Raw genomic sequence first — 56,394 nt, forward strand, 5'->3', positions numbered from 1 at the left:
AGCGCTCGGGCAGGTCGGACCAGCGCGCACCAGAACGCAAGACCCACAATACTCCATTGATAAACAAGCGATTATCTTGCGCCGTCCGCCCAGGATCACTGACCTTGCCCGGAAGCATCGGCTCGATCCGACGCCACTGCGCCTCGCTTAACTCGTATCGCTTGATCCCCATGATGCCTCCGCAATCGCGGAAACCCATGAATCAGACATCCCACCACTTGGGAATCCTCTGAATGTCGATACAGCCTAAGGCTCAGGCTGCCAGCCTGGCCCGCGCCGCCAGGGCCCCGCCGAACAGATGCGACAGGACGAGCAGCCGGCGATGGCCCCGGCCGATCGGCAGTTCATCGGTCACACCTATTCCGCCGTGCAGCTGGGTCGCATCCTGCGCCAGCCGCAGCGCCGCGTCGGCGACATACGCTTTGGCGGCGGTGACCGTGCGAGCCCGATCACCGTCCTCGACCAGCGCCGCCTTGAGCATCATCGAGCGCGCCTGCTCAAGGATGACGAACAGGCGCGCAACGCGGTGCTGGACCACCTGGAAGCTGCCGATCGGCGCCCCGAACTGCCGCCGTTGTTGCACATATTCGACGGTTTGCCCGTACAGAGTCGTCATCGTGCCCACCATCTCGGCGATCGTCGCCAGTTCGGCATCCGTAATCGCCGCGTCGAGATCGGCCGCGGTCACATCAAGCGCCTCTACGGCGACGCTGTCGAACCGAAGCTCGGCGGCGATAGTGCCGTCGGCAAGGCGGACGGGCGTGCGGCTGAGCCCGGCTGCCTCAGCGGACATCAGGACCGCCCCTTGCCGCTTCGGCAAGGCGATGACGAAGGCGCTCGCGTCCATGCCATAGCGCACGATATGCGCCTGTCCGTGGAGGCTGGCGCCTTCATGCCGCAAGCCATCGCCCGCGGCATAAGCAAGTATCGCTTCGCCCTGCACCACCGGTTGCACCCATTGCGCGATCTGCTCTGCCGTACCGCAGCGCCCGATCAAAGCAGCGCAAAGCAAGACGCTCTCGGCAAGCGGCGTGATCGCCATGGCGCGACCCAGTTCCTCCGCCACGATGGCCGCATCCTGCGACCGCCCGCCCGTGCCACCCGCTCGTTCGGACAGGAGGAAAGCGAACAGCCCGAGGTCGGCCAATGCCCACCAATCCTCGTTCGATATCGGCCCGCGCCCCATGCTGGCCATGTCCTGACGGCGCTCAAGAAAACGGCGAACCATATCGCGGAGCATCGCCTGCTCCTCGCTCGGCTCCAGATCCATCGTCAGAGCCGCTCGACGATCGTGACGTTGGAAATGCCGCCGCCCTCGCACATCGTCTGCAAACCATAGCGTTTGCCCCGCGCGTGCAGCGCGTGAACCAGAGTCGCCATCAGCTTGGTGCCGGTCGCGCCGAGCGGGTGGCCAAGCGCGATGGCGCCGCCATTGACGTTGAGCCTGGCCGGATCGGCATCCAGCGCCTTGAGCCATGCGAGCGGGATCGATGCGAACGCCTCGTTGACCTCGAACAGGTCGATGTCGTCGAGCGTCATGCCGGCCCGCGCCAGAGCACGGCGGGTCGCAGGGATCGGCTCTTCGAGCATGATGACCGGATCGCCGGCGGTGACGGTAAGGTTCACCACCCGGGCGATCGGGGTGAGCCCATGCGCCTTCACCGCCGCCGCCGACGCGACCAGCACGCCGCTCGCGCCGTCGCAGATCTGACTGGCGGTGGCGGCGCTCAGCGTGCCGCCCTCGCTCAGCAGCTTGACCGAGCCGATCGATTCCATGGTCGATTCAACGCGCACGCCCTCGTCGCGATCATGGACAATCTTCTCGCCGGCAGCGGTGGTGACCGGGATCGGCACGATCTCACTGGCAAAGGCGCCGGCGGCGATCGCCGCGGCGGCCTTCTGGTGGCTGTCGAGCGCGAAGCGGTCCATCGTCTCGCGATCGAAGCCATATTTGTCGGCGATCACCTGGGCACCGTAAAACTGGCTGAATTCCGGGACGCCATAGCGTTGCTGGATGCTCTTGGCGAACGGGCCCTCGCCCATGCCGGCCTGCGCCGCCAGGGTCAGCGGCGATCCCATGAAGACGCGCGACATGCTCTCGACGCCGCCGGCGATGACCAGATCCTGCGTGCCCGACATCACCGCCTGTGCGGCGAAATGCAGCGCCTGTTGCGAAGAACCGCACTGGCGATCGATCGTCACCGCGGGGACGCTGTCGGGCAGGCTCGATGCCAGCACGATGTTGCGGCCGAAGGCGAAACATTGCTCGCCGACCTGGCTGACGCAGCCGATGATGACATCGTCGATCGCCGCCGGATCGACGCCGCTCTCCGCGACCAACGCATCGAGCACGGCCGCGCCGAGATCGGCGGGGTGCCAGCCGGCCAGCCGGCCATTGCGGCGACCGCCGGCGGTGCGGCGGGCGGAGACGATATAGGCTTCGGGCATCGATCAGATCCTCTTGTAGGGCATCACAAGCCAACGGCCTGCTTGGCGATGACGGTGAGCTGTATTTCGCTGGTGCCGCCAAAGATCGACCAGGCGCGGCTGTTGAGGTAGCGCGCCGCGGCGATCCGGGCATCGGGAGAGCCGACCGGCGCCGGCATGTCGGATCGATAAAAGGGCCGCTCGACCGGAAGCTGCAAGGCCGCCAGCCCGAACGCGTCGACCGCGAGTTCGTCGATCCCCTGGCGTATCTCGGATGCGACCAGCTTGGTGATGAGGCTGCGCGGCCCAGGCTGGAGGCCCGCTTCAACTTCGATCAGGGTGCGCAGCTCGGTCATCTCCAGCGCCTCGGCCTCCAGCGCGAGCCGGGTCGCGCGCGGCGCGAGTTCACCCTCGAACGCTCCGGCAGCAGCGCGCAGCCGGGCAAGGTCGGCGACGAGTTGCGGGCCGAAGGCGGAACCGCCGCGTTCATTGTCGAGCAGGAATTTAGCGATCGTCCAGCCCTGCCCTTCATCGCCGACACGATTGGCGACCGGCACGCGGGCATCGTCGAGAAACACCTCGTTGAGTTCATGATCGCCCGAGGCGCTGAGGATTGGTCGCACCGTCACGCCGGGGCTGGCCATGTCAATCAGCAGGAAGGATATGCCGCGCTGCGGCTTGGCTTCGGGATCGGTGCGGACGAGGCAGAACAGCCGATTGGCGAACTGCGCCTGCGTCGTCCAGATCTTCTGCCCGGTGACGACATAAACGTCGCCGTCGCGCACCGCGCGGGTGCGCAGGCTGGCCAGATCCGATCCGGAGCCGGGCTCGGAGAAGCCCTGCGCCCAGAAATGCTCGCCGCTGCGCAATTTGGGCAGATATTCGGCTTTCTGCGCCTCGGTGCCGAAGTGGCAGAGCACCGGCCCGATCAGCTTCAGGCCCATGAACGGGAGAACCGGCGTGCCGGCCTCGGCGCATTCCTTCTCGAAGATCCAGCGCTGGATCGGGGTCCAGCCGGGGCCGCCCGCCGCGCGCGGCCAATGATAGACGAGCCAGCCCTGCGCCTCGAGGATCGCCTGCCATTCGCGCGCGATATCGGGCTCGGCGAACACGCCCGAGGTGAGGCCGGCGCCACGCCGCAGATGATCGGGCAGCGCCTCGCCGAGGAACGCGCGAACCTCATCGCGGAACGCGGCCTGCGCGGGAGTCAACGCAAGATCCATGCTCAGCGCTCGACGATCGCAACGGCCGAAACCCCCGGCGCGCCATAGACATGACTATAGCCGATACGCGGCTCGCCCGGCACCTGGCGCGCGCCGGCGGCACCGCGCAGCTGCATGAAATTCTCATAGACTTGGCGCAGGCCCGATGCCCCGATCGGCTCGCCGCAGGCAAGGCAGCCGCCATCAGTATTGACCGGCAGGCGGCCGCCGATCCGGGTGCGACCTTCGGCGATCCACGCCTCCTGCTCGCCATCGGTGCAAAAGCCGTTTTCGGCGATATGCATGATCTCGGCACCCACTTCGGTATCCTGGAGCTGGGCGACGCCGATCTCATCCGGCCCGACACCCGCCATCTCGAACGCCGCCTGCGACGCCAGGATTGTCGGTGATCGGCCACGCTCGACGTCGAGCGATGGCGAGAACACTTCGAACGAGCCCGCGGGCCGGCTGCGCACCGCGGCCGCGCGCAGCCGCACCCCGGGCAGCCCGAGCGCCCGAGCGCGCTTTTCGCTGGCGAAGATCAACGCCACCGCGCCCTCGGCGGGCGAGCAGAACATGAATTTGGTGAGCGGATCGCTGACCATCTGCGACGCAAGGATCGTCGCGGCATCGACCGGCTCGCGCCGCCAGGCATGATCAGCCAGCGCACCATTGGCGAAGGCTTTCTCGGCGACCGCGGCAAGTGTTTCCCGCGAGATGCCATGGGCCGCCATATAACGCTGGATCTTCATCGCGAAGAATTGCGTCGTCAGCATCAGGCCGGTGTCGCCATACCAGTCGGGCAGTCCCCAATCGGCCGGCTTGGGATCGAAGGCGCCGCGCGGATGCTTGTCGAAGCCGATCGCGATGCCCAGGTCGAACTCGCCCGATTTGATCGTCGAATAGGCGCCGAACATCGCCGAGCCGCCGGTCGCGCAGCCATTGGCGACATTGACGAACTGGAGCCCGGTCAGACCGAGTTCGGCGACCATTGTGTCGGCATTGCCGGCCGAATCCGATCCCCCGAACGCGAACTGGATGTCTCGCCATGCGAGCCCGCTGGCGGCGAGCGCCGCGCGCACGGCATAGACGCCCTGCTGCATGCCGCTGCGACCGGGCGTGCGGCCGAACGGGTGGATGCCGGCGCCGACGATGAAGACGTCGCTCATCGATCGCTCTCGCGGGTGAAGGCATAGGTCGTCCGCTGTTCGCCAGTCGCGAGCGCGAAACTTTCGGTGACGAGTCGCATCGGCAGGTCGATGCGCAGCGCATCGAAGGCGATGCCGGTCAACCGCGCTTCGACGATGATCGTATCGCCGAGCTGGACATAGCCGACGGCATAAGGCTCGAACGCCTCCGGTCCGGCATAAGGTGGCGACTTCGGGCGGAAACGCTGTACGGTCCACGACCATAAGCGGCCGGTGCGCGGCAGCGGCACAATCTCAAACCGCTCTTCGTCGGCCGGCGCCGGAAAGGTGATGCGCCCCGTCTCGCGGTCGCGGCCGCCAAGCAGCAGCGGTTCGCCATCGGCATCAAAGTTGAAAAGGCGTTCCGCGATCGGGGCAACAAGGTCGGGCATGAGCACTCTCTCCTGCCCGTCATCTTAGGTGGGCCGGCCTGCCCCGGCTTCTGACCAAAGCGTCAGCGCATCATGCCCAGGAAGCCGAGCTGCGCCGCCTTGAACAGGGTCTGATCGCGATTGACTGCGTCGAGCTTGCGTGAGGCGGCGCGGATGTGGAAGCGCACCGTCGTCCGCTGCAGCCCCAATATGATGCCGATCTCGTCATTGGTCTTGCCCGCTGCCGCCCACCGCAGACATTCGACCTCGCGCTTGCTGAGCGCTGCGCCCGACAGGGTGGAGCGGCGGCGTTCGGTGACTTTCACATAGCTCTGGATGAAGGTGCGGGCGCAAAGCGCCAGCGCCTCGGCATGGGCCGCGAACGGCGCCGAAAGATCCTCCTCCGCCGGATCGGGCGACAGGAAGCTGGAGGCTCCGATCTGCCCGAAAGGCAGATGAACCGGCACCACGATCGCGGCGCTGGTCAGCGCCCGTTGGCGAAAGTCCACAAGATCGAGGGCATCGAGCAGCGGGTTGGGTGTCCGCGGGTGGAAGCCGCTAGCATTGCACCAGAAGGGTTCGCTTTCCACCCGGCATGCGTTTGCCAAGGGAGATGACAACGCGAATTGGGGAAATTGCCACCAGCGCGCCTCCGCATCGGTAAAACCGAAGACGTCGCCGGCCAGTACCGCGCCATCGGCATCGCGCATCGGCTCCTGCACTGCGATATTGTGGCAGATGGCGGTGCGCAGGCCGCAGAGCCTTGCGACGGTGTCGCGTAACGCCTCGGCAGCCGAACGGATATGCGCGAAATCGGTGATCCGGAGGGGATCGAGCGCCGCCTGGTTCACTATGGCGGCCATCAATCCTCCTTAGGGTCCAGACTCATAACTTATGAGGTCGTGACAAGGGGAAGAGGGCTCGTGGCAAGGCGCAAGCGCAGGCGGATAGCAGCGCTATCCGACAAGCGCGCAACGCAGCCGCGGGCGCTCTTTCCCCTTGTCCTTCGGGTGGCGCGGAAGCGGGCGATCCGCAGCGTCGAACGATCTCGACGTGGCGCCGCCACGCCTTCGGCCGTCCTCCTCGCGTCTCATCCCGCTTTCGCACCATCACGGCCTCATAAGTTATGGATCTGGACCCTAGTCCGCCGGCGTGAGGCAGAGCCCATCGAAGAACGGGCGGCAAAGCGCATCTGCAACCTCTTCGGGCGTCTGCTTGCTGGCCAATGGCGGATACCATTTATAAGCCCAGTTGCACATGCCGAGAAAGGCATATGCGGTCAGCATCGGATCGCAGTCGCGAAACTGGCCGCGCTCGACGCCGCTGATGATGATCGCCCGCAGCCGATCGAAATAATCGTTCCGCCGGGCGCGGATCTGAACGCGCATCTTACCTTCCAGATCGCCATAATGATCCATGAAGGCGCGGACATAGCCGGGGTGATCGGCTATCTGGCGCAGGATGTCGATGCACGCCGAACGCAGCTGGCTGCGGGGATCGCCTTCTTCCTCGCCACTGCTGGCCAAGCCATCGAGCAACGCGCCGATATGCCGGTCGTGGATGGCATAGAGGATGGCGTCCTTGCTGGGAAAATAATGGTAGAGAGTCGGCTTGCCGAGGCCGACTTCGTCGGCGAGCATCTGCATCGACGCCTTATGATATCCCACTTTGTCGAACAACGCTGCGCAATGCTGGATGATCTCGGCGCGCTTTTCGTCATGTGCTTCGGTGGTCGGTCGTTTCTTGATCGGTGTTCGCACCATGCCCGGTCCATTCTATCTCTCTCGACCGCCCGGTCGGATGCGTTCGACGATGCCCCGCCGATGCTGACGACGCAAGCAGGAGATGCAGGTGATGACAAAACTCAGGCGTCCATGGCCGTCGCGCCCACCACCCAGGCGGAGAGCCCGCTGGTCGGAACCGCGCAGAGGACCGCTTCCGCTATCGCCGCCTCGCTCGCGCCGGCCTTGCGGGCACCGGTCATGTGCACATTGGCCCAGCTACTGTAATCAGCCGTCAACACCGTGACGAGCAGCAGCTCCGCATTGGCCTTGCCGAGCGCGGTGCCCGATAATGTTCCTTCGCGCATCAGATAATAAGCGTCCGCCCCAATCGGCACCAGCTCGAGCAATTTGCCGAGTGACGGCGGCATCGACCCGAAATAGGCTAGGAAATTCGCCTCGGCCTCACCGGGCGCGACGCTCAGATCGTCTTCGGCCTGATCGGGCTCCGCAGCGTCCGGATAGGCCTGCAGAAACAGGCCGCGATAGCGCAAAGCGGCGCCCTCGCCGCGCACGCTGGCGAGGATCGCGATCGCAGCACCCGCCTCCCCCTCGCTCAGGCCGGCATCGCGGGCGCCCGTCAGCTCACGCAGCGCCATCTCCTCATAGCTTTTCACCGTTGCCGCACAGGCCACGAACAGCCGCTTGATCCGCGCCGGGATGGCGCCGTCGCTGTCGATCACCGATCGGAAACGTCGATAGCCGGCCACCGTCTTTGGCGCATCGTGGCAGAGACGCCCGGCCGCCAGCAGGGGATTTGCGCCAGTCAGGGGCATCCACATTCCTCTCATTTCATTAGACCGCTCGGTCGGGCGACCACGCTATTCGGCTCTCCCGAAGAGGTCAATTGACCACAAGGAGATTTGACGACCGACCAGCCGGTCGAGTAATCTGTCGGCTATTCGAGTCTGTCGCGAACCGGCGATGGATCGCCGCAGAGAAGGAGCTTTATGCCAGATTTCGCAGGCCGCGTCGCGCTGATCACCGGCGCTGCTTCGGGCATCGGGCTGGCGACGGCGCAGCTTTTCGCCGCCCAAGGTGCGACCGTGCTGCTGGCCGATCGCAATGCCGAAGGGCTTCAAGCCGCGCTGCAGGGCCTGGGTGCGGGATTGCACGCAGCGTTTCCCTTCGACGTGACCGACGAAGCCGCGTGGATCGTGGTGGCGAAGCGGATCGCGGACGATCACGGCCGGCTCGACATCCTCGTCAACAATGCCGGTTATGGCAGCTTCAAGTCGATCGCCGATACATCGCTCGATCAATGGCGGTCGATCCTCGCGGTCAATCTCGACAGCGTGTTCCTCGCGACCAAATATCTGCTACCGCTGCTGGCAGCATCGGGACGCGGCGCGATCGTCAACATGTCGTCGATCCGCGGCATCGTCGCCGCGGCCAATACCGGTTCCTATTGCGCAGCGAAGGGCGGCGTCCGTCTATTCACCAAGGCGACGGCGCTCGAATGCGCGGCACTCGGCAACGGGGTGCGCGCCAATTCGATCCACCCGGGCCATATCGCTACGCCGCTCTCCGCGCCGGCTTATGCCGATCCGAAGATCGCCGAGAAACTTCTCGCTGACGTGCCGCTAGGCCGGATCGGTGAGGCATCGGAGATTGCCGACGCGATCCTGTTCCTGGCGGGCGACCAATCGCGATATATGACCGGCGCGGAACTGGTGCTAGACGGCGGTACGACGGCGCAATGACGATGTCCGATCGATGGGACCTGACCGGCAGCATTGCGGACCTCGCGCCGGTCATCGATCGGATCGATATCCTGGTCAACAACGCCGGCCTTGTCCGCTTGTGCCGCGAGGGCTAAAACCAGAAGCGCGCGCCCATGACGAGGCTGGTGGACGATGGCCCCTCCCCTGCGGCGCGGGCGTAGCGGGCGCCGTCGCCCAGCTTGCGTTCCCAATTGACGCCCACATAGGGCGCAAATTCGCGGGCGAACTCGTATCGCAGGCGAAGCCCCAGCTCGAAGTCGGAAAATCCCGAACCGATGCCGAGTGCCGGGACGTCCTGGGCGGCGACGTTGATTTCGGCGGCGGGTTGGAGGATCAGCCGCTGGAAGATGCGTTGATCATAGCTTCCCTCCAGTCGCAGATGCACGTCCCCCTTCTCGGACAAAAAGGCCTTCGCTTCGAGCCCGAACCAGTAAGGAGCGAGACCTTCGATGCCGATCGTAGCGTAGGTGCGCTGGGGTCGGGGACGAAAATCCTGCCGGATGCCGCCGACGAGGTTCCACCAAGGGTCGATCGCGCGGCTGTACAGCGCCTGCACTTCCACGCTCTCCAGCGTGCCGCCGACGTCCCCTTCACCTTCCGACCTGATGGCCAGACGGTTGATGTCGCCGCCGATCCAGCCTTCGCCTTCCCAATTATAGCCGTCCCGCCCCTTTCGCGCACGATATTCGAAACGCTCCAGCATCAGCTCCGAAAAGCTCATGCCGCCGCTCTCCCTGGTCATCGCCGAGCGGGCGCGCGCCATGGCGGCGGCGTCATAAAAGGCTTCGGCGGCATGGTCGGTCGGGATCGGCGGAGCCACGCCCTGCGGAACGATATTGCTGGTTACAGGCGCAACATGGCCGGCATGGGGATCGGCTGGCCGATCCTGCGCGGGCATCGCCTGCGCCGGCGGCGTCTCATGCGCGCCATGCTCCATCTGACTATGGTCCATTTGCGCGAACGCGGGCGCGGCCGTGCTTGCGAACAGTAACGCGACAGCTTCGATCATTCCGCGCGTCATGCTGCTGCTCCGTCATGGCGGACGGTGACGATCCGCATCATCCCGGCGTGCATGTGCATCAGCATATGGCAATGGAACGCCCAGTCGCCGAGCGCATCGGCAGTCAGGTCGAAGCTGATCTTGCCGCCCGGCAGGACGTTCACGCTATGCTTTCGGGGGTTGTGTGCGGCATCCTCACCGGTCAGCAACTGAAAGAAATGGCCATGAATGTGAATGGGATGCGGCATCATGGTGTCGTTGATAAGGGTAACGCGGACTCGCTCCATATGACGAAAGGCGATCGGTTCCGCGCCGTCCGACAGCTTCACGCCGTCGAACGACCACATATAGCGCTCCATGTTGGCCGTCAGGTGGATGTCGAGCGAGCGGGTCGGTGCGCGCGTGTCGTCATTGGGCTCGAGCGCCCGCAGGTCGGAATAGGTAAGCACCCTATGGTCGACATGCTCCAGCCCTGTCGGGCGGTCACCAGTGCGGTCGGCCGGCATCGGCGCCAGGGTCGCTACGCCTGGCCCCACTGATACATGCGGCGCCGCGGACGGATCGAGCATCTTCATGCTGTGGCCGGCCATGCTGGAATTGGCGGGCTTGCTGAGGTCGATGACGCCCCCCTGGCCCATGTCCATGTCGGACATGTCCATGCCCATGTCCTTCATGGTCAGCAGTGGGCGCTTCCGCAATTCAGGAATCGAGGCGACCATGCCAATCTCCGGCGCGAGCGTTGCGCGAACCAGCCCCGACCGGTCGATGGCTTCGGCAATCAACGCATGGGGGGCCGCGTCCACCGGCTGGACGATCACGTCGTAGGTTTCGGCAATGCCGATCTGGAACTCGTCCGTCTCCACCGGCTGGACGTGCTGACCGTCGCACTGGACCACGGTCATCGGCAGACCGGGCAGGCGAATGTTGAAATTGGTCATCGCCGAGGCATTGATGATACGCAGGCGGACGCGTTCTCCCGGCACGAACAGACCAGTCCAGTTTTCCGCCGTGCCATGGCCATTCACCAGGAAGCTGTATGTCGACCCGGTGACATCGGAAATATCGGTGGGATCCATGCGCATCGCGCCCCACTCCATCCGCTCCTTCAGACTCTGGCCTTCGCCCTTCAGCAGATCGGAGAGCGTTTGGCGCCGCATATTATAATAGCCGCCCATCTGCTTCAGGCGCGTCAGGAGCATATGGGGGTGGACCGGCGACCAGTCTGAAAGGACAATCACATGCTCGCGGTCGCTATGGACCGGATCCGGACCGGCGGGATCTATGACGATCGGGCCATAATGACCCATGGCCTCCTGCATACCCGAATGGCTGTGGTACCAGTAAGTGCCGGACTGGCGAATGGGAAACTCATAAGAGAAGGTCTCACCGGGCCGGATTCCAGGGAAACTGATGCCAGGAACGCCATCCATCTGAAACGGGACGATCAGGCCGTGCCAGTGGATCGACGTATCCTCCTTCAGATTGTTGGTTACCGCGAGACGAACGGTCTGCCCTTGCTTGAGTCGGATAAGCGGTGCGGGGATCGTGCCGTTGATGGTGATTGCATGGCCCGATCGCCCGCCCGTGCCGAAATGGCTTTCGCCTACCGTCAGCGCGATCGTCTCGCCCGAAAGAACCCCGGGCGCTGGATGGAGTCCGGCGGTTCCGCTTCGCGCCCAGGCAGGGAAAGCCTGAGCAAGCGTAAGGGCGGCGGCGCTCTTGAAGAAGGTTCGGCGATCGACGGCAAATTGGTTCATGCCTGCTCATACGCGGGAGGATGTTCAATCCCTTAAAATATCCGCAAGCTTGGCGCGGGCGCGAGATAGCCGGGTTTCGACCGACTTTTCAGTGATTTTCAGGACTAGCGCGGTATCTGCCTGGCTCATCGCTTCCACCGTGCGAAGGAGAAGGACATCCTTGAGCGCAGCCGGCAGCGCGGCGACCGCGGCGTGGATCCGGGCCAGATCCCTCTGCGAGTGTAGCGCCTCTTCTGGCGATGCGCCGGAATCGGCAAGATCGAGCGCGTCGTCGATGGGCCTGGCAAAGGTGAAGAAGCGCCTCACCGCCCTGCGCCGGGCCCAGTCGCGACATTTGTTGAGCGCGATCCGGGCGATCCAGACGTGAAATGGACGCGTCGGATCGTAGCGCGCGAGCGCGGCGAAAGCGGCGACGAAGGTCTCTTGCGTGATGTCGAGCGCTTCATCCGGGTCACCGACATGGCCCCGCGCAAGCCGCCAGACCGCGTCGCGGTGACGCCGCATCAATATGCCATAGGCGGATTGCTGCCCTTCCAGCGCGCGGGCAGCGAGCACGCTATCCTCGGGCTCGGCTTCACTCACCGGGCCGGCTGCGTCAGCGCCTTGACGATGGCTGCATCAAACTCCGCCGCCTGGTCGGGCCGCAGCACTCCACGCATCGTGAAGATATGCTGAAGCGTCTCCTTTTGCAGTTGCCCCATGACATGGTGCGAACGATCGACAGCCGCGCCAACCTGCGGGCCATAGCCATGTTCGGCGGTGATCGCTTTCGCTAGCCGCTCATTGTCGACGCGCATTTCCGCCTCCAGTGCCTCGCGGCGCTTGGCGAAAGCGGCCTCCAGTTGATGGATGCGCTGCTCCTGTGCAGGGTCGAGCTTCAGCCGCTGGTGCAGCAAGGCGTGCACCTGGCTTTCGACACGCGGCGCGGGCGCCAGCCACGTGCGCGCGACGAGCACCGCAGCGAGCGCTGCCGCAAAGGCCGTCACGGCGACGAGAATATAGCGCCCGGGACTCATTGGCCGAGCAAGAGCGAGGGCGCATAGTCCGACATGCCAATCGGCAGCGACGCGGCCTGCGCCGGGGATACGGGCACGATACTGCCCGCCCAGCCTACGCCGATCGCCAGCAGGGCCGCCAGCATCATGCTGCGCCGGGCGATCAGCTGGTCGCGGCGATGTGCGAGACCTTCGATCACGGCGCCTTCGATATGTTCAAGCCGGGCATCGGTCGGCATCGTCCGCATCGCGCCCAGCATCCGGTCCAGATCGGTCATCGTATAATCTCCATCGTCACGATCGCATACGCATGACGATGCATCCACCCCTTGCCCAACAGACCGGAAAAGTTCGACGCACAGGCAAGGGTTTGGGCAAGTCCATGCGTAATCCTCCAGAATCACCCCGAATGGAGATCACCGATGACCCGCACTTTTCTGATCACCGCCGCCGCTATCGCAGTGGCCATGCCCGGCATCGCCAGCGCGCACGCCAAACTCCTCTCGTCGAACCCGGCCGCCAATGCCGTGATCGCCAAGCCGACCAAGTTGACGCTGACTTTCTCCGAGACATTCCTCGCGCCGATGAGCGGCGTCGATCTCACCATGACCTCTATGCCGGGGATGGCCGACCACGCGGCGATGCCGATCAAGGGTTTCAAGACCAGCATCGAAGGCAAGACGATGACCATCACCCTGCCTCGCGCCCTTCCTGCCGGCAGCTATGATCTCAAATGGCATATCGTCGGCGCCGACCAGCACAGGATGGAAGGCGGCTACACCTTCGACGTGAAGTAAGCCGGGATGGCGGAGGGGGCATTGCTCGGCGCGCGGTTTGCGCTGATGATCGACCTGGCGTTGCTCATGGGGACGCTGATCGTCGCCACTTTGGTGGTAAGCGGCGCAATCAACGCTGCCATGATCGTGGGCGTGGCGCAGCTGCCGGTGCTGACCGGGAGCCGCTATGGCTGGCTGCTGGGCACCAAGCTGGCGTTGTTCGGACTGATGCTGGCGCTGGCCGCGGCAAATCGCTGGAGGCTGACGCCCGCGCTGGAAAGCAGCGCACCGCAGCGCGCGGTAGCGCATCTGCGGCTGTCGCTGCTCATCGAAACGAGCGCCGCGATCGCCATCATCGGACTGGTGGCCTGGCTGGGCACGCTGGACCCGATGGCATGAGTCGCCCCGTAAGGCGGGGCTCGTCCATGTAATCCATTCCAGAATTCCGCAGTATCCGGGAAAGAATATCAAATGTTATGGTAGTGCTACAGATTTTGGCAAGATCGCCCGGTCAGAACGAGCTACACTAGCGCATCAATGAGTTAGGAAGACCGCGATGCGCGTGGGCACTGTCAAGGAAATCAAGAATCACGAATATCGCGTGGGCCTGACGCCGGAGAGTGCGCGCGAGTTGATCGCCCACGGCCACGAGGTTTGGGTCGAAACCGGCGCCGGCAACGGTATCGGCGCGTCCGATAGCGACTACACGGCCGCGGGTGCGCTCATCAAGGCAACAGCCGCCCAGATTTTCGCCGAATGCGAGATGGTTGTGAAGGTCAAGGAACCGCAACCAATCGAGCGTGCGCAGCTGCGCAAGGGTCAGATCCTCTACACCTATCTCCACCTCGCGCCCGATCCGGAGCAGACTGCCGATCTGGTCAAGTCGGGCGTCACCGCAATCGCCTATGAGACCGTGACCGGCGCGGATAACTCGCTGCCGCTGCTCAAGCCCATGAGCCAGGTTGCCGGCCGCATGTCGATCCAGGCCGGCGCCACCGCGCTCGAAAAGGCCAATGGCGGCCGCGGCGTGCTCCTTGGCGGCGTACCCGGCGTGCTTCCCGCAAAGGTCGTGGTAATCGGTGGCGGCGTGGTTGGCTTCAACGCGGCGCAGATGGCCGTCGGCCTCGGCGCCGACGTGACCATTCTCGACCGTGATCCGGCCGTTCTCGAACGACTCGACAGCCATTTCGAAGGCCGTGCGCGCACGCTCTATTCGGGCCGCGCCGCGCTCGCCACCGAAGTGGCCGCGGCCGATCTGGTGATCGGTGCGGTGCTGGTTCCCGGCGCCTCTGCGCCCAAGCTGGTGACCCGCGACATGCTCGGCACCATGATGCCTGGCGCGGTCCTCGTCGATGTCGCAATCGACCAGGGTGGCTGCTTCGAAACCAGCCATGCCACGACCCATGCCGAACCGACCTATGTCGTAAACGGGATCGTTCATTACTGTGTGGCCAACATGCCGGGTGCCGTTGCTCGGACCAGCACCTATGCGCTGAACAACGTGACCCTGCCGCACGCGCTGCGGATCGCCGATCTCGGCTGGAAGGCCGCGCTCAAGGCCAATCCGCACCTCGCAGCAGGCCTCAACGTCCATGAGGGCCAGGTTACCTACGAAGCCGTCGCGCGCGACCTCGGCTATGACCATGTCCCGGTGGGCAGTCTGCTCGGCTGATCTTCGCAGGCACGCGCACGATTAGGCCAGTTGAGTATCTCTCCGATCAATGGTGGCCGCAAACCCGGCGAGGCGTCCTGCAATCAAGCGCTCGGCATCACCGACGATCGTGGCGATCAGATCGGCAACGGAAGGGATGTCGTGGATCAGGCCCTGCACCATGCCGGCGGTCCAGATACCATGTTCCGGATCTCCCTTGATCAACCCCTCGCGCCCGCGCGCGCCCTTGACCAGGTGCGAGATCGCCTCGAACGGATTGCCCTCGCGCTCGATTCGGACCGCCTCGAGCGCGATGCCGTTCTTCGCCACGCGGGCGGTGTTGCGATAGCTGCGGAACAGCAGCTCGGTCGCCCGCTCGTCGTTGTTCACGATGGCCTGCTTGATGTTGTCGTGGATCGGCGCTTCCTTGGTCGCACAGAAACGCGTGCCCATGTTGATGCCTTCGGCGCCGAGCGCAAGGGCGGCAACGAGTCCGCGGCCATCGGCGAACCCGCCCGACGCCAGCATCGGAATCCTGACCTTGTCGGCCGCCGCAGGAATCAGGATCAGCCCCGGAATATCGTCCTCGCCGGGATGGCCGGCGCATTCGAAGCCATCGATCGACACCGCGTCGACGCCCATGCGCTCGGCCGCCAGTGCATGCCGGACAGCCGTGCACTTGTGGATCACCTTGACGCCGTGCGCCTTGAAGGCATCGACATGCTCCTGCGGCTTGTAGCCGGCGGTTTCGACGGCCTTGATGCCGCTCTCGATGATCGCGCGGCGATACTCGTCATAAGGGGGTGGGTTGATCGACGGCAGGATGGTCAGGTTAACGCCGAACGGCTTGTCCGTCATGTCGCGCGTCCGGGCGATCTCGCGCACCAGCGCCTCGGGGGTCGGTTGGGTCAGCGCCGTCAGAAAGCCGAGGGCGCCGGCGTTCGCGACAGCGGAAACGAGCTCCGCGGTGCCCACCCACTGCATGCCGCCTTGCGCAATAGGATGCTCGACTCCGAACATCTCCGTGAACCGCGTTCTCATCACTCTCACCACTTTTCCAGACCGGCGGCCGACAAATGGCCGCCAGTACTCTGCTGACACATTAGCGGCGCGGCGCGGAAATCCAATTCTGCTAGTTGATCAATTGTTCCCTAAAATCAGGGGCACGCACGACGAGCCCTTCGCTGCACCGCCTCCGCGATCATATGCGGCGATCCCATGACGATAATGCTTGAACATAACGAGAACATGGTCAAAGAGCGATCGCGAGAGTGTGGCCAGCCTGCGGGGATGGCGGACCCGAAGGCACTCACATGGGTAATTGCTGGTGCCGCCCGAATCACCTAGTCGCCGGATGTGAGCTGCCAAAGCAGCCTATAGGAGGGATGATGCTAGACGAGATGGATCGAGCCTACTTCTCGCAGAAGTTGAGGCATGCAACAGAGAAAGCCGAAGCGGCCCAGGATGTGAATACGGCCCGAAGCTACAGCGCCCTGGCTGCCGAATATGAGCGCAGATTGAGGGAATTACCGGAACCGCGGTTCGCCTGATTGCGGCGATTTGTCACCAAACACTCCGCCGGGGTTTATCACTTGATGGACCCCGGTTCGGCGTGATCCAACAATGTTTGCCGGCCGCCGGGCGACAGCTGCCCTCCCGATCAGGTCCAGCCGCAAGCCTGCCACACCCATGCTCACCGGAACATGCCCAAGTTCGAACCGACCGAATCCTTGGCCGATTCAGGCCGGCCGTCATCATGATATCAGCATATCAACAGGGAACGGCGTGGTGGAGCTGAGGGGAATCGAACCCCTGACCTCTGCAGTGCGATTGCAGCGCTCTCCCATCTGAGCTACAGCCCCGCACGCCGGGCGCCCCCTCTACCCGCAGCGCGGTGGCGATGCAACAGCACATGAGGGTGTGCGGCCATCTCTCCGACACGCTGGCTGGTCCGCCACTTCGCTCTATGTAAAGCGCGGCTAGCTCTTGATGCGGTGCAGCATCAGGCCCACAAGAGCGCCATGGCCGATGCAGAAACTGTGAAGCGCTCCGCGACCGGCATGCCACTGCCCGATGTGGTGGCGCTGGTGCTGCAGGGCGGCGGTGCCCTGGGCGCATTCCAGGTCGGGGTGTTTGAAGCGCTCGACTCGGCGGAGATCGAGATCGACTGGATCTCAGGCATTTCGATCGGCGCGGTCAACGCGGCGATCATCGCGGGAAATCCCCGCGGCCGCCGGCTCGAGCGGCTGCACGCCTTCTGGGACCGGATCACGGGCGCGCTGCCGGCGCTGGCGGTTCTCGACGGCAATTTCGGCCGCGAGGCGCTGCACCAGACGGCGGCGGCGATGGTGGCGATGTTCGGTGTGCCCGGCTTTTTCCGGCCGCGATTGCTGCCGCCGCTGCTGGCACCGTCGGGTTCGATCGAAGCGTTGAGCTTCTACGATAGCGCTCCGCTGGCCGCCACGCTCGACGAGCTGGTCGACTGGGAGCTGCTCAACGATGGCCCGATGCGCCTTTCCGTCGGCGCGGTCGAGGTAGAGAGCGGCAACTTCCACTATTTCGACAACCGCTCCGAGCGCATCGACGCCCGTCACATCATGGCCTCGGGTGCGCTGCCGCCAGGGCTTCCACCGGTCGAGATCGATGGCAAGCTGTGGTGGGACGGCGGCCTCGTATCGAACACCCCGCTCGGCCATATCGTCGATCACCAGCAAACCGACATGCTGGTGTTCCAGGTGGACCTGTTCTCCGCGCAGGACGAGCGGCCGAAGACCATGCTCGACGTGCTGGCTCGCGAAAAGGAGATCCGCTTTTCCAGCCGCACCCGCCAGATCTCGAACCAGCTTGTCCGCGCGCGCCGCGAAAACCAGCGGGTAGCAAAGCTGCTCGGCAAGCTGCCCGCCGACATGGCCGACGATCCCGACGTCATCGCACTGCGGGCGGCCACGCGCGAATCGAGCCTCAACCTCGTCCAGCTCATCTACCGCGCCAACGCCTGGGAAGGCGGTTCGCGCGACTATGAGTTTTCGCAACGCACGATGCGGGATCACATTGCCGCTGGCCGCGCGGCGATCGCCGAGACGATGACCAAGTCGGGGTTGATCGCCCGCAACATCTATGACGGCAAGACCGCCGCCTTCGATCTCATCTGACCATCAACTCGACGGAGAAAGACCCATGTTCCTGAAGGGCAAAACTGCGCTGATAACAGGCTCCACCTCGGGAATCGGCCTTGCTTATGCCAAAGCGATCGCAGGCGAAGGCGCGAATGTCGTGATCAACGGCTTCGGCGATGCGGCCGCCATCGAGGCGGAACGCAAGGGGCTGGAGGCGGTGAGTGGCGCGCGCGCGCTCTACAGTGGACATGATCTGTCGAACGTCGACCAGATCGAGGCGATGATGACCGAGGCCGCCGCCGCGTTCGGCGGGGTGGACATCCTGATCAACAACGCCGGCGTCCAGCATGTCGCGCCGATCGAGGAATTCCCGGTCGAGAAATGGGACCTGATCATCGCGCTCAACCTGACCAGCGCCTTCCACACCGCGCGGCTTGCGCTGCCATGGATGAAATCGAAGAAGTGGGGTCGAATCATCCAGACGGCCTCGGCCCATTCGCTGACCGCCTCACCGTTCAAGTCGGCCTATGTCACCGCCAAGCACGGCCTGGCCGGCCTGACCAAGACGATCGCCCTCGAGGCGGCGACCTTCGGCGTGACCGCCAATTGCATCAGCCCCGGCTATGTCTGGACGCCGCTGGTCGAAAAACAGATTCCGGACACGATGAAAGCCCGCGGCATGACCAAGGAGCAGGTGATGAACGACGTCCTGCTCGCCGGCCAGCCCACCAAGCAGTTCGTCACGGTCGAGCAGGTCGCGGCGATGGCGCTCTTTCTGTGCCGAGACGATGCGGCGTCGATCACTGGAGCCAATATGTCGATCGATGGCGGCTGGACTGCGCAATAGGAGGCTAAGCGCGACTTCCGCAGCGCTTGCCAAGCGTAGCGGGGCGGGGCAGGCTGCGTTTCTTTGAGCGAGAGGAGACGATCGCTTGTTGCGTTCGAGAGCCGCCCCGGTCCTGTCCGTGTTGCTGATGCTGGCGGGCTGCGGCGGCAAGTCGCTCGAGACCAAGGCGCCCAAGGCGCGTCCCAATGACTGGCATGCGATCGTGACGCCCACCGATCGGGAGCGGCTGGCGCGGTGGCGCTCCGCCTGGATCACCGGTCTCGAAAAGGCGACGGCCGCCGGCAGGAGCGCGCAGATCGCGGCGCAGGGCGCGCTGCTCAAGCCCGATTTCGCGCTTGACGATCCGGTCACGCCACCCGGCGATTATAGCTGCCGTGTCGTCAAGATGGGTGCGCAGACCCAGGGCATGCTCGAATTCGTCGCCTATCCGCCGTTCACCTGCCGGATAACCGCCGAGGAAGGGCGAATCCATCTTGCCAAGATCGACGGCTCGCAGCGTCCGGTGGGCGACATCTTCCCCGACGAAGGTTCGCGGATGATCTTCCTTGGCGCGATGACGCTGGGCGACGAGGCACGACCCCTGCCCTACGGCCGGGATGCCGAACGCGACATGGCGGGGATTGTCGAGCGGATCGGTCCGCGGCGCTGGAGGGTCGCCTTTCCCTACCCCCGCTGGGAATCGACGATCGACATCCTCGAACTGATCCCGAAAGGATAGCATGAAAGCCATACTGCCCCTCCTCGCGCTGGGCGCTTCGCTTGCGGCAGCGCCAGGTCGTGCCGATCCGCTCGGCCAGGCAGTGGCGGCGGACTTGCCAAGCCTCATCGCCATCTATCGCGATCTCCACATTCATCCCGAACTGAGCTTCAAGGAAGGGCGCAGTGCCGGGATCATGGCCGTTGAGGCGAAGAAGGCTGGCTTCACCGTGACGACCGGCGTTGGCGGCACCGGCGTCGTCGCGGTAATGAAAAACGGGCCCGGACCGGTTCTGCTGCTGCGCGCGGACATGGACGCCCTGCCGGTTACCGAGCAGACCGGCCTCCCCTATGCCAGCCAGACCCCCGGGGTGATGCACGCCTGCGGCCACGATACCCACATGACCAGCTGGATCGGCATTGCCCGCCGCATGGCTGCGATGAAGGATCGCTGGTCGGGTACGCTGGTGATGATAGGCCAGCCAGCGGAGGAGATCGGCTCCGGCGCGCGCGCCATGCTCAAGGACGGGCTTTACACCCGCTTCCCCAAGCCCGGCACCGTGATCGCCTTCCATGACTCCGCGTCGCTGAAGGCCGGGACGATCGGCTATGTCGACGGCTATATCATGGCGAACGTCGACTCGGTCGACGTGGTGGTGAAGGGGGTCGGCGGGCATGGCGCCTATCCGCACCTTGCCAAGGATCCGATCGTCACGGCGGCGCGCATCGTGACGACCCTGCAGACGCTGATCTCGCGCGAGACCGATCCGCTCGAATCGGGCGTGGTCACGGTCGGCAGCTTCCAGGCCGGTACCAAACACAACATCATACCGCCCGAAGCGAAGCTCCAGATCACCGTGCGATCCTACAAACCAGAGGTGCGCCAGCATCTGCTCGACGGCATAGCCCGTATCGCCAGGGGCGAGGGCATCGCCGCCGGCATGGCCGACGACCAGCTTCCGGTGGTCACACTGCAGGACCAGCGCACGCCGGCCACGTTCAACACCCATGAAATCACCAGCAGGATGGCCGAGATATTCACCGCGCGTTTCGGCAAGGAGCGGGTGCAGCCGGTGCGTGCCCAGATGGGCGGCGAGGATTTCAGCGAACTCTACCTGGCCGACACCTCGATCCAGTCGATGCTGTTCTGGGTAGGCGGCGTGCCCAGGGAAAAGTGGGAAGCCGCCGGCGGCGACATCGGCAAGCTGCCGTCGATTCACAGCCCATTGTGGGCGCCCGACGCCGAAGCGGTGATATCGACCGCGGTAGAGGCGATGACCACCGCAGCGCTGACGGTGCTGGCAAAGAGCTAGGATCCGTGATGGGCAAGAGGGAGATCGCGTCCAACAACGGTCTGCCTTGAGCGGGCGTTTGCGGTGACGATGCGTTTTCGCATGACGGCAACGAGGCCGGCAAGAGATGCAGCCCGCTTGTTCTCAAGGCTGCGGAGTTCGGGCGGAGATCATCCCTCGGCTGGACGAGCGCGAAGCCGGCTTCGCAGACCGCTTCACCGCTCCTGACGGCGCGCGGTTCATGCCAGCGCATATCGCCCCTATGATCGTCAGCCTGTGTTGCGGGGAAGTGTTGCCCTCGGCGGCGGCCAGCCATTACCCTGCCTGCCATTCACCCGGGGAGCATCGATGACGGATCTTTCAGACCTTGTTCGCCGGATCGAACGAAGCGAAGCCCGGCAGGCCATTGCCGAACTGCCCGCGCGCTACGCGATCGCGGTGGATTCGCGCGATATCGACAGCTGGGTGAACCTGTTCGTGGAGGACGTGGACTGCGGCAAGCGCGGAAAGGGCCGCGATGTGCTGCGCGGCTTCATCGCCCCGAGCGTGAAGACCTTCTATCGGTCGATCCACCAGATCTGCGGCCACGTGATCGACTTCATCGATGACGACACTGCGACCGGCACGGCCTACTGCCGGGCCGAGCACGAGGACGGCGACAAGTGGATCGTCATGGCGATCATCTATTATGACCGCTACGTCCGGCGCGATGGCAGCTGGTACTTCGAACGCCGGCAGGAGAAGCACTGGTATTCTGCCGATCTGCTCGAGCGGCCCCACACCCCCTTCCAGCTCTGGGACCGGTGGGCCGCCCGTCTGCCTGACCTGCCGGGCAGCTTCCCCACCTGGGCGCCGTTCTGGGAGGGGACCGACAAGGACGTGCTTGCCGGGCTGACCAGCCAGCCTTGAGCCGGACACCCTTCGCCGCAGTCCCGCAAGATCCATCGCGCGTGCCGCACTGATCATGGCGTTAGCGCCGATGGCTTGATCAGGCTTATCGAAATCTGCGCAAAGGATCGCAGTCCCGATGGTTTGACTGATCTGACGACGAAAGACCGGTGAGGGGTTCACGGTCCCTCATCTGGAGATACATTTCCCGACATAAACATGACCGGGAGAGATGCGGCGCGCGCTGGCCTGACTCGATCCCGATGCAGCGGCACTGGACCACCCTACAAGGAGCATGAACCATGAGTGAGCCCCAATTCCGCGGCAAGACCGCGCTGGTCAGCGGATCGGGAGCAGGGATCGGCCGGGCTTCGGCCCAGGCCTTTGCCGCCAAGGGCGCGCGCGTCATGGTCTGCGACATCAGTCTCGCCGATGCCGAGGAGACGGCCGCGATGATCCACGCCGCTGGCGGCGAGGCCGAGGCGATGCAATGTGATGCCACCGACGACGCTGCGGTCCAGCGCCTGATTCAGGCCACGCTCGACCGGTTCGGCTCGCTCGACTTCGCCCATAACAACGTGGGCTGCGGAACCGGTAAGGCCCTGGAAGACCTTACCGAAGCCGATTACCAGTTCTCGGTCGATACCTCGTTCAAGTCCTGCTACCTTGGCCTGCGGTATGAACTGCCGGTGATGCGCGCGCGCGGGGGCGGCGTGATCGTCAATACCGCGTCGATGTCAGCCATCAGCACGACGCAGGCGGCCGACATCGTCTATGCCGGAGCCAAGGCAGGGGTCATTCAGATGACCGCGCACGCCGCGCGGGGCTATGCCCAGCACAACATCCGGGTGAACTGCGTCGCGCCCGGCCTGGTGGCGACCAAGATCATCAGCCAGATGTACAGCCACGAGGAGCAGGTCGGCTTCGCCGCCGATCACCTGATCAAGCGCCCCATCAAGCCGGAGGAAGTCGCTGCTGCGGTGACCTTCCTGTGTTCGGCCGAGGCGGCGATGATCACCGGCATCGTCCTGCCGGTGGACGGCGGCCAGAACGCCAACCGCTGACCCGCAAGGGAACCCCAGGCTGTTGAGCCGGGCAGGCTGCGCAGGAAACTGGCTGGCCCATGCAGCCGACGCTCTTGAAGACCGCACGGTCAACACAGGTGCGATATTGCCGCGAAGCACCCTTGCCAGCAACGACCCCTCCGACAAGGGTGGCATTGATACAAAAGTGGAAGAGATAGTGTGACCACAGCCCCGACCCTTACCACGCCCGCTGACCTCGCGCCGCTATTGGAGCCGCTGACTATCCGCGGCGTGACCTTGCCGAACCGCTTCGTGATGTCGCCGATGACGCGCAGCTTTTGTCCGGACAACCTGCCCGGCGACGATGTGGTGGGCTACTATGCGCGGCGCGCCGAGGGCGGCACCGGCCTGATCCTGACCGAAGCGATCGGCACGGACCATCCCGCCGCAGCCGGCGATACAGGACTGGGCGAGGCCAATCTGCCGCTGTTCAGGGGCGAGCGCACGGTGAACGCCTGGGCGCGGGTGGCCGATGCCGTCCACGCGCGCGGCGGAGTCATCTTCCCGCAGCTGTGGCACCAGGGGCCGATGCGGATGCCCGATGGCGTGACTCCGGCCTTCTCTCCTTCGGGGCGCTACGGGGACCCCTCCAAGGCGGCGGACTACTATATCGAAAAGGCGAAGATCATATCGGCCGCGGAGATGCCGGTACCGACCGACGAGGACATCGCGGACGTGGTGGCGGGCTTCGGCCGGGCGGCGCGCGATGCTGTCGCGGCCGGCTTCGACGGTCTCGCCCTGCACGGCGCCCATGGCTATCTGATCGATGCGTTCCTCTGGGCCGAAACCAACCACCGCCCGGCCCCCTGGGGCGGCGACGCTGTAGCGCGCACCCGCTTTGCTGTGGAAGTGGTCAAGGCCTGCCGCGAGGCAATCGGCCCCGATCGTCCACTGATCTTCCGGTTCTCACAATGGAAGCAGCAGGATTTTCGCGCCAAGCTGGCCGAGACCCCCGGCGAGCTGGAGGCGATCCTAGGCCCGATCAGCGACGCCGGAGTCGACCTGTTCGATGCCAGCGTGCGCTTCTTCAACACGCCGGCCTTCCCGCAGGAGAACGAACTGTCGCTGGCGGGCTGGGCCAAGAAGCTGACCGGCAAGCTGACCGGCGCCGTGGGCGGCATCGGCGTCACCAAGGGCATGTACGACACGACCTCCGTCTCGGCCGAAGCGTCCAACAATCTCGGCATGCTGCTCAAGCGTTTCCTGGCAGGTGAGTTCGACGTCGCATCGGTCGGACGCATGATCCTGCACGATCCGCAGTGGGTCACCAAGGCCCGCACCGGCGCGCCGCTGCCGGCATTCGACCCGGATTCGCTGAATCGCCTGACCTGACAGGCAGGAGCGGCACGTGCTCGCGCCGGGCCTGCTGCCTCGCAGCGCATAAAAGCGCTGGCGTGAAGTTCGCGCTACTCGATGATGCCGAGCACAGTGCCGACTTCGTAAAGCTCGCCAGCTTCCTTCAGGATCTTGAGCGTGCCGGTGGCCGGGCTCTCGACCTCGTTGGTCGACTTGTCGCTTTCGAGCGCGAACAGCGGCTGACCTTCGATTGCTTCGCCGCCATCAGCGACGAGCCACTCGGCAAGCGTTCCCTCGTTCATCGAGAAGCCAAGCTTAGGCAGGAGCACTTCGGTTGGCATATTCTATCGTTCCTATCGTGCAAGGTTGATGGCGGTTTCCGCGATCCGCTTCGCGTCTGGTGCATAGGCGGTTTCCAGCGGCTTGGAAAAGGGAACCGGTGCATAAGGTGCACCCATGCGGGCGATCGGCTTCTTGAGCCGGCCGAACAGTTCGCTCGATAGCGTTGCTGCGATCTCGGCGCCTACCCCGAACTGCGTCACTGCCTCATGAACGACCAGGCACCGTCCCGTCTTGGCGACCGACGCCAGGACGGTATCGCGATCCCAAGGCGATATCGTGCGCAGGTCGATGATCTCGGCTGAAACGCCGGCGGCCTCCATCTGCTCAACAGCCGCCATCGCTTCGTTGAGGACACGCGAGTAGCTTACGATGGTGACGTCGCTGCCGTCCTTCGCGATCCGCGCCTTGCCAAGCGGCACGCGATGGCCCGGCTGGGGTGGCGGGCAAGGCAACCAGTAATTTGGCAGGTTCTCGATGAACAGCACGGGATCGGGGTCGTCGATCGCCGAGCGCATGAGTCCATAGGCATCCTGCGCGTTGGAAGGTGCCACCACCTTCATCCCGGCCGTGTGCGCAAACCAGGCCTCAAGATAATCGCAGTGCTGGCCACCGGAAGAGAAGCCTGTGCCTGTCATCGTGCGGATCACGATCGGAACATGCGTCTGCCCGCCTGACATGAAGCGGAGCTTGGCCGCGTGATTCACGATCATGTCCATCGCGACCGTCGTGAAATTCATCAGCATGATTTCTGCTACAGGCTTCCAGCCGACGAGGCTCGCGCCGATCGCCGCCCCTATAATCGCCTGTTCCGCGATCGGGGTGGAACGGACACGCTTGTCGCCGAAGCGCGAGGAAAGCCCCTTCGTCACGCCGCACACGCCGCCCTCTTCCGGGTCGGCGACATCTTCGCCGAGCACGACGACCTTCTCGTCGTCGGCCATGGCATCGGCGATCGCGCTATTGATCGCCTGGAGGATCGTCATGGGCTTGGTCTCGGCCACGGCCGGCTTTGCAATGATCGTCGTATCGTTCATGCCGCCACTCCTTCGGCGTAGACGTCGCGGGTCAGTTCGGCGAGGTCGGGGAAAGGGGAGGCGAGCGCGAACTCGACGGCTTCGTCGATCTCACGCTCGATGGCAGCTTCCATGTCGGCCAGTTGCGCTTCAGTGGCGATGCCCTCGGCGATCAGACGCGCCCGGAAGGCAGGCGCCGGGTCGGCGGCGATCGCCGCCTGCTTCTGCGCCTTGTCCATATACTTATCAGCATCACCGAAGACATGGCCGTGGAAGCGGAAGGTCATCGCCTCGATCAGCGTCGGCCCCTCGCCGGCGCGTGCGCGTGCCACGGCCTCGCGCGCCGCGGCGTACATCTCGATCGGATCGTTGCCGTTCACGCGGACGCCCGGCATGTCATAGGCGACCGCGCGGTCGGCGATACGCTTCGCCGACGTCGCCTTCTCATAGGTCGTATGCTCGCCATAGAGATTGTTCTGGCAGAGGAAGATCACCGGCAGCTTCCAGACCGATGCCAGGTTGAGGCTTTCATGGAAAGCGCCGATATTCGACGCGCCGTCGCCGAAGGTGGCAACCGCGACGCGCCCGTCGCCCGAAAGCTGCGATCCCCAGGCAAGGCCGTTGGCGATCGGCATCGAGGAGCCGACAATGCCCGTGGTGACCATCACGCCTTTGCTAGGATAGGTGAGATGCATCGGGCCTCCCTTGCCCTTGCAGGTGCCATCGACGCGCCCCGCAATCTCGGCCCAGAGGTCTTTCAGCGGCAGGCCCTTGGCGAGCATGTCGTGAATGCCTCGATAGATAGTTACAAGATAGTCGTCGTCGGTCAGATTGGCGGACATTGCCGCCGGGATAACCTCCTGCCCACGATAGCTGTAATAGGGCATGACCAGCCGGCCGGTCATGATGACCTTTCGACTGCGCTCGTCATTCGCCTTGAGCAGCGCGACCTTTCGATAGATCTCGACCTGGGTCGCTGCATCCGGCGCGAAGTTACTCGTCATTTTGCGCTCCAATTGCGAGGATTGAGTTGAATCCGCGAGCGGATCGCCGCTTCCCGAGTTCGGGTAGCATAGATCATAGGGATAAGGTTCAGTCTGATCTCACACTTCGCGCCACGTTGCTGGCCTGAATGGTGCGGCCTGAGGAGTGAGATTATCGACACCGATTCACCCTGCCGCGATTGCGCCGCCGAGTCGAAGGGGTGAAGCGATTTCATCGTATGGCCGATGGATTGCGCGGATCGTTGGTCCCCAGCCCTTCATGGGGGGGCGGGCGCCGTGATGAGGAGCTATGTGATCGCGACAATCCCGGCTGCCTTCCGGCGGCGGCGATTACCGGGTGCCGCGACAGCGTTGATGTTCCAATCCGATCGACCCAGATCGGAGCCCATCGCCCGTACGTCGGAAAAAACGAGATGGCTGGGGGAGATCCAGCTTCAGGCCATCTTGAACTGCGGCGCGCGCTTCTCGAGGAACGCAGCGCGCTTCTCCCCGGCATCCTGGGTCGCCTGCGCTATATGCACGGCACGACTTTCCAGTTCGATCGCCGACTCCAGGCTGCCTGCGGACTGGTTGAGCCACAGCGACTGTTTGGTAAGCTCGACCCCCATGGGGACGTTGGCGACAACCCCCCGCGCGATCTTGAGTGCCTCTTCCATCAGTATATCGTCGTCCACGGTCCGCAGCACGAGCCCAATCCGTTCCGCCTCCTCCCCATCGACGGGGCGTGAAGTGAGCAACAGCTCCGCCGCCCGCTGGCTGCCGATCGCGCGGGGCAGCATATAGGACAGGCCGAGTTCTGTGCCCGTGGCGGCATTGTGGATGGTATTGATGAAGCGCGCCGAACGCCCGGCGACGCACATATCCGATGCCAGCGCGAGCGTGTAGCCGACGCCGGCCACCACCCCGTTGATCGCGCCGATGATCGGCTGCGGCAGGTTACGCATCGCGATCGGGATCGCGCCGAGCCACCTCAGACTGTTGCGCTTGTTGAACGCGCTTCCGAAACCCTCGCGATCATGGGGCGACGGCCCGGCGTTCTTCAGATCATGACCGGAGCAAAAGCCGCGGCCTGCTCCGGTCAGGATTACCGCGCGAACCGAGGGATCAATCCGGATATCGGCAAGCATATCCAGCAACCGCTGGTACATCTCCCAGGTGAAGGCGTTGAGCGCCCCCGGACGGTTCAGCGTTAACCGGCGAACGCCTTCCATTGGCGTATCGACAAGGATGGTGTCGCTCATTTCGAAGAGTCTCCAAGGTGGTCCATCGGAGGGGAATCCTAACTAGCTACCTCCGTGCGAGTTACATCGATCAAAAGCAATGCGGCGAGCCTGGCAACCGGACATCTCAATGCATCGCACTTGCGATCCAGTTTACAGTAGCAATGGACATAAGACTGACGGCGGCCACTTGGAGATTTATCGAGGGGGATGCATGGCGCGGCCTCATCGCTGCGCTCGATCGGGCCGGATCGCGACTTCTAAGGGAGAAGGCTCCCGTGATCACAGCTGGTTCACCGGAATCTTGAGATAAGCGACGCCGTTGCCTTCAGCTGGCGGCAGATGTCCGGCGCGCATGTTGATCTGCACGGAAGGCAGGATGAGACGCGGCATGGCCAGCGTGCGGTCCCGGCCTTCGCGCATGGCCACGAACTCGTCCTCGCTGATCCCGTCGCGGGCGTACGCGTTTGCCCGGCGCTGTTCGGCCACGGTCGTCTCCCAGGCGTAACGCCCCCTCCGTCCGTCGAACGGGCGGGCAATTTGGGTGACTAGTTGATCCAGGCAAGGATGCCTTTGCACCCTTGCCTCTGAAACCAGGTCTCGACTCCGCGTGACCCGATCGATCGGTCCTCATTATGCCACAGGCCGGGCCGGCGTCGCACAGATCGGTTCAGCAGACCTAGCCGGCGAAGTGCTTCTTCAGGTCGTCGAAGAAGTGCTGGTAAACGCCCTGCATGAACTGCAGCAGCACCGCCGGATCCCCTTCGGTGACCTCATAGCGGTGCTCCATGCGCAGGTAGGTGCCGCCGCCGTGCGTGATCTCCCGCACCTGTATGCATGATTTCGTCCCCTGCGCGGTCTTCACCGCACCGAGGTCGGTTGGGCAGTCGATGACATAGGTCAGCACCCTGTCCTCGTCGCTCAGCCCGGTCAGCCGCTCGGGCACCTTGAACCCTCCGGCGTTCGGAACTTCCACCATGCGCACCGCGCCGATCTGGTCGGTGGCCTTACCGTCGGCAACCGTGCACGATGCCGCGCCGGAAAACCACTTCGTCAGGCCGCCGAAGTCACGGAAAAGCGCCCAGACCTCGTTGGCAGGCGCATCGAGAACAATGGAACCGGTGGTCGTCGTCATCATTGGCAATCCTTCTGCTTGCGGGTCAATCGGTTGCGTCCGAGCTTCAGGGGCGCTTCATGAAGGCCAGTACCGCGCTCTCGAACGCCGCCTTCTGCTCGATCATCGCCCAGTGTCCGCACTTGGGGAACACGTGCAACTCGGCGTTCGGGATCAGCCGCAGCGGCACCAGCGCCCCGTCCAGCGGGGTCACGCGGTCGTCCCTACCCCACGCCAGGAAGGTGGGAGCCTGGATCTTGGGCAGGTATGCAAAGCTCTGCACCGCTTCCGGCCCGGCCATGCCCTGCGCGATCGCCGCCAGACCGGCGCGGGAATAGATCTTGCGGTTGGTCTCCAACGCCACCGGATCGCTGGCGGCCTTGAAGCGCATGTCAATCAGCTCGTCGGTCAGGATCGACTTGTCGTGGACCATCGAACGCAGCCAGCGGACGATCTGCTCACGGGTCGGCTCTTCGACGAATTCGGCCAGCCGCTCGATCCCTTCATAGGGAAACGGGTTGAAAATCGGCACGCCCACGCCGCCGATGCACACAAGGCGGTCCACTCGGTCGGGATAGGCAGCGGCAAGTCGCGCGGAAATCAGCCCGCCGAACGAATTGCCGATGAAGCGCGCCTTGGCGATCCCCAGCGCATCCATCAGCGCTAGGACTGCGTCGATCGTCCCCGCGAAGGGATCACCTTGGATGGGGCTGCTATTGCCATACCCCGGCAGGTCGGGAACGATGCACCGAAAATGCTCGGCAAACACGGGCACGTTGCCGGAAAAGTTCATCCATGCCGTTACGCCCGGACCGGATCCGTGCAGCATGAACAGTGGCTCGCCCTGCCCCGCCTCGTGATAAGCAATCTGGCCTCCGGCAAAGGGGATCGTTTTCTGTTCGTTGACCACTCCGCGCTCCTCTCGCCACTTTGCGTGATTCCAGCGGTAGGCGGCCCCCCTGACATCAGCCTCGTCCGAGCGGACGTGACCGATCTATGCTTGCCGTCGCATCGCGTCCTCAGTCTCGACGCTCTCAAGACGCGCGCGCGTCGGCGAAGGAAGCGCCGAGGTCCTTGTGTACAGGATAGCCTCAGCCGGCGGAAATCGACACACCCGACAGCGGGATGCTCATCCCGCCATCCACCCGGATGATCTGGCCGTTGATAAAGGCTGCGTCGTCCGAAAGCAGGAATGCTGCAGCCGCAGCGATATCTTCAGGTTCGCCCAAACGCGGCGAAGGGGTCTGACGGAGCAGGACTTCAAGCGGGAGCACGTCGCTTTGTTCGACCGCGTTTTCCACCATGATCATGCCGGGCTGGATTGCATTGCACCGGACCTTCTGCTTGCCAAAACGCGCCGCGACATGGCGGGTCAGGGCATCGACGCCCGCCTTCGAGGTGCTGTATCCCACCATAGCGGAATCCCCGCGCGATGATGCCAATGATGACGTCTGGACGATCGCGCCGCCGCCGCGCTTCAGCATGTGCGGAATCGCAGCCTTGCATGACAGAAAATAGCCGACGAGATTCGTTTCAAGCGACTTCGTGAAAACGTCCGCGCTGGTCTGCAGCACGTCGAAGTCATGCTCGAGGAGGCGCAGGTCGGCTCCATTGTTGAATAGGCCGTCGATACCGCCGTGGTCCTGGGCGACGCCGTCCATCAGCGCAGTGATGGTGTCACCGTCAGCCAGGTCGACCGACCGGAACTCGGCATCGCCGCCGGCCGCACGGAGTTCCTCAGCGAACGCCTTGCCACGATCGACGCTGACGCCACCCAGAATAACCGTCGCACCCTCGCCACAAAGCCTGCGGGACGTGGCAGCCCCGATCCCGCGTGTCGCGCCGACAACGACCACAACCTTTCCGGCCATCCTTCCTTCCATGGGAATTTCCTTTATTCTCAGTTGGTAGCGCGATTTCCGGCGATATGTCCGCCATCAACCGGGAGGACATGACCGGTGATGAAGGACGCTGCGTCCGAACAAAGCCAGACCGCTGCCTCCGCCTGCTCTTCCGACGTCGCAAATCGACCAATCGGTTCGACCCAGTGCTTGAGGAGTTCAGGATCGGTCTTTTCGACCTCCTCGAATGCGGCTCGCATCATCGGCGTATTGGTTGCGCCGGGACAGATTGCGTTGACGCGCACATTGCGCGTCGCAAATTCGAGAGCGGCGGTGCGCGTCAGCCCCGCGACGCCGTGCTTTGCACTGACATAAGCAGACATGCTCGGCGTTCCGATTACGCTGGCGAGCGAACCGGTGTTCACGATGGCACCGCCTCCGGTCTGCCGCATCGCGGGAATTTCATACTTCATGCCAAGAAAGCAGGACACGGTGTTCAGCCTGTAGCACCGGTCGAAGTCGGCGAGCGAAATGTCGGTCAGGTCACCCAGCGGCCCTGGATGCCCGACGTGGTTGTGCGCCGCATCGAGACGGCCATAGGTGGTCAACGCAAACTCGACCATTGAACGGACTGAATCCTCGTCGGCCGCGTCGACTTTCACATAGGCTGCTTCGCCGCCTTTGGCGCGGATCAGATCAACCGTCTCCGCGCCCTTCTTCTCATCGAGTTCGGCAACCACGACCTGGGCGCCTCGCTCCGCAAACAATACTGCCGAAGCCTGTCCAATGCCGGATCCGGACCCCGTCACGAGGGCGACCTTGCCATCAAATCTCATTCGCATTGGATCCCTATCCTCTTGCCGCGCCGCAACTGCCGGTTGGGGCACATCTTATCACCGATATGGTCTCAAGTTCGGCGCACATCCACGCAGAGGCATGGTCCGCATAGACTAGAGCTGCGGGCAAGGTTCCGGCACATCAGGGCTGTCGACATCGGTCGCCTGGCAGGAGATCTGCGGGCACCCGCGTCGATCGGGCCCACGCCGCCAGAAATGCCGCGCTGTCTCACGCACGAGACCAGTTTGCCGTCCGCGCTTCCTTCATCCGCATTGGCATGGCGGGCCGTCAGGTCGCAATCGCGTTGCGCTCCCCGGAACATCCATTCGGACGAGGCTCCGCGCCGGCACCTCTGCAATTGTCTGAACTTGCGCCGAAGGCGGCGAGGTCGACCGTAGCGGAAGGTGACCGCAAGAGAGAGGGCCACCGCAGCCGGAAACGGCGGCTACGCCGCATGGGAGAGTTGCCGTGAAGGAAGTGCCTAGTTTCTGCAGGCTTTGCGGCGCCGGTTGTGGAGTGCTGGTCAGCATAGATGACGAAGATCGCATCGTCGGCCTGCGGGCTGACCGCGAACATGGGCTGAGCCGCGGCTATGCCTGTTTCAAGGGCCTTCATTTCGGCGAGGCACACAGCGCACCGGCGCGGCTACTTCACCCCCTGAAGAAGCAGCCCGACGGATCGTTCGCGCAAATAGATTCCGAAACTGCGCTGGCCGAAATCGCAGAGCGACTGAAGCCGATTATCGCGGAGCACGGACCCGAAGCCTTTGGCATGTTTTGCGGAAATGGCACCATTTCCACGTATCTTGCCTTCCCGATGCAGCGGGCGTTCATGGCCGCCATGGGGTCCACCCAGCGTTACTCGACGATCACCATGGACCAGTCAGCCAAATTCGTCTCGTTCGAACGCATGGGTGGATGGGCGGGTGGCTCCATTCAGCTGGAGACGGCGGATGTAGCCATGATGTTCGGCACCAATCCGCTGGTATCGCACGGCGCGATCGGCGTGATCAGCATCGATCCGGTAAAGCGGCTCAAGGACGCGAAGGCGCGTGGAACGAAGTTCATCGTCATTGATCCGCGCGTAAGCGAAACGGCGCGGCATGCCGACGTGCATATCCAGCCCCTGCCCGGTCAGGACTACGCCATCGCCTCGGCGATGATACGGATGATCCTCGAAGAGAACTGGCACGATGCTGATTTTTGCTCGCGCTTCGTCAAGGATGGCGGCCTTGCTCGCCTGCGTGAGGTCGTAGAACCCTTTACGCCCGATTTCGTCGAGCAAAGGGCCGGCCTGCAGCCGGGCGATCTCCTCCGCGCCACACGCCTGTTCGCGCACGAATGCAATCGCGGAGTCGCCGTGACTGCGACCGGCCCCTGCTTCGGGCCGCATTCCAACCTGTCGCAGCACATGGTCGATTGTCTCAACGTGATCTGCGGGCGATTTCCTCGGGCCGGGGAACAAGTAGTCGCGATCGATGTGCTCAATCCGCTGCCTGAGTACCGCGAGGAGGTCTACTCACCGCCCCGCTCATGGTCCAGCCTGCCGCCCAGTCGCATTCGCGGCGTGGGGATGATCATTGGCGAGCGGCTGACCGGAACCTTGGCAGACGAGATTCTGACGCCTGGCGATGGCCAGATCCGAGCACTGATCGTCAGTGGTGGGAACCCGGTGAACTCCGTACCGGACCAAGCCAAAATTACCACGGCACTGGAATCACTTGAGCTTCTTGTAGCGATCGAACCCTTCATGTCGGACACCGCCAAACGCGCCGACTATATCATTCCGCCCAAGCTCATTTATGAACGTCCCGAGCTTCCCGTCAGCTTCGAAGGCTTCCCAATTCTTCCCGTCCCTTGGTCCCACTACACACCAGCTATAGTTCCGCCACCCAAGGGCTCGGACGTTTTTGATGACTGGTATCCCTTGTGGAAGATCGCTTCGCTACTCGGAAAGCAGGTCAAGTTCGAGGGTATCGACCTCGACATGACCACGCCGCCGACCAGCGATGATCTCATAGCTATCAGGGCGCGCCATTCCGCGGTTCCGCTCGATGAGATCAAGAAGCATCCCCGCGGCGCGCTCTTCGACGTCGGCGACATTCGCGTCGGCCCAACGCGCGCCGGCCACGAAGGGCGGTTCGACGTGATGCCCGACGACGTAGCCGAGGAAATGGCTGACGCATCGGCATCGCCACAACCGGACGAATTCAAATTCCTTATGATCTCCCGCCGGACGCGCGACCTGTTCAACAGCAATGGCTTTCATCTCGAATCCGTGCGAAAGCGCAATGCCTTCAACCCGGCCTGCCTTGCGTCGACAGAGATGGATGCTCTGGGCCTGATCGACGGCGACATGGTTGAAATCAGTTCCGAGAATGGAGCGGTACGTGCCATCGTCAAGAGCGACGACAGCTTGCGCACCGGCGTCATCTCCCTCACCCACGGATGGGGTGGAGCTCCTGACGATTCCGAGAGTCCGCGCGAAATTGGGACGAACATCAATCCGTTGATAAGCGACAATCGCTATGTCGAAGTCGTCAATGCGATGCCCAGGATGACAGCAATCCCTGTCAATATTCAAAAGGTATGAGCTTCAGCATTGCTCGTACACGCGATGAATCGATCAAGAGCGGAGTTCGCGGCCGTCGCGGCAGCGGCGCGGAAACAGGGCGTCTATCCGTAATGATCCCTTATGTTCTTGGTGCCGGGCTTTGCCGCCAAGGAGGCTTCCATCGCGTCCGACATGATCCGTTTCGCAGCCTTTAGGGCAATTTTCAGTGATCGAAGCGGACATGGATATGCGCCGGGACCCGCATCATGATTCCGCGAATTTCGGGCACAGGCTTTTCCGGGTCGAGCCGCAGGTTGTGCAGGCTGTCCAGAACCGCATGCAGCGCACGGGTCATTTCCACCCTCGCCAGATGCTGGCCGACGCAGATGTGCGGCCCCCTGGCAAATGCGTAGTGCGCCCGCTTGTCCCGGTTGATGTTGAAGCTGTCAGGATCGGGATAGATCGCCGGATCGCGGTTGGCGGCGCCGGCTACCGCGTCAAGGTAGGCCCCGGCGGGGATCTGCACGCCGCCGAGCGTCGTGTCGTGAATCGCGACCCGCAGTTGCGCCAGCACTGGGCCGTCCCAACGCAGCGCTTCCTCGATCGCGGCGGGAATGAGCTCCCGGTTCTGGCGGATCGCCTCCAATTGGTCGGGATTGTTGAGGAGCGCCGTCAGCAGCACGCTGGTCCCGCGGTAGGTCGTGTCGCCGGCGGCATTCATGAGCTGGCGCAGGAACGACACCAGTTCGAGCTCGGGAAGATTCTCGCCGTCCACCTCGGTCGCGGCGAGCAGGCTGACAAGATCATCGCCCGGATTGGCGCGGCGCGCGTCGATCAGAGCCTTGAAATACTCGCCAAGCTTGACCCCTGCCTCCTGGGCCTGGGCCATATGGACATAGTCGGTCTGGCCGATGGCGAGCCGCTGGAAGGTCTGGACGTCAGACTCCGGCAGGTCGAGCTGGCGATAGATCACCTCGAACGGGTAGCGTTGGGTAAACTCGCCGACAAGGTCAGCCTCGCCGCGCGGCAGGAACTTGTCCATCAAGCCGTTCACGACCGGGTCGACGATGCTCTCGCCCCACGTCCTCACAAACTGCGGCAGGAAGATCTTCTGGAAGATCCTGCGCCAACGGCCGTGCTCGGGATTGTCCATGGTGCTGATGCTGCCCATGCCGAACGTGGTGCCAAGCGTCGGGCGATAACCTGAATTCGAAAAGCGGCTGGTATCGGTCAGCACCTCCTCGATTTCCTTGCTGCCCAGGATCGAGAATTTGGGCCCCGGTCCGTAGAAGCACGAATAGCCCAGGTTCTCGCGATAGGAGCCGGGCAGGACAGCACCGCGCGCGCGCATCGCATGGATCTGTGGATAGGGGTCCAGGTCGTCCCCGAAATTTACCTCGTCCGAGAGGAACGGATCGTAGGTGGGATCGTCGAATTCCCGGATCTTGAATGCGGTCGCCATGACTCGGCCATCCTCTCCTGTGTAGTAATCACTACATAGTGCATGAAGCGCATTGGTCAAGCCGCAGTCGATCCGGCACGCGGGTCCAGAGTCCTTCCTGTTTGCACCTTGCAGTCACAATCAAGCAGCCGCCACGCAACGGAAAGCGGGGCAGTTCAGCCCGTCATCGCCTTCAGCGCGGCCTCCGTCTCGTTCCAGATCGCGCCCATGTCCGGATGTTGCCGCGCCTTCGCGACATAGCTGGTCAGAACAGGGAAATCGCCCAGAATGCCCGGCTCGCCAAACATGGCCCCGGCAATACCGCAGAGCATGAGGGTCGGCAGCACAAGGCAGTCCGCCTTGCTGACCGCGCCGCCTGCGACATAGGGTGCATCATCGACGAAATGCTGCAGCAGGGCCATTCCGCTGCGCAACTCCGCCAGCTCGGCGGCAACAACGCGATCATCCCGGACCGCCGCATTCCGTTGTGCGAATAGACGCGACATGGCCGGTACGGCATAGAGTTCCTGGGTGCGGATCGCATTGCGCATCTGCACCCGCGCTGCGTCACCGGTGGGTGTCAGGGACGGGGCGGGATAGTGATCCTCGAGATAGTCGATGATTGTCTCGGATTCCGCGATGATCAGGCCGTCGTCGGTCACCAGCACCGGCAGCTTGCCGATCGGATTGATGGCCAGATATTCAGGCGAACGGGTCCCACCGCCGGGCGGGGCCTCCTGCTCATAGGAAAGACCCTTCAGCCGCAACGCAAGCCGGATGCGCGCGGCATAGGGCGACAGGGTCAGGGCGTAGAGTTTCATCGGTCATGCTCCGCAGGAAAAATCTTCGGCACCGTCCCGCTGAGCGCCACCGGCACGAAACCGTCACCATGCGGCCAGTCCAGGAATCCGGCCGCGGCCATGGTGCCCCCATCGACATGCAGCGTCATGCCGGACACGTAGGCGGCTAGATCGGAGGCCAGAAACAGGACGGCGTTGGCCAGGGCCTCGACCGGGGGCGCGCCGCCGGCAGGAATGTACATCGCCATGGCCTTGCCGATCGATTCGACGGGGACGCTGACGTAGCCCGCTGCGATTTCCGGGGGCATGGCATTCTCGTTGCCGCGGCTCGGCGTGGTATCCGGGGCAATGCAGTTCAGGCGGATGCCTTCCTTGCCGAGTTCAACCGCCATGGCGCGGGTGAAGTTGGTGGTTGCCGCCTTGGCGCCGGCATAGACCGAGAAGGTCGCCGCGCCGCGATGTGCCTCGATCGTGGTAAAGTTGATGATGCTGCCGCCGCGTCGGCCGCCGGCGCGCAGCAGCGGCACCGCGCGCTGCACCGACTGGACGACATAGCCGTAGTTGCGCTGGATATCGCGGGCGATCCCGCCCCGGTCGAGATCCATGAAGTTGGTACGGTACGTCCCACCCACGACGTTGACGACAACATCCAGATGGCCGAACGCACGGGTCACCTCGTCGTAGAACCGGTCGAGCTGGGCCGCGTCGGTGGCATCGATCACGGCGGAATAGACCTTGCGCCCCAGGGCGGCAGCTGCGGCGGCCGTAACCTCCAGCTGCTCCGCGTCGATGTCGCAGATCGCGACGTCGACCCCTGCCTCGGCCAGGGCGATGGTGATTCCCGCGCCAATGCCGCCGCCACCGCCAACGATCGCCGCAGTCTGCCCGGCCAGCCTTGCGCGCTGGTCCAGAAATCCCGGTGCATCAGCCATGAATTCTCCCGATCATCGGACGCGTTCCGTCTATTGTCTGCATGGCTATCCCCTCTCCTCCGGCGCGTATCTCCCGAGCGCAGAACAATGCGGATGCCTGGCGCACGCGCAATGGAACGCCCCAAAGCATCGCCTGTCCGATATCGAGGCGCCAGCCCCTCCGGCATATGAATGAGGAGCGAGCGGTCCAGCCAGCGCGCCGGCCGCCCGGTAGAGGCGAAACCCCGGCGGACGACCCGCCCTCCTGGGTCGAAACATCGTTGAAATCGGCCGCGGCCTTGCCGCCTTCGACATGGCGGGGCAAGCTTCCGCACCGCGGCAGTTCACGCGGCCCCGGGCAGCATCGGCATCAGGGATGCGATCTCGCGAGCACATGCTTTCCTCACCGCATCAGGCACGGCAAGATCATAGTGGAAACCCGTGAGCCGGATGTCCGGAACCGTTAACAGGAGACATGATGCAGGATTATCGCGGGAAGTGGCTTTACGAGCCACAGCATATCTTGTTCGCGGTGAGCGACGCCGTCGCGACGATCACATTCAACCACCCCGACAAGCGCAACGCGCTGAACGGCCCGATGCTGAGCGAGATGCGTGACGCCCTGCTCGAAGCGGACGACCGGATGGACGTGAACGCGATCGTGCTGTGCGGCGCCGGCAAGGACTTCTGCGCCGGCTACGATCTCGAACAGTCATATCAGGGGCGCGGCGAGACGACCCAGATGGGCGATTTCGAGTACCGCAAGGCCGGTCAGCGCTTCGACGACGATTGCTTCTCGCTGGAGCGCGTCCAGGAAAACGCGCTGATCATCCCGGCGATCCACAAGCCGGTGATCGCCAAGGTCCAGGGCAACTGCCTGGCGGGTGGGACCGACATCGCCCTGTCGTGCGATCTGGTTATCACGGCCGATGATGCACGGATCGGCTTTCCCGCGACCCGCGCCAACGGGTCGCCACCGGCGCACATGTGGATCTATCACTGCGGTCCACAATGGGCCAAGCGGATGCTGTTCACCGGCGACAAGATGACGGGGGCTGACGCGGTGAAGATCGGCCTGGCGCTGGAATCATGGCCGGCCGACGAACTCGATGCCGCAGTCGACGCCCTGGCCCGCCGGGTCGCCGCGGTCGACCAGGAGCTGCTCTCGGCCCACAAGCGGATCGTCAATCTCGCGCTCGAACAGATGGGGGCCGGGACGCTCCAGCGGCTGGCCGCCGAAGTCGATGCCCGCGCGCATCTGGCCACGGGGCCGCGGCGGCTGCGCTTCAAGTCCGACATGAAGGAGCACGGCCTCAAGGAAGCCCTCACGAACCGCGACGCGCCGTTCGGCGACGGATTCGTCCGCGTGCGGGGGCGCTGACGGCGCTCGCCCGGCCAGTGCGAAACCATTTGATGTTTTGCTGCCTGGCGGGTCAACGGCGCGGCGCGACCGGACAAGAACAGCCAGGACAGATCATGGGCGCGAAGGAGCCTTTTAGATGTCTGGGGCGCGAGATCGATGCTAACATTTCGTATCGTTAGGGACGAAAGGAGATCGCATGGATCGTTTTCGCGAGACCCGGCCTATGAGGATGGGTGTCGAGATACGGGACGATTTGCGCGTTCCACTGGAACCCGCCGACAAGGAGCGATTACGATCGCTGTTCCTGCGATACGGCCTGCTCTATTTTCCCGATCAGCAGCTCAGCATGGTGCAACAGATCGAGGTCCTCGGTTCCATCGGTCCAGTTCTACATCGCAGGGATGGGGTCGGCTACATTTCCACCGACGAGAAAAAAGGTGAGCTGGGACGAACCGAGCTGATTTTCCACAGCGACCTGGATTTTGCCACGCCGTACACATCGATTTCGCTACTGGCGAAGGATGTTGTCCCTGGAGCAACATCCACTCGCTTTGCGAGCAATCGTGGCGCTTGGCGGATGCTTTCGGAGGATGAGCGGTGGCGGCTCGCATCGATGCGTCTTACAACGGCGCTGCCCAGCAACGTCGCTCACGATGCGGTGGGGATGGCGATAACGCCGGACACTCCCCACGCGACGCGTGCGCCAATTGTCGAACATCCGCTGACGGGCGAGCCGCTACTGATGATATCCCAGCAGGCGGTGCGGTTCGAGGATATGGAGGATGAGGCAAGCCGTGCACTCCTTCTCGATCTTCATGCTCGAATCTATGCGCCGGGCAATGTTCAAGAGCATTTCTGGCGCAATGGCGACCTTGTTGTCTGGGACAACATCGCCTGGCAGCACGCCCGCGGCCCCGTGACAGGCGATGGATCACGAACGCTTCAGCGCGTGGTCGTCGCCGATGTCAGCTACTTCGACATCGTGTTGGCTCGGGAAGACGAGCATTTCCGCAATGAACAGGTGATCGATGCCGAAGCTTGAGGGAAAGCCCATCGTCAAAACCGGTCGCAGCCCAGCCTGGCTGATCGAAAAGCCTTAGGTCCAGTCAGGCGCGCGCGGTCATCCCGCCATCGAGTGAGAAGGTCATACCGGTGTCCTCTCCCGCCAGGAACAGGGCCGGTCCGCCCGCCTCCTTATTTCAGGCAGGCGTGGCCTGAAGGCTGGCTTGTGGATGCCGGATTAGCCACTTCTGGATGATCTGAAGCAATGTATCCGCACCGCTCGGCTACGGGCTGCGATACCGTCAACCAGGAACTGATCCTGCTCCAGCATCGGCATGATCGGGCAGAGGGCCGCGTTCGACGGCAGGGTGCTTGGTTTTCTGCGGCACGCCTGAGCACCGCATCGGCCGGCGGCGCCTCGTCGCGAGCGCCGCCGGTACGACTGGTCAGGGCAGCAGCACCACCCTGCCCCGCACGCCGCCCTCTTCCAGCAGGCGATGGGCCTCAGCCGCTTCGGTCAGCGGGAGGGTGCGCGCCACGGGCATCGTGATTGCACCGGTAGCGATGGCGTTTATGATTCGGGAGAGCCTTTCGCCATCGGGGTGATAACCGAACACCTTTGGTTCTGCGGGCAATCCCTCGGGGTCGATCGGCGTCGTGGCAACCGTGATGAACCTGCCGCCGGGTGCAAGATTGCGGGCCAGGTGCGCAACCTCAGGTCCGCCCACCGTGTCCGCGATATGATCGAATCGCAGGCCGTCGGGCACGGGTCCACCGAGGACGATCACGTCGCCAAAACCCAGTTTCCGCGCCTCATCCATGTAGGACTCGCGTACGGCCATGATCACCCGACAGCCCAGTCCTTTTGCGGCCCAGGCGGCAAACCGACCCACCCCGCCCGTGGCGCCCGTGACGAGCACGGTCTGGCCACTGGAGGGCGAAACGCCTTCCTCGACCATCTCCACACCGGTCAGCGAAGAGCATGGCAATGCGGCGGCCTGGACAAAATCGGGTCCGTCAGGGATCGGAGCGATGGCACTGGCGTCCGCCACGGCATATTCGGCGTAGGCGCCATTGACCGTCGCCAGAATGCGGTCGCCGATCTTGAAGCCCACCACCCCTTCGCCAACGGCCGATATTGTTCCCGCGACGTCATAGCCGGGCACATGTGGCAGCGGCAGTGGATAATAGCGCAGGTTGAACCCGCTACGCCATTTATAGTCGGCCGGATTGAGGCCGACCGCCTCCACCCGAATTTGCACTTGCCCGGCGGCGGCGGCCGGCGCTTCCAGTTCTACCAGTTTAAGCACCTCTGGAGTTCCATGCTCCTTGAACTGAATGGCCTTCACATCATTCTCCTTGATCAACAGAAAACTTGCAGGGGACAGGCCACCTCAGACGAGAGTGATCGAGCGGCGCTCCGCACGGGACGCTCGACACATCGTTGATAGTGACGTCATAGATCATGCCCTTGGATGGCCGCGTCCGCCCCGATCACCCACTTCGTCGCAAAGGCGTCCCACGCCCTGCACGGCCCCGTCAATGTCCGACAGGACGATATCGTCCTTCCACGCGCGCGTCGCCCGCCGCCATCCTAAGCGCGTAGGCCTGACGCGATCCCACGGGTGTGGCACAATTTCTTGCCCACGGTTTTGATCGCCGCGCGAACCACTGGGCGACGGCGGCGCTCGACTTCGGCCAGGGCATGAATGCCAGCCCGCTCTGGATTGCCCAGCTCGAGCGGTTCTTTAAGATGATGGTGGTGCCCTGGCGGCGATCTCAGCCTTGCTCGGCGAGCCTGGACATCAGAATATCTCCGATTATCCCAGAGACGTTCGTCGCCGCCGGAGACATGGCGATTCGGTTGCGACCAAACCGCGTAATGGGCAGTGGTCCGCCCATTACATCGAACATCTCAGGCCCGTTGAGTTCGATCAGTCTGCGCTGGCGGACGTCATCGCGGGCCAAAGGCTCCAGCGTTGCCCATATGGCATCAGACCGCAGGGCAAGATTTCGTAAGCTGTCAGCCTGTTCGCAGACAACAACCCGTTGCCGGCTTCCGAACGACCGTCGGATTTCAGCCAGGGTTGCCGCTCCCGCTGCGATCGTAAAATCGTTCAGGCCGTTCCTGTCGGGCGCCGCGTCAGCTGCAAGAGGGTGACCTGCACGCACGAAAAAGCCGCCCCTCAGCGGCGGCGTCAGATGATGAACGTCCAGGAGTTGCAAATGGGCTGGGCGGTGTTGGGTCAGCACGGCAAAATCGCATTTTCCGTCGATGACCTCGTCGATAAGAGTGTGCGCCGGGGCGGTCTTGATCACCAGCGAAAGATTTGGCCACGTCTCCAAGGTTCGTGGGAGAAGATCGGGCAGGACAAGGTGGGCCACGCTCGTTCCCAGGCCGACCGAAACGTCGCCGCCATCACCTACGGCCAGGCTATGGCCGAACGCTTTCAGGTGAAGCGCGGAGCCATAGACTTCTCGGGCCATGCCCAGGAACTCCCGACCCTCTTTCGTCGCCACTGCACCACGGCGGCCTCTCGCGAATAACGACAGCATTATTTCGTCCTCCAGCGCGCGGATGCTGCGGCTTAGCGCGGACTGGGTGAGATTAAGCTTTTCGCTGGCAAGGGTGAAACTGCCCAAATCCGCCAGAACAAGAGCGTGATATAGCTTGCGGAGGTCTATATTCGATTTATGCATGGAATATGCCTAAACCATGCATTGGACGCACGCCAGCGCCTCTGCCACGTTGCCGACAATCATTTCTCGGAAAGGCCACCATGCGAACCCGAAGTGCTTGGATCCTCTCGGCAGCAGTCGCTGCGCTGATACCCGGTACCGCCCTGAGCCAAGTGCGCGGCGGCAAGCAGGCTGCGGCACTCCCGGTCGATACGAACGCTCTGCCGACCAGCTATCCGCCCATAGTAACGGCCCGCATCGACGCGCCGAACATCTTGCTGATCATGACTGATGATGTCGGATTTGGCGCCTCGTCCGCATTTGGTGGACCGGTGCCGACACCCAATCTGGAACGACTGGCGAACGAAGGCCTTAAATATAACAATTTTCAAACGACTGGGATGTGCTCGCCCAGCAGGGCCGCCCTACTGACCGGCAGGAATCATCACGCGGTCGGAACCGGATCGCTCACGGATTTTCCTATGGGAGCACCGGGCTATACGGGAATGCTCCCGCCAACCGCAGCGACGATCGGGGAGGTCCTGCGTGAAAACGGGTATAACACGGCTTGGATCGGCAAACATCATAACGTGCCCCATGGCCCCTTCGCGGGGGCGGGTCCGAACGACTACATGCCGAACGGGCTGGGGTTCGAGTATTTTTTCGGATTCGTCGGGTCGGACACCGACCAGTGGCATCCGACATTATATCGAAACGGCATCCGGGTCGTCGATGCATCACCGCAGCCGATCCTCGATCAGCGCCTGGCAGACGACGCCATCCAATGGCTGCATCAGCAGCAGGCGAACGGCCAGGGCAAGCCGTTCCTGCTCTACTACGCCCCGGGATCGGCGCATGCGCCGCACCAAGCTCCCGCCGAGTGGATCTCCAAGTTTCGCGGGAAATTTGACGCTGGCTGGGAAGAAGCACGCAACACGACGTTGAAGCGCCAGAAAGCGATGGGCATCGTGCCACCGGGCATCCATCTGCCGGCGTGGCCGGTCGACGTGCCGCACTGGGATAGTCTTTCTCCGCAGGAGAAAGACTATCAGGCGCGGACCATGGAGGCGTTCGCGGGCGAACTCGCCTTTCAGGATGCTCAGCTTGGCAGGCTTCTTGATGAACTCGACAGGATGGGGCTGCGCGACAACACGCTGATCATATTCGTTAACGGCGACAACGGGCCGGACTCGGCCGGCTCACCGCAAGGCTCCGTCGCCGAAGCGGGTGAAAACGCCAACCGCCGACTATCCCCCGTCGAACACTGGACGCTGAAAGATCAAGTCGGCGGCCCGAAGGTCGGTAGCAACTATGGCACGGGATGGGCCCAGGCGATGGCGACGCCCTTTCCCTATTACAAGCAGATCGCCTCTCATCTGGGTGGTACGCGAAACGGGCTTGTCATCTCCTGGCCAGCGAAAATCGCGGCGCGCGGCCTCAGGACGCAATATGCCCATATCACTGATATCTTTCCCACCGTGCTCGATGCGGCAGGCGTGCCGGCTCCCGAGTCGGTGCGTTGCGTCAAGCAACAGCAAGTCGATGGCGTTGATCTGACCTACAGCTTTTCCGACCCGCGCGCTGCTTCGCGGCATCGGTTGCAATATTATGAGATGCTCGGGAACAGAGCGATCTACTCCGACGGATGGCTAGCGTCGACCTTGCCCGAGCAGCAGCCATGGAAGATGGGGCAGGGATCCGACGCCTCGAAAAACAGGGCACCGTTCTACAAATGGGCCCTTTACGACATCCGACGAGACTTCAATCAGACGACGGATGTCAGTGCGCGCTATCCACAGAAGCTGGCGGAGATGAAGGCGCTGTTCGACCAGCAAGCGGCGCGTTACAACGTCAATCCGGTCAACGACCGCACCGATTTCGCGCGCATCACCAGCGAAGCCCGCGCCTATACCACGCCCCATGACCAATATAAATACTGGGGCAAAGGTCTTACCGTTACGCACGATGACGCTCCGCCGATCGAAGGTCGCGCTTTCACCATCACCGCCGATCTGACCGGGGGCGATGGTGTCTTGGTCGCGACCGGCAGTTGGTTCGGCGGTTGGAGCTTTGGCATCAAGGATGGCTATCCGCAGGTGCATCATTCCTTGACGATCATGCCGGCAGATCAATTCGACCTTGTTTCGTCACAAGCCATACGCCCGGGCGAAAAGGCGCGCGTCACCTTCGATTTCGATTATGACGGTGGAGGCTTCGGAAAGGGAGGCATTGTCTCCATCGCGATCAACGGCCAGGCCGTCGGCACAGGGCGCGTGAACAGGAGCATAATCGTGGCCGATCCTTATAGCGAGACCTTCGATATCGGCCTCGACTCCGGTGTTCCGGTCATCGACCTGGGAGGAAAATCGAACGCGTACACGGGCAATCTGGAAAAGCTCACGATCGATCTGGGGCCTGCGGGCCAGAAACGGCCCTGATGTCGTGATCGCGTCGCCGGACAAGGGGGCGGTGCCGATGGCGGCGCGAGAGGGGATGCGCTTCCTTGAAGGCGGCGCGTTTGGAATGGGCTCAACGCGCTTCTATGTCGAGGAAGCGCCGGTGCGCCAGGTGCGCGTCGATCCGTTCTGGATCGACGAAGCTCCCGTCACCAATGGGGAGTTCGCCCGCTTCGTAGCGGCCACTGGCTACACGACCTTCGCAGAACTAGCCCCGGACCCGGCAGACTACCCGGGCATGCCGCCCGAACTGGCCCATCCCGGATCGCTCCTGTTCGAATGCACTGCCGGCCCGGTGCCGCTCGATGACCTCACCCGGTGGTGGCACTTCCGCTTCGGGGCGGATTGGCGCCACCCGCTCGGCCCCGAAAGTGCGATCACGGGGCTGGAGGATCATCCCGTCGTCCATATCGCCTATGCCGATGCCGAGGCCTATGCGGCCTGGGCAGGCAAGATGCTGCCCACAGAGGCCGAGTGGGAATATGCCGCCCGCGGCGGTCTCGAAGGCGCCGAGTTCGCCTGGGGCGACGAACTGGCGCCTGACGGCGCGATGCTCGCCAATTACTGGCAAGGCGCTTTCCCTCATGCGAACGATCTGATCGACGGATGGGAGCGCACCTCGCCGGTCCGCAGCTTCCCGCCGAACGGCCATGGCCTGTATGACATGATAGGTAATGTCTGGGAATGGACGTGCGACTGGTATGCGCGGCCACCGGCCGAGAGCCATCGGGCGAAAGCTGCTTGCTGCATCCCCACCAATCCGCGCGGCGGCGATGAGCGCGAAAGCTACGACCCCGCGGCACCCCAGGTACGAATAGGTCGCAAGGTCCTGAAAGGCGGCTCGCATCTGTGCGCGCCCAATTACTGCCAACGCTACCGGCCCGCCGCCCGTCAAGCGCAGCCGATCGACAGCGCGACCAGCCATATCGGGTTTCGCTGCGTCATCCGCTAGTAGGCGTTGCCCACGGCCCTTGCCGCGTGAGAACTCGCACAACACATTCCCCGTGATTATAAGGTAGAGCGATCACTCTATCAACTTGCGCCAGATCGCGCCATTATGTTAGAGTGATCCCTCGAGAAAAGGAGAGACTCCTTGGCGCGCACGATCGACCCATTGCGGCACGCCGCCAAACGTCTGGAAATCCTCGAGGCGGCGAACCGCTGTTTCTGCCGAACCGGGCTGCGCGCGATTGCCGTGTCCGAGATCTGCGCGGAGGCCGGGATCAGCCCCGGGCACCTCTACCACTATTTCGACTGCAAGGACGACATCATCGAAGAGCTGGCCAAGGGACGGCTCGATACCGCGCGCGATTCACTCGACGCCGCCTTGGCGCAGGACAGTCCGGCGATCGAGATCCTGGTCGACGAGGTCACGGCTCTGGCGGCGGGAGACCGCGCGATTACCGCGGCCCTGCTGTTCGACGTCCTGGCCGACAGCGCCCGCAACGAGAGCATCGCGCGGATCGTGCGGGAATGCCATGCCGGCATGGCGGATGCCCTCTGCGCCGTCTTGCGCCAAGGGCAGGCCGATGGCGAGATCGATCGCAGCCTGGACCCACGTCACGCCGCCAGCATGCTGATCAGCCTTGTCGATGCGGCCCAGTCGCTGAGCCTTCGCGATCCGGAGATGGACCGGCAGCACGCCTTGCAGATGTTTGCCCGCGTGATCCGCTCGTTCCTGGCGCCCGGTGGCGCGCCGGCGACCACCAGGGAGGATAAGCTGCCCCACCATTCGGTTCCCGACCATTGCAGCCAAGGATGACAAGATGAAGGTACGTCAACCCCAGCTCGACTTTTCCGACATGCCCACGCGTTGGGCCCGGAACGGAGAGTTCGCCCAGTCGGCCAATGCGTCATCGACCGCATTTCCCCATCTTGAACCCTTCCTCAACCGCGTGATGTCGCGCGCCCGGGCCGCCATCAAGGGCGACAGCCCCGCCGACGTGGAACTGCGTAAGCAGATCTCGATATTCATCAAGCAGGAGTCGGTTCATTACAAGACCCACGCCCAGTACAACGAGATCCTGCGCCGGGGCGAATACCCGAAGATCCCCGAGTTCGAGGCCGAACTGGCGAAACATTACGAGAAGATCCTCGCGACGAAATCGCTAGCGTTCCTCACCGCCTATTGCGAAGGCTTCGAGATCCTCGGCCCGCCGAGCGCGATCAACTGGCTGGATGAACTGGAAGACATGGTCGAAGGTGCCGATCCCCGCGCCGTGGCGATGTGGAAGTGGCACCTCATGGAGGAATACGAACACCGGTTTGTCGCCTACGACGTGTTCAAGCGCATCCACGGCGGCTACTTCATGCGCATCTACGGGATGCTATACCAAGCCTACCACCTGTTCAGCTATGTCGCGAAGGTGAACAGCTACATCCTCTCCGTCGACCGGGAAAAGATGACCCCCGAGGAATTACGCGCCTCGAAGATCAATGCCAAGGTCGCCTCGAAGCGTTACAGCAACCGGATGTTCAAGCAGTTCCTGCGCGGTCTCTCGCCGTTCTATCGGCCGCAGATCAACGAGGAGCCGAGGAATTACAAGCACTTCATGAAAAATGTGGAGCGCATGATCATAGCGACCTGAGCGCCGCGGAGAGAAGCATGCCAAACACGGACATGTGATAAGCGCAATTATCCCTGCAGCGTTTGCGCGATGATCAACGCAAGCTGCTCGAGCCGGTAAGGCTTGGAGATCACCGGCGCGTCTGCGAAGCCGCTGCCGGGAGGAAGTCCGTCATATCCGGTTGCAAAGATGAAGCGTTTCCCATCGTCGCGGAGACGCTGAGCGACTGGAAGGCTGTTCTCGTCGCGCAGGTTGAGATCGAGCAACGCAATGTCGAATTCAGTATCGCCGGCACGGGCCAGCGCCTCGGCGACCGTACCGGCCACTGCAGCGGTCTTGCAGCCGACTTCGTCGAGCATGTCTTCCGCCGTCATGGCGATGATCGTATCATCTTCCACGATCAGGACCCGCGTACCCGTGGGGGGGTGGCTCACATGCATATCCTCATCGACGTCCCGGGGGGCCCTGATGGCGCAGAAATGCTGCAGGCGCAATTGCGCGTTCGGTCGCGCAGCGGCACTGCACGAATTACCGGCACGCCCGGACGATAAGACGCCCGCCAGGCCAGGCCTGACGGGCGCTTCTCTTCCTCCCCAGGAAAAGCTCGGATCTGGCTTACAAACTTCGACAGCCCATAGTTGCCAGCATGAATTCGCTTCCCGTCACTAGGGCGGAAATTGACGGCATGCAGCCGCTTAGATCGTATTTTGATGTCCAGCTGTGCCAAAAACCAGTAGCACGATATGTAATGTTGTAAGATTCTTACCGGTCGGGGGTAGGCGATGGTGAAACAGGGAATATTGGCAGGCCCGCGGATCAAGCGGCTGCGCCGCGACCATGGGCTTACCCAGCAGGGCATGGCCGAGATGCTGGGCATCTCGGACAGCTATCTGGCCTTGATCGAGGGCAACAGGCGGCCGCTCACCGCGGGGCTGATCGTCCGCCTCGCCGAACTGTACGACTTCGACATCCGCAGCCTGAGCCAGGAGGAGCCCGGCGGCGGCGCCGCGGCAATGCGACGCCGATTGTCGGACCCGCTCTTTGCGGACCTGTCGATCGACCGCACCGAACTCGAGGCCTGGATCGACAATGCTCCCGCCGCGGCCGAAGCCTTCGCCCGGCTGTTCGATCGCTGGCGGGAAGGCGGCGGCGGCGAGCAGCAGGGCCCGGGGCCGGTCGGTGCGGTGCGGCGCGAGATCGAGCGGTGGCGCAACCATTTCGCCGACCTCGACGCCCATGCGGAAGCGCTTGCCGACGAACTGCGCATCGGCGCCGGGGATCTTTACGGCGCCATCGCCGAGCGGCTGCGGGTCAAGCACCAGCTCACCATTCGCATATTGCCGTTCGACGTGATGCCCGACCGGCTGCGCCGGCTCGACCTGCACGCCCGGCAGTTGCAGCTCTCCGAACTGCTCGATCCGGCCGCGCGCAGCTTCCAGGCCGCATTCCAGCTCGCCCAGATCGAGGCGAAAGCGGAGATCGATGCGCTGGTCGCCGGCGCCGCCTTTGGCGACCGGCCGGCCGAACGGCTGTATCGCCGGCATGTCAGCGCCTATTTCGCCGCGGCGCTGATGATGCCCTATAGCCGCTTCCTGCGGGCTTGCGAGACCACCGGCTATGATATCCAGCTGCTGCAGCGCCGCTTCGGCGCCGGCTATGAGCAGGTCGCCCACCGCCTGACGACGCTGCAGCGCGTCGGCGCACGCGGGTTGCCCTTCTTCATGCTGCGGATCGACCGCGCCGGCCAATTGTCCAAGGGTTATGCCGGTGCCAGCGGATCATCGCTGATCGACGCCCTCCACCGCTGCCCGCTCTGGGCGATTCACCACGCCTTCGACCAGCCCGGCCGGCTGATTCGGCAGATTGCCGAACTCGAGGACGGCTCGCGCTGGTTCACGATCGCACGCAGCGTCCGCCATCACGGCGGTGCCGCGGACGTTCCGGCAGCGGAGCATGTCGTCGCCTTGGGCCTCGCCGCCGAGCATGCCGCCACCCTCGCACTCGCACGGGGCATAGACCTGGCCGGCCCGGCGGAGCGGATCGGACTCGGCTGCACCCATTGTCAGCGGGTCGAGTGTGTCCAGCGCGCCGCACCGCCGATCGGCAGCACCCTCACCATCAACGAGCGCGAGCGCGGGATCACGCCCTTCTCCTTCGCTGGAGATTAGGGCCCAGCTTGGCAGCTAGACTCGTTCCCGTTCAGATTGAACCGGATCGAGCCTAGATTTTGTCCGTTTTCCGTGATTTCCGAGCCGGCAGACGATTCCATCTGCCTCGAAATCACTCTAAAACGGTGTGTCGAGCGTCTCGTGGCCTTTCGACTTGAGCTCTTCGACGATGCGCTTGACGTCCTGGCTCGATCCGCGCGGCAGGATCATTACCGCATCGCGGGTCGCAACGACGATGAGATCCTGCACGCCGACCATCGTCACAACCGGCCCTTCGCTACGCACCAGGCAATCGCGGCTGTCGATCGTCACGACATCGCCGTGGATGACATTGCCCTGCGCGTCGCCAAGGCCGAGCGCATGCAATGCGTCCCAGCTGCCGACGTCCGACCAACCCATTTCAACCGGCACCACGGCAACCTGCTCGGCCTTCTCCATTACCGCATAATCGATCGACTCGGACGGGCAGCCGAGAAAGGCGTCACGCGCCGGCGAGATGAACACGCCGTCTCGTGCCGCTCCGGCGAGCGAAGCCTGGACCGCATCGACCATCGCCGGCTGATATTTCCGAAGCGCAGCCAGATAGGCATCCGCCCGGAACAGGAAGATGCCGCCGTTCCAGCTATAGTCGCCCGCGGCGAGATAGGCAGTCGCACGGGCGAGATCGGGCTTCTCGACGAAAGCCTCGACCTTGTGGACGCCAGGCGCCACCGGTGCGCCGCGGCGGATATAGCCATAGCCGGTCTCCGGCTTGTCCGGCGTAATGCCGAAGGTGACGAGCCAGCCTTGCTGGACCAGCGGCATCGCCGCATCGATCGCGGAGTGGAAGGCGGGCACGTCGTCGATCACATGGTCGCTCGGCATCACCAGCAGTGCTGCATCGGGCCCGGCCTCCATCGCAGCGAGCGCGATCGCCGGTGCGGTGTTGCGGCCGGCCGGCTCGAGAATGATCGCGGATGGCATGCAGTCGTGCATCTGCGCCGCGATCTCCTCGGCGTGGAGCGTGTTCGTGACAACGATGGTCTTGCCGAAGCGGCCGGTATCGGGGCAGCGGGCCACCGTCATCTGCAACATGGTGCGATCGCCGGTCAGAGCGAGCAGCTGTTTCGGTTTCCGGGAGCGCGACAGCGGCCATAACCGGGTGCCCGAGCCACCCGAAAGGATAACCGGCGTTATTAAGGTGGTAGAAATAGCGGGCTCCATGGTCCAGAAGGATAATGCCGTTATCCGATGAGTATTATACGGGCGGCAAGGGGGTTTCATGTACGGGGGTATGAAACCGGTTGTGACGCGGCGTCGGCAATGATCAGGCTATTCAAGCATTATATAGCCTATCCGGTACTGGTGCTGTGTTTCGTCGATATGGCAGTTCTTCTGCTAGTGGCAGAGGCAGGGTGGGTGCTGCGGTTGCGCCAGATCGGTATCGATCCGGGCCCGCTTGCGAATCGCGTCCCCCAGTTGCTGACCTTCGCCTTCTCGATACAGGCGGCGATGATCGGCGTGGGGGTCTATGCGGCAGAATCGCTGCAGACATTCCGCTTCGCGGCGGCGCGGCTGCTGGTGGCGATCTCGCTCGGCGTCATCCTGATTTCGGTGCTCCACTTCATCACGCCGGGCATGACGCTGTGGCGGTCCAACTCGGTCTACGCGATGGTGCTGGCGGTCATCCTGCTGCTGGCGGTCCGCATCCTGCTCGGCGGCTTCGTCAGCGGCGACATGTTCAAGCGTCGCGTGCTTCTGCTGGGCGCGGGCCGGCGCGCCAAGCGGGTCGCCGACATGGAACGCCGCGCCGGCGCCGCCTTCCTGATCGTCGGCTGCGTGGACATGAAGGATGCGCCGCCCCAGATCGAAACGGCCATCTCGCGCACCAACGTCGAGAGCCTCGCCGATCTGGTCGAAAGGACCGCGGCCAACGAAGTCGTGCTGGCTCTGGACGAGCGCCGGAACACCGTGCCGGTCGATGCGCTGCTGCGGCTGAAGACCACAGGCGTGCACGTAACCGACATAGCCGACTTCCTTGAGCGCGAAACCGGCCGCATCGATCTCGACACGGTGAGGCCGTCCTGGCTCATCTTCTCGGACGGTTTCTCGTCGGGGCGGCAGCTGTCGCTGATCCTCAAACGCGGCTTCGATCTTGCGGTGAGCGCGCTGCTGCTGGCGATCACCGCCCCGGTAATCCTGGCGACGGCGATGCTGATCAAGCTCGATAGCCCGGGACCGGCCTTCTACCGCCAGAGCCGGGTCGGGCGCTATGGCGAGATCTTCGAGATATTGAAGCTGCGCTCTATGCGGCAGGATGCGGAGAGCGGCGGTTCCGCCATCTGGGCGCAGAAGGGCGACGCCCGGATCACCAGGATCGGCCGCATCATCCGGCTGATCCGGGTCGACGAACTGCCGCAGATGTGGACGGTTCTGAAGGGCGACATGAGCTTCGTCGGGCCCCGCCCGGAACGTCCGGAGTTCGTGGCGGAGCTGGAAAAGCAAATCCCCTTCTACGCCGAGCGGCACATGATCAAGCCCGGGATCACCGGCTGGGCCCAGATCAACTATCCGTACGGCGCGAGCCTCGACGACGCGCGCCACAAGCTCGAATATGACCTCTATTACACGAAGAATTACAGTCCGTTCCTCGACATTTTGATCATCCTGCAGACGCTGCGCGTGCTGCTCTGGGCCGAAGGGGCTCGATAGCCGAATGGCGCGGGGACTCGAAGCCGCGATGCTGGCCAGTCAGGTCGAGCTTTCTCCCGCCTATACCACAACCCTGCCCGAACCGATCATCCAGGCCGCCACGATGTGGGGCCACGCGCTGGCGGCGTTCATGTTCGCGGCCCTGGTCGGCTGGCTGGCGACTGTCCGAACGGGCGGATCGCGCCGGATCGCGCTGACCCTGGCATGCGGGCTCACGGCGCTCTGGTGTGCGCTGGTCGCCACCAGCGGCGCGGGCGGCGTCGCGTCGAGCGTCACCAAGAGCCTGGCCGATGCGGCCTGGGTCGGCTTCCTGTTCGCGCTCCAGCCGACGCTAGGCGCAGGAAAGCGGCGGCCGGCCGTTCTGGCGCTCTACGTTCTGCTTGCCACGCTGATCCTGACATCGGTGGTGATCAAGCTGCTGCCGCTGCTATTCTCCGGCAGCCCGCGCATTCAGGAAGGGCTGTTCCTGTCGGGGCAGGCCATGCGCATCGCGATCGCCATTGGCGCATTGTGCCTGCTGCACAATCTCTACACTGCGGCATCGCCGGAAGCGCGATGGGGACTCGGCTCGCCGATGCTGGCGCTCGCCGTCATGTGGGCGTTCGACCTCAACCTGGCGACCGTGGCCTATCTCCTGGACGGCTGGCCGAAGGGGCTGTTCGCGCTGCGCGGCCTCGTGATGGTGCTGATCGCGCCGATGCTGGTGTCGGTGAGCCGGCTGGCCACCCTCAATCGCATTCGGGCATCGCGCAGCGCCAGCTTCCAGACCGTGGTCCTCGTGGTCAGTGGCGGCTATCTGGCCGCGATGGTCCTGTTAGCGCGGCTGCTGGCCGTGGGCGGGCATGTCGAGCGCCTGCCCCAGCTCACGATCGCCTTCGCGTTCGCCACCTTTGCGCTGTCGCTGTTTCCTTCCACCCGGTTCCGGGAGCGGTTCAAGAAGGAGATCGGGCGCCACCTGTTCCAGCACCGCTATGATTACCGCCTTGAATGGCGCCGGTTCACGGAAACCGTGGGCCAGCCCGGCGAGGCGGCCCCTGCGCTGGCGGAACGGACGGTCAAGGCGATCGCCGATATATTCGATTGTCCCGGCGGCTTGTTGATGCTGCGGAGTCCCGATGGCGGGCTGGAGGCCTCGGCGCGATGGAACTGGCAATCGCTCGATGCACCGCAGGTGGCGGCGGGCGCGGACCTCGCCGCGCACCTCGAAGCCGAGGGCGAGGTGATCGAACTCGAACAGATGCGCGCTGGCGAAACGTCTTTGGTGCTGCCGCTCGTGCCCGAATGGATGGTGGCGGAGGAGCAGGGCTGGACGCTGGTGCCGCTGATCCATTTCGACCGTCTGGTCGGCGCTGCACTCCTCGAGCGCCCGCTCGAACCGCGGCTGCTGGACGACGAGGATCATGATCTGCTGAGGGTGGCGGGGCGGCAGGTGGCGAGCTATCTAGCCGAAGCCCGCGGACAGGAGGCGCTTTCCGATGCCCGGCGTTTCGACGAATTCAACCGGCGCTTTGCGTTCATCATGCACGACATCAAGAATTTGGTGAGCCAGCTTAGCCTGCTCGCGCGCAATGCCGAGCGCCATGCCGACAAGCCAGAATTCCGGGCCGACATGATCGACACGCTGAAAAACTCGGTCGGCAAGATGAACGACCTGCTGGCGCGCCTGTCGCAGCATCACCGCTCGCAGCCCGACGAGCCGGCGCCCTGGTCGCTGCGCGAACTCGCCGAAGAGCTGCTACGCGAGCGCACCAACAGCTATCCGGTGCGGATCAACGCGCGCGACGAGGTGATGGCGATGGTCGATCCCGACCGCTTCGAGCAGGCGCTCAGCCATATCCTCCAGAATGCGATCGATGCCAGTCCGAGGGGCGAACCGATCGACCTGATCATCGGGCGCCGCGGGCTGGAGGCCATAGTCGAGGTCGTCGATCGCGGCTGCGGCATGTCGGCGGAGTTCATCCGGTCGCGGCTGTTCCACCCCTTTTCGTCCACCAAGCAGGGCGGCTTCGGCATCGGCGCCTTCGAGGCGCGCTCGATCATCGCGGGCATGGGCGGACGGCTCGAGGTGCAAAGCCGCGAAGGCCAGGGTAGCCGCTTTACCATCGCCCTCCCGCTGGCGGCGCTGTTCGGCGGCAGGATCGGCGCAACAGCATGAGCAACGCCGCAAAGCCCCGCCTGCTGATCGTCGAGGACGATGAAGGCCTGCAGAAGCAGCTGCGCTGGGCCTATGAGGATTATGAGGTGATCTCGGCCACCAGCCGCGCGGCGGCGATCGATGCGCTACGCCATTACGAGCCGGCCGTGGTGACACTCGATCTCGGCCTGCCGCCCGATCCCGACGGCACCACCGAGGGCTTCGCCACGCTCGACGAGATCCTTGCGCTCAAGCCCGATACCAAGGTGATTGTCGCGTCCGGCCATGGCGCACGCGAAGGCGCGCTGCGCGCCGTGGCCGCTGGCGCCTATGATTATTATCATAAGCCGGTCGACATCGACGAGCTGGGCCTGATCGTCGCGCGCGCCTTCCAGCTCCACGAGCTCGAGCAGGAAAATGCCCGGCTCCAGGCGCAGGGCGACGGCGCGGCCCTGGACGGCGGCCTGATCACCAACGACCCGGCGATGCTGAAGGTCGCCCGCACGATCGAGCGGGTTGCGACCAGCGACGTCTCGATCATGCTGCTCGGCGCGAGCGGCACCGGAAAGGAAGTGCTTGCGCGCGGCCTGCATCGCGCAAGCAAGCGCCGCGACGGCAATTTCGTCGCGATCAACTGCGCCGCCATCCCCGAAAATCTGCTGGAAGCCGAGTTGTTCGGTTATGAGAAGGGTGCCTTCACCGGAGCGATCAAGACCACCGAAGGCAAGATCGAGCAGGCGCAGTGCGGCACCCTGTTCCTCGACGAGGTCGGCGATATCCCGCTGCCGCTCCAGGTGAAGCTGCTGCGCTTCCTGCAAGAGCGGGTGATCGAGCGGATCGGCAGCCGCAAGCCGATTCCTGTCGACACGCGGATCGTCTGCGCGACCCATCAGGATCTCGACGCGATGATCGCGGCGGCGCGCTTCCGCGAGGACCTCTATTATCGGCTTGCCGAAATCGTGGTGCGTATCCCTTCGCTCGCCGAGCGACCCGGCGACGCGCTGCTGATCGCACGCATGCTGGTCAAGAAGCTCGCGCGCGACATGGGTTCGCCGGTTCGCGGCTTCGCCCCCGATGCGCTGGCGGCAATCGATGGCTGGCGCTGGCCCGGCAATGTCCGCGAGCTGGAGAACAAGCTCAAGCGCGCGGTGATCATGGCCGACGGCAAGCTGATCACGGCCGAGGATCTCGACCTGCTGCCCGAGCGCGACGATGGCGGCTTCCTCAACCTGAAGGCGGTTCGCGAGGTCGCCGACCGCACCGCGATCACGCGGGCGCTGGCGCGCAGCGAGGGCAATATCTCGAGTGCGGCGAAGATGCTGGGGATCAGCCGGCCGACGCTCTACGACCTGCTCAAGCACTATAGGATCGAGGCGTAGCCTTTAGATCCGTTAATGGATCGGTGGAATGGCGCGTGGAAACAGACATGGATGCCAGCCTTCGCTGGCATGACGGAACAGGAGAGGGTCGGGGCCGACAAAATCCCGCGCGGGCTGGCATGACGAAACCGGTTGGATTATCCGCACCGTCATGACCGACCCCACCCTCGCCCGTATCGCCGACGCGCTCGAACGCCTTGCGCCGCCCCCCGCACCGCATGCCGATCCCGCCGCGCATGCCGCCTATGTATGGCGCGACGGGGGACTCGCAGCGGCGCGCGCCTTCGCGCCGCTGCCGCTCGACCTGCTGACCGGCATCGACGCGCAAAAGGCGGCGCTGGTCGACAATGCGCGGCGTCTCGCCCGCGGCGCCGCCGCGCATGACGTGCTGCTCTGGGGCGCGCGCGGGTCCGGCAAGTCGGCGCTGGTCAAGTCCGCCGTCGCGGAGCTGCGGGCCGAGGGGCACGACATCGCGCTCATCGAAGTGGCGGGTGAAAAGGTCGAGATGCTGCCCCGGCTGTTCGCCGCGATTGCCGACGTGCCGCGTGCCTTCGTCCTGTTCCTCGACGATCTCGGCTTCGACGATGCGTCGGGCGGACAAGGACCACGGCTGCTGCGCTCGATGCTCGAAGGCGGCGCCGAGGCACGACCCGGCAACGCCAGGCTCCATGTCACCGCGAATCGTCGCCATATCGTCTCGCGCGACCTGAAGGAGCAGGACAGCCCGATCAACCCGCGCGACGTGGTCGACGACAAGCTTGCGCTAGGGGACCGCTTCGGCCTGTCGC

Annotated in this window: 54 protein-coding genes, 1 tRNA gene and 1 pseudogene (1 of these 56 only partly in view); 24 read left to right on the plus strand and 32 right to left on the minus strand. The window is 63.9% G+C overall.

The window, feature by feature from the left end:
- The 9 genes from AC1DPF_RS05725 to AC1DPF_RS05765 form a co-directional block, all read right to left on the minus strand.
- On the minus strand, positions 1 to 166 hold a 166-nt coding region (locus AC1DPF_RS05725; RefSeq protein WP_477960394.1), incomplete at its 3' end, for a transposase.
- Positions 167 to 253: 87 nt separating this feature from the next.
- Positions 254 to 1,270 carry an acyl-CoA dehydrogenase family protein gene (locus AC1DPF_RS05730; protein WP_477960195.1) on the minus strand — a complete coding sequence of 339 codons (1,017 nt, stop codon included), beginning with the start codon at positions 1,268 to 1,270 and terminating at the stop codon, positions 254 to 256.
- A 2-nt stretch (positions 1,271 to 1,272) separates the two neighbouring features.
- Positions 1,273 to 2,448, minus strand: coding sequence for an acetyl-CoA C-acetyltransferase (locus AC1DPF_RS05735; protein ID WP_477960197.1), 1,176 nt, complete (start codon positions 2,446 to 2,448; stop codon positions 1,273 to 1,275).
- A 23-nt stretch (positions 2,449 to 2,471) separates the two neighbouring features.
- On the minus strand, positions 2,472 to 3,650 hold the full coding sequence (locus tag AC1DPF_RS05740) for an acyl-CoA dehydrogenase family protein (RefSeq protein WP_477868761.1): 1,179 nt from the start codon (positions 3,648 to 3,650) through the stop codon (positions 2,472 to 2,474).
- Between the two features lie 2 nt (positions 3,651 to 3,652).
- Positions 3,653 to 4,798, minus strand: a complete 1,146-nt coding sequence (locus tag AC1DPF_RS05745; protein WP_477960199.1) for a thiolase family protein — start codon at positions 4,796 to 4,798, stop codon at positions 3,653 to 3,655.
- The gene (locus tag AC1DPF_RS05750; protein WP_477868757.1) at positions 4,795 to 5,208 is read right to left on the minus strand and encodes a Zn-ribbon domain-containing OB-fold protein; all 414 of its coding nucleotides are present in this window, start codon (positions 5,206 to 5,208) and stop codon (positions 4,795 to 4,797) included. Before AC1DPF_RS05750 ends, AC1DPF_RS05745 begins: the two co-directional genes overlap by 4 nt.
- Positions 5,209 to 5,270: 62 nt before the next feature.
- Entirely contained in the window at positions 5,271 to 6,050 is a 780-nt protein-coding gene (locus tag AC1DPF_RS05755) for a helix-turn-helix transcriptional regulator (protein WP_477868755.1), read from the minus strand.
- 276 nt (positions 6,051 to 6,326) lie between these two features.
- Positions 6,327 to 6,950, minus strand: a complete 624-nt coding sequence (locus AC1DPF_RS05760) for a TetR/AcrR family transcriptional regulator (RefSeq protein WP_477868753.1) — start codon at positions 6,948 to 6,950, stop codon at positions 6,327 to 6,329.
- 101 nt (positions 6,951 to 7,051) lie between these two features.
- Positions 7,052 to 7,744, minus strand: coding sequence for a carboxymuconolactone decarboxylase family protein (locus AC1DPF_RS05765; protein ID WP_477868751.1), 693 nt, complete (start codon positions 7,742 to 7,744; stop codon positions 7,052 to 7,054).
- A gap of 174 nt (positions 7,745 to 7,918) precedes the next feature.
- On the opposite strand from AC1DPF_RS05765, the gene AC1DPF_RS05770 reads away from it, so the two are divergent.
- Positions 7,919 to 8,671, plus strand: coding sequence for an SDR family NAD(P)-dependent oxidoreductase (locus AC1DPF_RS05770; protein ID WP_477868749.1), 753 nt, complete (start codon positions 7,919 to 7,921; stop codon positions 8,669 to 8,671).
- A 112-nt stretch (positions 8,672 to 8,783) separates the two neighbouring features.
- On the opposite strand, the gene AC1DPF_RS05775 is transcribed toward AC1DPF_RS05770, so the two are convergent.
- Genes AC1DPF_RS05775 through AC1DPF_RS05795 form a run of 5 tightly spaced genes read right to left on the minus strand, consistent with a single transcriptional unit; the run spans position 8,784 to position 12,722 of the window.
- Positions 8,784 to 9,713, minus strand: a complete 930-nt coding sequence (locus AC1DPF_RS05775) for a copper resistance protein B (RefSeq protein ID WP_477868747.1) — start codon at positions 9,711 to 9,713, stop codon at positions 8,784 to 8,786.
- Positions 9,710 to 11,449 carry a copper resistance system multicopper oxidase gene (locus tag AC1DPF_RS05780; RefSeq protein WP_477868745.1) on the minus strand — a complete coding sequence of 580 codons (1,740 nt, stop codon included), beginning with the start codon at positions 11,447 to 11,449 and terminating at the stop codon, positions 9,710 to 9,712. The genes AC1DPF_RS05775 and AC1DPF_RS05780 overlap by 4 nt, the downstream gene beginning before the upstream one ends.
- Before the next feature lie 24 nt (positions 11,450 to 11,473).
- A complete protein-coding gene (locus AC1DPF_RS05785) occupies positions 11,474 to 12,031 on the minus strand; it encodes an RNA polymerase sigma factor (protein WP_477868743.1) in 558 nt (185 codons plus the stop codon).
- Positions 12,028 to 12,465, minus strand: coding sequence for a periplasmic heavy metal sensor (locus AC1DPF_RS05790; protein ID WP_477868741.1), 438 nt, complete (start codon positions 12,463 to 12,465; stop codon positions 12,028 to 12,030). Before AC1DPF_RS05790 ends, AC1DPF_RS05785 begins: the two co-directional genes overlap by 4 nt.
- Positions 12,462 to 12,722: a hypothetical protein gene (locus tag AC1DPF_RS05795; protein WP_477868739.1), complete on the minus strand. Its 261-nt coding sequence runs from the start codon at positions 12,720 to 12,722 to the stop codon at positions 12,462 to 12,464. The genes AC1DPF_RS05790 and AC1DPF_RS05795 overlap by 4 nt, the downstream gene beginning before the upstream one ends.
- A gap of 144 nt (positions 12,723 to 12,866) precedes the next feature.
- Between AC1DPF_RS05795 and copC the strand changes: the two genes are divergently transcribed.
- The 3 genes from copC to ald all read left to right on the plus strand — a co-directional run bounded on the left by copC (position 12,867) and on the right by ald (position 14,892).
- Positions 12,867 to 13,241, plus strand: a complete 375-nt coding sequence (gene copC, locus AC1DPF_RS05800) for a copper homeostasis periplasmic binding protein CopC (RefSeq protein ID WP_477868737.1) — start codon at positions 12,867 to 12,869, stop codon at positions 13,239 to 13,241.
- A 6-nt stretch (positions 13,242 to 13,247) separates the two neighbouring features.
- The gene (locus tag AC1DPF_RS05805; RefSeq protein ID WP_477868735.1) at positions 13,248 to 13,619 is read left to right on the plus strand and encodes a CopD family protein; all 372 of its coding nucleotides are present in this window, start codon (positions 13,248 to 13,250) and stop codon (positions 13,617 to 13,619) included.
- A 157-nt stretch (positions 13,620 to 13,776) separates the two neighbouring features.
- On the plus strand, positions 13,777 to 14,892 hold the full coding sequence (gene ald, locus AC1DPF_RS05810) for an alanine dehydrogenase (RefSeq protein ID WP_477868733.1): 1,116 nt from the start codon (positions 13,777 to 13,779) through the stop codon (positions 14,890 to 14,892).
- A 21-nt stretch (positions 14,893 to 14,913) separates the two neighbouring features.
- On the opposite strand, the gene AC1DPF_RS05815 is transcribed toward ald, so the two are convergent.
- Together AC1DPF_RS05815 and AC1DPF_RS05820 are read right to left on the minus strand one after the other, a co-directional pair.
- Positions 14,914 to 15,912, minus strand: coding sequence for an NAD(P)H-dependent flavin oxidoreductase (locus tag AC1DPF_RS05815; protein ID WP_477868731.1), 999 nt, complete (start codon positions 15,910 to 15,912; stop codon positions 14,914 to 14,916).
- A 745-nt stretch (positions 15,913 to 16,657) separates the two neighbouring features.
- Positions 16,658 to 16,733, minus strand: a tRNA-Ala gene (locus tag AC1DPF_RS05820).
- 159 nt (positions 16,734 to 16,892) lie between these two features.
- Here AC1DPF_RS05820 and AC1DPF_RS05825 point away from each other — a divergent pair.
- From AC1DPF_RS05825 to AC1DPF_RS05860, 8 genes are all read left to right on the plus strand, one after another.
- A complete protein-coding gene (locus tag AC1DPF_RS05825; RefSeq protein WP_477960202.1) occupies positions 16,893 to 18,023 on the plus strand; it encodes a patatin-like phospholipase family protein in 1,131 nt (376 codons plus the stop codon).
- 25 nt (positions 18,024 to 18,048) lie between these two features.
- Positions 18,049 to 18,834, plus strand: coding sequence for a 3-hydroxybutyrate dehydrogenase (locus AC1DPF_RS05830; protein ID WP_477960204.1), 786 nt, complete (start codon positions 18,049 to 18,051; stop codon positions 18,832 to 18,834).
- Positions 18,835 to 18,919: 85 nt separating this feature from the next.
- On the plus strand, positions 18,920 to 19,552 hold the full coding sequence (locus AC1DPF_RS05835) for a DUF4893 domain-containing protein (protein ID WP_477868725.1): 633 nt from the start codon (positions 18,920 to 18,922) through the stop codon (positions 19,550 to 19,552).
- 1 nt (position 19,553) lies between these two features.
- Positions 19,554 to 20,843, plus strand: a complete 1,290-nt coding sequence (locus AC1DPF_RS05840; RefSeq protein WP_477868723.1) for an amidohydrolase — start codon at positions 19,554 to 19,556, stop codon at positions 20,841 to 20,843.
- A gap of 327 nt (positions 20,844 to 21,170) precedes the next feature.
- Positions 21,171 to 21,731, plus strand: coding sequence for a nuclear transport factor 2 family protein (locus AC1DPF_RS05845; RefSeq protein ID WP_477868721.1), 561 nt, complete (start codon positions 21,171 to 21,173; stop codon positions 21,729 to 21,731).
- Between the two features lie 281 nt (positions 21,732 to 22,012).
- A complete protein-coding gene (locus AC1DPF_RS05850) occupies positions 22,013 to 22,774 on the plus strand; it encodes an SDR family NAD(P)-dependent oxidoreductase (protein WP_477960206.1) in 762 nt (253 codons plus the stop codon).
- 22 nt (positions 22,775 to 22,796) lie between these two features.
- The gene (locus AC1DPF_RS05855) at positions 22,797 to 22,958 is read left to right on the plus strand and encodes a hypothetical protein (RefSeq protein ID WP_477868717.1); all 162 of its coding nucleotides are present in this window, start codon (positions 22,797 to 22,799) and stop codon (positions 22,956 to 22,958) included.
- A complete protein-coding gene (locus AC1DPF_RS05860; protein ID WP_477868715.1) occupies positions 22,955 to 24,127 on the plus strand; it encodes an oxidoreductase in 1,173 nt (390 codons plus the stop codon). Before AC1DPF_RS05855 ends, AC1DPF_RS05860 begins: the two co-directional genes overlap by 4 nt.
- 74 nt (positions 24,128 to 24,201) lie before the next feature.
- On the opposite strand, the gene AC1DPF_RS05865 is transcribed toward AC1DPF_RS05860, so the two are convergent.
- The 9 genes and pseudogenes from AC1DPF_RS05865 to AC1DPF_RS05905 form a co-directional block, all read right to left on the minus strand.
- Positions 24,202 to 24,432, minus strand: coding sequence for a biotin/lipoyl-containing protein (locus AC1DPF_RS05865; protein ID WP_477868713.1), 231 nt, complete (start codon positions 24,430 to 24,432; stop codon positions 24,202 to 24,204).
- A 12-nt stretch (positions 24,433 to 24,444) separates the two neighbouring features.
- Complete coding sequence (locus tag AC1DPF_RS05870; RefSeq protein ID WP_477960208.1) at positions 24,445 to 25,467, minus strand: alpha-ketoacid dehydrogenase subunit beta; 1,023 nt, start codon at positions 25,465 to 25,467, stop codon at positions 24,445 to 24,447.
- Positions 25,464 to 26,450 (minus strand): thiamine pyrophosphate-dependent dehydrogenase E1 component subunit alpha, encoded by a 987-nt coding sequence (locus tag AC1DPF_RS05875; protein ID WP_477960210.1) that lies wholly within the window; start codon positions 26,448 to 26,450, stop codon positions 25,464 to 25,466. Before AC1DPF_RS05875 ends, AC1DPF_RS05870 begins: the two co-directional genes overlap by 4 nt.
- Positions 26,451 to 26,884: 434 nt before the next feature.
- A complete protein-coding gene (locus AC1DPF_RS05880) occupies positions 26,885 to 27,691 on the minus strand; it encodes an enoyl-CoA hydratase/isomerase family protein (RefSeq protein ID WP_477868707.1) in 807 nt (268 codons plus the stop codon).
- Between the two features lie 261 nt (positions 27,692 to 27,952).
- Positions 27,953 to 28,186, minus strand: a pseudogene (locus AC1DPF_RS05885) (MBL fold metallo-hydrolase); the annotation flags it as partial.
- Between the two features lie 163 nt (positions 28,187 to 28,349).
- Positions 28,350 to 28,808 (minus strand): SRPBCC family protein, encoded by a 459-nt coding sequence (locus AC1DPF_RS05890; protein ID WP_477960212.1) that lies wholly within the window; start codon positions 28,806 to 28,808, stop codon positions 28,350 to 28,352.
- Positions 28,809 to 28,851: 43 nt separating this feature from the next.
- Positions 28,852 to 29,694: an alpha/beta fold hydrolase gene (locus AC1DPF_RS05895; RefSeq protein ID WP_477868703.1), complete on the minus strand. Its 843-nt coding sequence runs from the start codon at positions 29,692 to 29,694 to the stop codon at positions 28,852 to 28,854.
- A gap of 181 nt (positions 29,695 to 29,875) precedes the next feature.
- Positions 29,876 to 30,667: an SDR family NAD(P)-dependent oxidoreductase gene (locus AC1DPF_RS05900; RefSeq protein WP_477960214.1), complete on the minus strand. Its 792-nt coding sequence runs from the start codon at positions 30,665 to 30,667 to the stop codon at positions 29,876 to 29,878.
- A gap of 17 nt (positions 30,668 to 30,684) precedes the next feature.
- Positions 30,685 to 31,467: a glucose 1-dehydrogenase gene (locus AC1DPF_RS05905; protein WP_477960216.1), complete on the minus strand. Its 783-nt coding sequence runs from the start codon at positions 31,465 to 31,467 to the stop codon at positions 30,685 to 30,687.
- A 463-nt stretch (positions 31,468 to 31,930) separates the two neighbouring features.
- Here AC1DPF_RS05905 and AC1DPF_RS05910 point away from each other — a divergent pair, with 463 nt between their 5' ends.
- On the plus strand, positions 31,931 to 34,054 hold the full coding sequence (locus AC1DPF_RS05910; RefSeq protein ID WP_477960218.1) for a molybdopterin-containing oxidoreductase family protein: 2,124 nt from the start codon (positions 31,931 to 31,933) through the stop codon (positions 34,052 to 34,054).
- 184 nt (positions 34,055 to 34,238) lie between these two features.
- Here the strand turns inward: AC1DPF_RS05910 and AC1DPF_RS05915 are convergent, their stop codons facing one another.
- From AC1DPF_RS05915 to AC1DPF_RS05925, 3 genes are all read right to left on the minus strand, one after another.
- A complete protein-coding gene (locus tag AC1DPF_RS05915) occupies positions 34,239 to 35,477 on the minus strand; it encodes a cytochrome P450 (protein WP_477868695.1) in 1,239 nt (412 codons plus the stop codon).
- A 155-nt stretch (positions 35,478 to 35,632) separates the two neighbouring features.
- On the minus strand, positions 35,633 to 36,277 hold the full coding sequence (locus AC1DPF_RS05920) for a glutathione S-transferase family protein (RefSeq protein ID WP_477868693.1): 645 nt from the start codon (positions 36,275 to 36,277) through the stop codon (positions 35,633 to 35,635).
- A complete protein-coding gene (locus AC1DPF_RS05925; protein ID WP_477960220.1) occupies positions 36,274 to 37,188 on the minus strand; it encodes an SDR family NAD(P)-dependent oxidoreductase in 915 nt (304 codons plus the stop codon). The genes AC1DPF_RS05920 and AC1DPF_RS05925 overlap by 4 nt, the downstream gene beginning before the upstream one ends.
- 454 nt (positions 37,189 to 37,642) lie before the next feature.
- On the opposite strand from AC1DPF_RS05925, the gene AC1DPF_RS05930 reads away from it, so the two are divergent.
- Together AC1DPF_RS05930 and AC1DPF_RS05935 are read left to right on the plus strand one after the other, a co-directional pair.
- Positions 37,643 to 38,548, plus strand: coding sequence for a crotonase/enoyl-CoA hydratase family protein (locus AC1DPF_RS05930; RefSeq protein ID WP_477960222.1), 906 nt, complete (start codon positions 37,643 to 37,645; stop codon positions 38,546 to 38,548).
- Between the two features lie 178 nt (positions 38,549 to 38,726).
- A complete protein-coding gene (locus AC1DPF_RS05935; RefSeq protein ID WP_477960224.1) occupies positions 38,727 to 39,572 on the plus strand; it encodes a TauD/TfdA dioxygenase family protein in 846 nt (281 codons plus the stop codon).
- 406 nt (positions 39,573 to 39,978) lie between these two features.
- On the opposite strand, the gene AC1DPF_RS05940 is transcribed toward AC1DPF_RS05935, so the two are convergent.
- Positions 39,979 to 40,881, minus strand: a complete 903-nt coding sequence (locus tag AC1DPF_RS05940; protein WP_477960226.1) for an NADP-dependent oxidoreductase — start codon at positions 40,879 to 40,881, stop codon at positions 39,979 to 39,981.
- 430 nt (positions 40,882 to 41,311) lie between these two features.
- The gene (locus AC1DPF_RS05945) at positions 41,312 to 42,232 is read right to left on the minus strand and encodes a LysR family transcriptional regulator (protein ID WP_477960228.1); all 921 of its coding nucleotides are present in this window, start codon (positions 42,230 to 42,232) and stop codon (positions 41,312 to 41,314) included.
- A gap of 80 nt (positions 42,233 to 42,312) precedes the next feature.
- On the opposite strand from AC1DPF_RS05945, the gene AC1DPF_RS05950 reads away from it, so the two are divergent.
- The 4 genes from AC1DPF_RS05950 (at position 42,313) to AC1DPF_RS05965 (ending at position 47,255) form a co-directional block, all read left to right on the plus strand.
- On the plus strand, positions 42,313 to 44,649 hold the full coding sequence (locus AC1DPF_RS05950) for an arylsulfatase (RefSeq protein WP_477960230.1): 2,337 nt from the start codon (positions 42,313 to 42,315) through the stop codon (positions 44,647 to 44,649).
- Positions 44,650 to 44,704: 55 nt separating this feature from the next.
- Positions 44,705 to 45,619, plus strand: coding sequence for a formylglycine-generating enzyme family protein (locus AC1DPF_RS05955; protein WP_477960396.1), 915 nt, complete (start codon positions 44,705 to 44,707; stop codon positions 45,617 to 45,619).
- A 141-nt stretch (positions 45,620 to 45,760) separates the two neighbouring features.
- Positions 45,761 to 46,429, plus strand: coding sequence for a TetR/AcrR family transcriptional regulator (locus AC1DPF_RS05960; RefSeq protein ID WP_477960232.1), 669 nt, complete (start codon positions 45,761 to 45,763; stop codon positions 46,427 to 46,429).
- Entirely contained in the window at positions 46,356 to 47,255 is a 900-nt protein-coding gene (locus AC1DPF_RS05965) for a metal-dependent hydrolase (protein ID WP_477960233.1), read from the plus strand. Before AC1DPF_RS05960 ends, AC1DPF_RS05965 begins: the two co-directional genes overlap by 74 nt.
- A 47-nt stretch (positions 47,256 to 47,302) precedes the next feature.
- Here the strand turns inward: AC1DPF_RS05965 and AC1DPF_RS05970 are convergent, their stop codons facing one another.
- Positions 47,303 to 47,668, minus strand: a complete 366-nt coding sequence (locus AC1DPF_RS05970) for a response regulator (protein WP_477868675.1) — start codon at positions 47,666 to 47,668, stop codon at positions 47,303 to 47,305.
- A gap of 348 nt (positions 47,669 to 48,016) precedes the next feature.
- Between AC1DPF_RS05970 and AC1DPF_RS05975 the strand changes: the two genes are divergently transcribed.
- Positions 48,017 to 49,402: a helix-turn-helix domain-containing protein gene (locus AC1DPF_RS05975; protein ID WP_477960235.1), complete on the plus strand. Its 1,386-nt coding sequence runs from the start codon at positions 48,017 to 48,019 to the stop codon at positions 49,400 to 49,402.
- A gap of 117 nt (positions 49,403 to 49,519) precedes the next feature.
- Here AC1DPF_RS05975 and AC1DPF_RS05980 read toward each other — a convergent pair whose 3' ends face one another.
- Entirely contained in the window at positions 49,520 to 50,605 is a 1,086-nt protein-coding gene (locus AC1DPF_RS05980) for a mannose-1-phosphate guanylyltransferase/mannose-6-phosphate isomerase (protein ID WP_477960237.1), read from the minus strand.
- A gap of 99 nt (positions 50,606 to 50,704) precedes the next feature.
- On the opposite strand from AC1DPF_RS05980, the gene AC1DPF_RS05985 reads away from it, so the two are divergent.
- The 4 genes from AC1DPF_RS05985 to AC1DPF_RS06000 all read left to right on the plus strand — a co-directional run.
- Positions 50,705 to 52,093 (plus strand): TIGR03013 family XrtA/PEP-CTERM system glycosyltransferase, encoded by a 1,389-nt coding sequence (locus AC1DPF_RS05985; RefSeq protein WP_477868669.1) that lies wholly within the window; start codon positions 50,705 to 50,707, stop codon positions 52,091 to 52,093.
- 4 nt (positions 52,094 to 52,097) lie between these two features.
- On the plus strand, positions 52,098 to 54,248 hold the full coding sequence (gene prsK, locus AC1DPF_RS05990; RefSeq protein WP_477960240.1) for an XrtA/PEP-CTERM system histidine kinase PrsK: 2,151 nt from the start codon (positions 52,098 to 52,100) through the stop codon (positions 54,246 to 54,248).
- Positions 54,245 to 55,606, plus strand: coding sequence for a PEP-CTERM-box response regulator transcription factor (gene prsR, locus AC1DPF_RS05995; protein ID WP_477960242.1), 1,362 nt, complete (start codon positions 54,245 to 54,247; stop codon positions 55,604 to 55,606). Before prsK ends, prsR begins: the two co-directional genes overlap by 4 nt.
- A 151-nt stretch (positions 55,607 to 55,757) precedes the next feature.
- Positions 55,758 to 56,394, plus strand: partial view of an ATP-binding protein gene (locus AC1DPF_RS06000; RefSeq protein WP_477868664.1) — the 5' portion only. 185 nt of this gene lie beyond the right edge of the window; only the first 637 of its 822 coding nucleotides appear in the window; the start codon lies at positions 55,758 to 55,760; its stop codon lies off the right edge, out of view.

This window comes from Rhizorhabdus sp. P4_G6, assembly GCF_056401045.1.

Excerpts from the sequence above, each read along its gene's own strand:
- AC1DPF_RS05740 (WP_477868761.1), bottom strand. The coding sequence starts at position 3,650 with ATGGATCTTGCGTTGACTCCCGCGCAGGCCGCGTTCCGCGATGAGGTT.
- AC1DPF_RS05985 (WP_477868669.1), top strand. The coding sequence starts at position 50,705 with ATGATCAGGCTATTCAAGCATTATATAGCCTATCCGGTACTGGTGCTG.
- AC1DPF_RS05840 (WP_477868723.1), top strand. The coding sequence starts at position 19,554 with ATGAAAGCCATACTGCCCCTCCTCGCGCTGGGCGCTTCGCTTGCGGCA.
- ald (WP_477868733.1), top strand. The coding sequence starts at position 13,777 with ATGCGCGTGGGCACTGTCAAGGAAATCAAGAATCACGAATATCGCGTG.
- AC1DPF_RS05730 (WP_477960195.1), bottom strand. The coding sequence starts at position 1,270 with ATGGATCTGGAGCCGAGCGAGGAGCAGGCGATGCTCCGCGATATGGTT.
- AC1DPF_RS05950 (WP_477960230.1), top strand. The coding sequence starts at position 42,313 with ATGCGAACCCGAAGTGCTTGGATCCTCTCGGCAGCAGTCGCTGCGCTG.
- AC1DPF_RS05870 (WP_477960208.1), bottom strand. The coding sequence starts at position 25,467 with ATGAACGATACGACGATCATTGCAAAGCCGGCCGTGGCCGAGACCAAG.
- AC1DPF_RS05905 (WP_477960216.1), bottom strand. The coding sequence starts at position 31,467 with ATGCGAATGAGATTTGATGGCAAGGTCGCCCTCGTGACGGGGTCCGGA.
- AC1DPF_RS05890 (WP_477960212.1), bottom strand. The coding sequence starts at position 28,808 with ATGATGACGACGACCACCGGTTCCATTGTTCTCGATGCGCCTGCCAAC.
- AC1DPF_RS05815 (WP_477868731.1), bottom strand. The coding sequence starts at position 15,912 with ATGAGAACGCGGTTCACGGAGATGTTCGGAGTCGAGCATCCTATTGCG.
- AC1DPF_RS05770 (WP_477868749.1), top strand. The coding sequence starts at position 7,919 with ATGCCAGATTTCGCAGGCCGCGTCGCGCTGATCACCGGCGCTGCTTCG.
- AC1DPF_RS05975 (WP_477960235.1), top strand. The coding sequence starts at position 48,017 with ATGGTGAAACAGGGAATATTGGCAGGCCCGCGGATCAAGCGGCTGCGC.
- AC1DPF_RS05765 (WP_477868751.1), bottom strand. The coding sequence starts at position 7,744 with ATGCCCCTGACTGGCGCAAATCCCCTGCTGGCGGCCGGGCGTCTCTGC.
- AC1DPF_RS05880 (WP_477868707.1), bottom strand. The coding sequence starts at position 27,691 with ATGAGCGACACCATCCTTGTCGATACGCCAATGGAAGGCGTTCGCCGG.
- AC1DPF_RS05925 (WP_477960220.1), bottom strand. The coding sequence starts at position 37,188 with ATGGCTGATGCACCGGGATTTCTGGACCAGCGCGCAAGGCTGGCCGGG.
- prsK (WP_477960240.1), top strand. The coding sequence starts at position 52,098 with ATGGCGCGGGGACTCGAAGCCGCGATGCTGGCCAGTCAGGTCGAGCTT.
- AC1DPF_RS05845 (WP_477868721.1), top strand. The coding sequence starts at position 21,171 with ATGACGGATCTTTCAGACCTTGTTCGCCGGATCGAACGAAGCGAAGCC.
- AC1DPF_RS05745 (WP_477960199.1), bottom strand. The coding sequence starts at position 4,798 with ATGAGCGACGTCTTCATCGTCGGCGCCGGCATCCACCCGTTCGGCCGC.
- AC1DPF_RS05790 (WP_477868741.1), bottom strand. The coding sequence starts at position 12,465 with ATGAGTCCCGGGCGCTATATTCTCGTCGCCGTGACGGCCTTTGCGGCA.
- AC1DPF_RS05805 (WP_477868735.1), top strand. The coding sequence starts at position 13,248 with ATGGCGGAGGGGGCATTGCTCGGCGCGCGGTTTGCGCTGATGATCGAC.
- AC1DPF_RS05865 (WP_477868713.1), bottom strand. The coding sequence starts at position 24,432 with ATGCCAACCGAAGTGCTCCTGCCTAAGCTTGGCTTCTCGATGAACGAG.
- copC (WP_477868737.1), top strand. The coding sequence starts at position 12,867 with ATGACCCGCACTTTTCTGATCACCGCCGCCGCTATCGCAGTGGCCATG.
- AC1DPF_RS05980 (WP_477960237.1), bottom strand. The coding sequence starts at position 50,605 with ATGGAGCCCGCTATTTCTACCACCTTAATAACGCCGGTTATCCTTTCG.
- AC1DPF_RS05735 (WP_477960197.1), bottom strand. The coding sequence starts at position 2,448 with ATGCCCGAAGCCTATATCGTCTCCGCCCGCCGCACCGCCGGCGGTCGC.
- AC1DPF_RS05915 (WP_477868695.1), bottom strand. The coding sequence starts at position 35,477 with ATGGCGACCGCATTCAAGATCCGGGAATTCGACGATCCCACCTACGAT.
- AC1DPF_RS05795 (WP_477868739.1), bottom strand. The coding sequence starts at position 12,722 with ATGACCGATCTGGACCGGATGCTGGGCGCGATGCGGACGATGCCGACC.
- AC1DPF_RS05760 (WP_477868753.1), bottom strand. The coding sequence starts at position 6,950 with ATGGTGCGAACACCGATCAAGAAACGACCGACCACCGAAGCACATGAC.
- AC1DPF_RS05830 (WP_477960204.1), top strand. The coding sequence starts at position 18,049 with ATGTTCCTGAAGGGCAAAACTGCGCTGATAACAGGCTCCACCTCGGGA.
- AC1DPF_RS05755 (WP_477868755.1), bottom strand. The coding sequence starts at position 6,050 with ATGGCCGCCATAGTGAACCAGGCGGCGCTCGATCCCCTCCGGATCACC.
- AC1DPF_RS05935 (WP_477960224.1), top strand. The coding sequence starts at position 38,727 with ATGGATCGTTTTCGCGAGACCCGGCCTATGAGGATGGGTGTCGAGATA.
- AC1DPF_RS05930 (WP_477960222.1), top strand. The coding sequence starts at position 37,643 with ATGATGCAGGATTATCGCGGGAAGTGGCTTTACGAGCCACAGCATATC.
- AC1DPF_RS05955 (WP_477960396.1), top strand. The coding sequence starts at position 44,705 with ATGCGCTTCCTTGAAGGCGGCGCGTTTGGAATGGGCTCAACGCGCTTC.
- AC1DPF_RS05920 (WP_477868693.1), bottom strand. The coding sequence starts at position 36,277 with ATGAAACTCTACGCCCTGACCCTGTCGCCCTATGCCGCGCGCATCCGG.
- AC1DPF_RS05825 (WP_477960202.1), top strand. The coding sequence starts at position 16,893 with ATGGCCGATGCAGAAACTGTGAAGCGCTCCGCGACCGGCATGCCACTG.
- AC1DPF_RS05850 (WP_477960206.1), top strand. The coding sequence starts at position 22,013 with ATGAGTGAGCCCCAATTCCGCGGCAAGACCGCGCTGGTCAGCGGATCG.
- AC1DPF_RS05775 (WP_477868747.1), bottom strand. The coding sequence starts at position 9,713 with ATGACGCGCGGAATGATCGAAGCTGTCGCGTTACTGTTCGCAAGCACG.
- AC1DPF_RS05945 (WP_477960228.1), bottom strand. The coding sequence starts at position 42,232 with ATGCATAAATCGAATATAGACCTCCGCAAGCTATATCACGCTCTTGTT.
- prsR (WP_477960242.1), top strand. The coding sequence starts at position 54,245 with ATGAGCAACGCCGCAAAGCCCCGCCTGCTGATCGTCGAGGACGATGAA.
- AC1DPF_RS05780 (WP_477868745.1), bottom strand. The coding sequence starts at position 11,449 with ATGAACCAATTTGCCGTCGATCGCCGAACCTTCTTCAAGAGCGCCGCC.
- AC1DPF_RS05875 (WP_477960210.1), bottom strand. The coding sequence starts at position 26,450 with ATGACGAGTAACTTCGCGCCGGATGCAGCGACCCAGGTCGAGATCTAT.
- AC1DPF_RS05750 (WP_477868757.1), bottom strand. The coding sequence starts at position 5,208 with ATGCCCGACCTTGTTGCCCCGATCGCGGAACGCCTTTTCAACTTTGAT.
- AC1DPF_RS05900 (WP_477960214.1), bottom strand. The coding sequence starts at position 30,667 with ATGGAAGGAAGGATGGCCGGAAAGGTTGTGGTCGTTGTCGGCGCGACA.